Origin of the sequence: Actinoplanes sp. NPDC051513, assembly GCF_044454685.1 — a bacterium.
Classification (GTDB): Bacteria; Actinomycetota; Actinomycetes; order Mycobacteriales; family Micromonosporaceae; genus Actinoplanes.
This window is the reverse complement of sequence record NZ_JBITDW010000002.1, coordinates 935271-992579: the sequence shown is the minus strand read 5'-3', so window position 1 is coordinate 992579 and position 57309 is coordinate 935271. Positions and strand designations below refer to the sequence as shown.

48 protein-coding genes (2 of these 48 running past the window's edge) are annotated in these 57309 nt (G+C 71.1%); 26 read left to right on the top strand and 22 right to left on the bottom strand.

Annotation, left to right across the window (positions count from 1 at the left end):
* The 3 genes from ACIA5D_RS09865 to ACIA5D_RS09855 all read right to left on the bottom strand — a co-directional run.
* Positions 1 to 2229, bottom strand: the 5' portion of a protein-coding gene (locus ACIA5D_RS09865; protein WP_396029470.1) for a glycosyl hydrolase. 696 nt of this gene lie to the left of the window's left edge; the window shows 2229 of its 2925 coding nt (coding positions 1-2229); the start codon lies at positions 2227 to 2229; its stop codon lies beyond the left edge, outside the window.
* Positions 2230 to 2437: 208 nt separating this feature from the next.
* Positions 2438 to 3235 carry a hypothetical protein gene (locus tag ACIA5D_RS09860; RefSeq protein WP_396029469.1) on the bottom strand — a complete coding sequence of 266 codons (798 nt, stop codon included), beginning with the start codon at positions 3233 to 3235 and terminating at the stop codon, positions 2438 to 2440.
* A gap of 53 nt (positions 3236 to 3288) precedes the next feature.
* Positions 3289 to 4953: a serine/threonine-protein kinase gene (locus ACIA5D_RS09855; RefSeq protein WP_396029468.1), complete on the bottom strand. Its 1665-nt coding sequence runs from the start codon at positions 4951 to 4953 to the stop codon at positions 3289 to 3291.
* A 229-nt stretch (positions 4954 to 5182) separates the two neighbouring features.
* Here ACIA5D_RS09855 and ACIA5D_RS09850 point away from each other — a divergent pair, with 229 nt between their 5' ends.
* From ACIA5D_RS09850 to ACIA5D_RS09835, 4 genes are read left to right on the top strand one after another with little or no spacing between them, the layout of a single operon-like run.
* The gene (locus tag ACIA5D_RS09850) at positions 5183 to 6310 is read left to right on the top strand and encodes an ABC transporter substrate-binding protein (protein WP_396029467.1); all 1128 of its coding nucleotides are present in this window, start codon (positions 5183 to 5185) and stop codon (positions 6308 to 6310) included.
* A gap of 2 nt (positions 6311 to 6312) precedes the next feature.
* The gene (locus ACIA5D_RS09845; RefSeq protein WP_396029466.1) at positions 6313 to 7215 is read left to right on the top strand and encodes an ABC transporter permease; all 903 of its coding nucleotides are present in this window, start codon (positions 6313 to 6315) and stop codon (positions 7213 to 7215) included.
* Positions 7203 to 8048 carry an ABC transporter permease gene (locus ACIA5D_RS09840; protein WP_396029465.1) on the top strand — a complete coding sequence of 282 codons (846 nt, stop codon included), beginning with the start codon at positions 7203 to 7205 and terminating at the stop codon, positions 8046 to 8048. Before ACIA5D_RS09845 ends, ACIA5D_RS09840 begins: the two co-directional genes overlap by 13 nt.
* On the top strand, positions 8045 to 9079 hold the full coding sequence (locus tag ACIA5D_RS09835) for an ABC transporter ATP-binding protein (protein ID WP_396029464.1): 1035 nt from the start codon (positions 8045 to 8047) through the stop codon (positions 9077 to 9079). Before ACIA5D_RS09840 ends, ACIA5D_RS09835 begins: the two co-directional genes overlap by 4 nt.
* 128 nt (positions 9080 to 9207) lie before the next feature.
* Here the strand turns inward: ACIA5D_RS09835 and ACIA5D_RS09830 are convergent, their stop codons facing one another.
* The 4 genes from ACIA5D_RS09830 to ACIA5D_RS09815 form a co-directional block, all read right to left on the bottom strand.
* Positions 9208 to 10350 (bottom strand): hypothetical protein, encoded by a 1143-nt coding sequence (locus ACIA5D_RS09830; protein ID WP_396029463.1) that lies wholly within the window; start codon positions 10348 to 10350, stop codon positions 9208 to 9210.
* A 278-nt stretch (positions 10351 to 10628) separates the two neighbouring features.
* A complete protein-coding gene (locus ACIA5D_RS09825) occupies positions 10629 to 11759 on the bottom strand; it encodes an aromatic ring-hydroxylating dioxygenase subunit alpha (protein WP_396029462.1) in 1131 nt (376 codons plus the stop codon).
* Between the two features lie 14 nt (positions 11760 to 11773).
* Entirely contained in the window at positions 11774 to 14212 is a 2439-nt protein-coding gene (locus tag ACIA5D_RS09820; protein ID WP_396029461.1) for an FAD-dependent oxidoreductase, read from the bottom strand.
* Between the two features lie 46 nt (positions 14213 to 14258).
* On the bottom strand, positions 14259 to 15032 hold the full coding sequence (locus tag ACIA5D_RS09815) for an IclR family transcriptional regulator (protein WP_396029460.1): 774 nt from the start codon (positions 15030 to 15032) through the stop codon (positions 14259 to 14261).
* Between the two features lie 112 nt (positions 15033 to 15144).
* On the opposite strand from ACIA5D_RS09815, the gene ACIA5D_RS09810 reads away from it, so the two are divergent.
* Genes ACIA5D_RS09810 through ACIA5D_RS09760 form a run of 11 tightly spaced genes read left to right on the top strand, consistent with a single transcriptional unit; the run spans position 15145 to position 28632 of the window.
* The gene (locus ACIA5D_RS09810; protein WP_396029459.1) at positions 15145 to 16374 is read left to right on the top strand and encodes an NAD(P)/FAD-dependent oxidoreductase; all 1230 of its coding nucleotides are present in this window, start codon (positions 15145 to 15147) and stop codon (positions 16372 to 16374) included.
* Between the two features lie 16 nt (positions 16375 to 16390).
* On the top strand, positions 16391 to 16711 hold the full coding sequence (locus ACIA5D_RS09805) for a bifunctional 3-phenylpropionate/cinnamic acid dioxygenase ferredoxin subunit (RefSeq protein ID WP_396029458.1): 321 nt from the start codon (positions 16391 to 16393) through the stop codon (positions 16709 to 16711).
* A complete protein-coding gene (gene betA, locus ACIA5D_RS09800) occupies positions 16708 to 18369 on the top strand; it encodes a choline dehydrogenase (RefSeq protein ID WP_396029457.1) in 1662 nt (553 codons plus the stop codon). Before ACIA5D_RS09805 ends, betA begins: the two co-directional genes overlap by 4 nt.
* Positions 18366 to 19835 (top strand): aldehyde dehydrogenase family protein, encoded by a 1470-nt coding sequence (locus ACIA5D_RS09795; RefSeq protein ID WP_396029456.1) that lies wholly within the window; start codon positions 18366 to 18368, stop codon positions 19833 to 19835. The genes betA and ACIA5D_RS09795 overlap by 4 nt, the downstream gene beginning before the upstream one ends.
* Before the next feature lie 16 nt (positions 19836 to 19851).
* Entirely contained in the window at positions 19852 to 20895 is a 1044-nt protein-coding gene (locus ACIA5D_RS09790; protein WP_396029455.1) for a glycine betaine/L-proline ABC transporter ATP-binding protein, read from the top strand.
* Positions 20895 to 22871, top strand: coding sequence for an ABC transporter permease (locus ACIA5D_RS09785; protein ID WP_396029454.1), 1977 nt, complete (start codon positions 20895 to 20897; stop codon positions 22869 to 22871). The genes ACIA5D_RS09790 and ACIA5D_RS09785 overlap by 1 nt, the downstream gene beginning before the upstream one ends.
* Positions 22872 to 22894: 23 nt before the next feature.
* Positions 22895 to 23887, top strand: coding sequence for an ABC transporter substrate-binding protein (locus ACIA5D_RS09780; protein WP_396029453.1), 993 nt, complete (start codon positions 22895 to 22897; stop codon positions 23885 to 23887).
* Positions 23869 to 25080: a sarcosine oxidase subunit beta family protein gene (locus tag ACIA5D_RS09775; protein WP_396029452.1), complete on the top strand. Its 1212-nt coding sequence runs from the start codon at positions 23869 to 23871 to the stop codon at positions 25078 to 25080. Before ACIA5D_RS09780 ends, ACIA5D_RS09775 begins: the two co-directional genes overlap by 19 nt.
* A gap of 12 nt (positions 25081 to 25092) precedes the next feature.
* Positions 25093 to 25338 (top strand): sarcosine oxidase subunit delta, encoded by a 246-nt coding sequence (locus ACIA5D_RS09770; protein ID WP_396029451.1) that lies wholly within the window; start codon positions 25093 to 25095, stop codon positions 25336 to 25338.
* Positions 25335 to 28034 (top strand): 2Fe-2S iron-sulfur cluster-binding protein, encoded by a 2700-nt coding sequence (locus tag ACIA5D_RS09765; protein WP_396029450.1) that lies wholly within the window; start codon positions 25335 to 25337, stop codon positions 28032 to 28034. Before ACIA5D_RS09770 ends, ACIA5D_RS09765 begins: the two co-directional genes overlap by 4 nt.
* Complete coding sequence (locus ACIA5D_RS09760) at positions 28027 to 28632, top strand: sarcosine oxidase subunit gamma (RefSeq protein ID WP_396029449.1); 606 nt, start codon at positions 28027 to 28029, stop codon at positions 28630 to 28632. The genes ACIA5D_RS09765 and ACIA5D_RS09760 overlap by 8 nt, the downstream gene beginning before the upstream one ends.
* Before the next feature lie 44 nt (positions 28633 to 28676).
* On the opposite strand, the gene ACIA5D_RS09755 is transcribed toward ACIA5D_RS09760, so the two are convergent.
* Together ACIA5D_RS09755 and ACIA5D_RS09750 are read right to left on the bottom strand one after the other, a co-directional pair.
* Positions 28677 to 29147, bottom strand: a complete 471-nt coding sequence (locus ACIA5D_RS09755) for a hypothetical protein (protein WP_396029448.1) — start codon at positions 29145 to 29147, stop codon at positions 28677 to 28679.
* Positions 29148 to 29263: 116 nt separating this feature from the next.
* Positions 29264 to 30268 carry a LacI family DNA-binding transcriptional regulator gene (locus tag ACIA5D_RS09750; protein WP_396029447.1) on the bottom strand — a complete coding sequence of 335 codons (1005 nt, stop codon included), beginning with the start codon at positions 30266 to 30268 and terminating at the stop codon, positions 29264 to 29266.
* A 36-nt stretch (positions 30269 to 30304) separates the two neighbouring features.
* On the opposite strand from ACIA5D_RS09750, the gene ACIA5D_RS09745 reads away from it, so the two are divergent.
* Positions 30305 to 32680, top strand: coding sequence for a beta-glucosidase (locus ACIA5D_RS09745; RefSeq protein ID WP_396029446.1), 2376 nt, complete (start codon positions 30305 to 30307; stop codon positions 32678 to 32680).
* A gap of 14 nt (positions 32681 to 32694) precedes the next feature.
* Here ACIA5D_RS09745 and ACIA5D_RS09740 read toward each other — a convergent pair whose 3' ends face one another.
* The 5 genes from ACIA5D_RS09740 to ACIA5D_RS09720 all read right to left on the bottom strand — a co-directional run bounded on the left by ACIA5D_RS09740 (position 32695) and on the right by ACIA5D_RS09720 (position 36058).
* Positions 32695 to 33672: a response regulator gene (locus ACIA5D_RS09740; protein ID WP_396029445.1), complete on the bottom strand. Its 978-nt coding sequence runs from the start codon at positions 33670 to 33672 to the stop codon at positions 32695 to 32697.
* Entirely contained in the window at positions 33669 to 34574 is a 906-nt protein-coding gene (locus ACIA5D_RS09735; RefSeq protein ID WP_396029444.1) for a hypothetical protein, read from the bottom strand. Before ACIA5D_RS09735 ends, ACIA5D_RS09740 begins: the two co-directional genes overlap by 4 nt.
* Before the next feature lie 98 nt (positions 34575 to 34672).
* A complete protein-coding gene (locus ACIA5D_RS09730; protein WP_396029443.1) occupies positions 34673 to 35302 on the bottom strand; it encodes an SAM-dependent methyltransferase in 630 nt (209 codons plus the stop codon).
* A gap of 19 nt (positions 35303 to 35321) precedes the next feature.
* Positions 35322 to 35495, bottom strand: coding sequence for a hypothetical protein (locus ACIA5D_RS09725; RefSeq protein ID WP_396029442.1), 174 nt, complete (start codon positions 35493 to 35495; stop codon positions 35322 to 35324).
* A gap of 149 nt (positions 35496 to 35644) precedes the next feature.
* A complete protein-coding gene (locus tag ACIA5D_RS09720; protein ID WP_396029441.1) occupies positions 35645 to 36058 on the bottom strand; it encodes a hypothetical protein in 414 nt (137 codons plus the stop codon).
* A 174-nt stretch (positions 36059 to 36232) separates the two neighbouring features.
* Between ACIA5D_RS09720 and ACIA5D_RS09715 the strand changes: the two genes are divergently transcribed.
* Entirely contained in the window at positions 36233 to 36796 is a 564-nt protein-coding gene (locus tag ACIA5D_RS09715) for a histidine phosphatase family protein (protein WP_396029440.1), read from the top strand.
* 44 nt (positions 36797 to 36840) lie between these two features.
* Positions 36841 to 38223, top strand: a complete 1383-nt coding sequence (locus tag ACIA5D_RS09710; protein WP_396029439.1) for an MFS transporter — start codon at positions 36841 to 36843, stop codon at positions 38221 to 38223.
* A gap of 57 nt (positions 38224 to 38280) precedes the next feature.
* Here ACIA5D_RS09710 and ACIA5D_RS09705 read toward each other — a convergent pair whose 3' ends face one another.
* Both ACIA5D_RS09705 and ACIA5D_RS09700 read right to left on the bottom strand, forming a co-directional pair.
* A complete protein-coding gene (locus tag ACIA5D_RS09705) occupies positions 38281 to 38895 on the bottom strand; it encodes an FMN reductase (RefSeq protein ID WP_396029438.1) in 615 nt (204 codons plus the stop codon).
* Positions 38892 to 39983: an LLM class flavin-dependent oxidoreductase gene (locus ACIA5D_RS09700; RefSeq protein WP_396029437.1), complete on the bottom strand. Its 1092-nt coding sequence runs from the start codon at positions 39981 to 39983 to the stop codon at positions 38892 to 38894. Before ACIA5D_RS09700 ends, ACIA5D_RS09705 begins: the two co-directional genes overlap by 4 nt.
* A gap of 400 nt (positions 39984 to 40383) precedes the next feature.
* Between ACIA5D_RS09700 and ACIA5D_RS09695 the strand changes: the two genes are divergently transcribed.
* The 4 genes from ACIA5D_RS09695 to ACIA5D_RS09680 are packed head-to-tail and all read left to right on the top strand — an operon-like array spanning position 40384 to position 44899.
* Positions 40384 to 41160 (top strand): SCO2525 family SAM-dependent methyltransferase, encoded by a 777-nt coding sequence (locus ACIA5D_RS09695; RefSeq protein ID WP_396029436.1) that lies wholly within the window; start codon positions 40384 to 40386, stop codon positions 41158 to 41160.
* A gap of 33 nt (positions 41161 to 41193) precedes the next feature.
* Entirely contained in the window at positions 41194 to 43050 is a 1857-nt protein-coding gene (locus ACIA5D_RS09690; RefSeq protein WP_396029435.1) for an SCO2524 family protein, read from the top strand.
* Entirely contained in the window at positions 43050 to 43958 is a 909-nt protein-coding gene (locus ACIA5D_RS09685; protein ID WP_396029434.1) for an SCO2523 family variant P-loop protein, read from the top strand. Before ACIA5D_RS09690 ends, ACIA5D_RS09685 begins: the two co-directional genes overlap by 1 nt.
* Positions 43955 to 44899: an SCO2522 family protein gene (locus ACIA5D_RS09680; RefSeq protein WP_396029433.1), complete on the top strand. Its 945-nt coding sequence runs from the start codon at positions 43955 to 43957 to the stop codon at positions 44897 to 44899. The genes ACIA5D_RS09685 and ACIA5D_RS09680 overlap by 4 nt, the downstream gene beginning before the upstream one ends.
* On the opposite strand, the gene ACIA5D_RS09675 is transcribed toward ACIA5D_RS09680, so the two are convergent.
* Both ACIA5D_RS09675 and ACIA5D_RS09670 read right to left on the bottom strand, forming a co-directional pair.
* Positions 44884 to 45849, bottom strand: a complete 966-nt coding sequence (locus ACIA5D_RS09675) for a DUF6879 family protein (protein ID WP_396029432.1) — start codon at positions 45847 to 45849, stop codon at positions 44884 to 44886. The genes ACIA5D_RS09680 and ACIA5D_RS09675 overlap by 16 nt on opposite strands.
* On the bottom strand, positions 45846 to 46760 hold the full coding sequence (locus ACIA5D_RS09670; RefSeq protein WP_396029431.1) for an SCO2521 family protein: 915 nt from the start codon (positions 46758 to 46760) through the stop codon (positions 45846 to 45848). Before ACIA5D_RS09670 ends, ACIA5D_RS09675 begins: the two co-directional genes overlap by 4 nt.
* A gap of 331 nt (positions 46761 to 47091) precedes the next feature.
* Here ACIA5D_RS09670 and ACIA5D_RS09665 point away from each other — a divergent pair, with 331 nt between their 5' ends.
* Entirely contained in the window at positions 47092 to 48054 is a 963-nt protein-coding gene (locus ACIA5D_RS09665; protein ID WP_396029430.1) for an FAD-dependent oxidoreductase, read from the top strand.
* A 135-nt stretch (positions 48055 to 48189) separates the two neighbouring features.
* Here ACIA5D_RS09665 and ACIA5D_RS09660 read toward each other — a convergent pair whose 3' ends face one another.
* Entirely contained in the window at positions 48190 to 48717 is a 528-nt protein-coding gene (locus tag ACIA5D_RS09660) for a helix-turn-helix domain-containing protein (RefSeq protein ID WP_396029429.1), read from the bottom strand.
* Between the two features lie 36 nt (positions 48718 to 48753).
* On the opposite strand from ACIA5D_RS09660, the gene ACIA5D_RS09655 reads away from it, so the two are divergent.
* Positions 48754 to 49596: an alpha/beta fold hydrolase gene (locus ACIA5D_RS09655; protein ID WP_396029428.1), complete on the top strand. Its 843-nt coding sequence runs from the start codon at positions 48754 to 48756 to the stop codon at positions 49594 to 49596.
* 257 nt (positions 49597 to 49853) lie between these two features.
* Here the strand turns inward: ACIA5D_RS09655 and ACIA5D_RS09650 are convergent, their stop codons facing one another.
* From ACIA5D_RS09650 to pgi, 3 genes are all read right to left on the bottom strand, one after another.
* On the bottom strand, positions 49854 to 51209 hold the full coding sequence (locus tag ACIA5D_RS09650; protein WP_396029427.1) for a carbohydrate-binding protein: 1356 nt from the start codon (positions 51207 to 51209) through the stop codon (positions 49854 to 49856).
* Between the two features lie 66 nt (positions 51210 to 51275).
* On the bottom strand, positions 51276 to 52349 hold the full coding sequence (locus ACIA5D_RS09645) for a winged helix DNA-binding domain-containing protein (protein ID WP_396029426.1): 1074 nt from the start codon (positions 52347 to 52349) through the stop codon (positions 51276 to 51278).
* Between the two features lie 35 nt (positions 52350 to 52384).
* Positions 52385 to 54013: a glucose-6-phosphate isomerase gene (gene pgi, locus ACIA5D_RS09640; RefSeq protein ID WP_396029425.1), complete on the bottom strand. Its 1629-nt coding sequence runs from the start codon at positions 54011 to 54013 to the stop codon at positions 52385 to 52387.
* Positions 54014 to 54154: 141 nt separating this feature from the next.
* Here pgi and ACIA5D_RS09635 point away from each other — a divergent pair, with 141 nt between their 5' ends.
* A complete protein-coding gene (locus ACIA5D_RS09635; protein ID WP_396029424.1) occupies positions 54155 to 56227 on the top strand; it encodes a glycosyltransferase family 39 protein in 2073 nt (690 codons plus the stop codon).
* A 91-nt stretch (positions 56228 to 56318) separates the two neighbouring features.
* Positions 56319 to 57309 carry the 5' portion of a benzoate/H(+) symporter BenE family transporter gene (locus ACIA5D_RS09630; RefSeq protein WP_396029423.1) on the top strand. 356 nt of this gene lie beyond the right edge of the window, so 991 of the gene's 1347 nt are visible here — the first part of the coding sequence; it begins with the start codon at positions 56319 to 56321; the stop codon falls past the right edge of the window.

Below are 57309 nucleotides of genomic sequence, written 5' to 3'. Positions count from 1 at the left end.
CGCGTTGGTGATGTTGGACGCGACGTACGTCCTGGCGCCGTTCTTGCTGAACACCCGCGACAGCGGATGGTTGGCGGTGACGGTGAGATCGGTGGTGCCGAGGGCGGCGAGGTTGCGGATCCAGTGGAACGTGTGCGCCCTGGTCTCGCCCTCCTCGGGGGTGTAGCCGCTGTTGGCCCGGAACTTGGCCAGCGCCGCGTCGCCGTCGCCGAGCGCCAGGTACTGCCAGGCGATGTCCGGCCAGAGTGCCGGTTCGTGCCCGGCGTTGGCGACCATCTCGGCGTAGTTGCGCTTGACGTACGCCGGGTCGTTGCCCAGATAGAAGTGCCCGCCGGTGACCGGCAACATGTTGATGCCATGGATCTGCTCCGGCGCGGAGGCGAACCAGGTTGCGTACGCCCCGCCGTCGCCCCAGACCATGCCGACCGTGCCGTGGCCGTACGCAGCTGGGAAGTTCTCGTTGTGCGTGTCGAACCAATACTCGTTGATCGCGGCCGACTGCGTCGTCCAGAGGAAGATGCCGGCGTCGCGGATCGCGGTGTTGCCGGTCGCCTGTCCCCATTGGATCAGGCCGTTGGCGAAGTTCATCCCCTCCGACGAGGACTCCTGGTTGTTGCCGGCGAAGAACGCGCCGTGCCCGGCCGCCCAGTCGTGCCCGGCATAGATGTCGAAGTCCCGCAGGTACGGGAACCGGTTGTCGCCACGGTCGTAGTTGTTGGCGTCGCGGATCAGCAGGTCCACCATGCCGCCGTACTGGGAGGTCGCCGCCCAGGCCGGGTCGAACTTGGCCAGCGTCGCGGCCGCGGCGATGAAGTAGCCGTAGTGGAAGTGGTGGTCGTTGAGCTCGGCGTCGGAACCGTACGACGCGGGATAGCCGATCAGCGTGCCCCAGTTCCGGTCGTAGTAGAACAGCTTCTGTGTCTTGCCCGGCGTGGCGGTGAACCATTCGGTCAGCTGGGCACGGATGGCCGTCAGCGCGGTGTCGCGTACGTCGGTGCGGCCGAGCTGGTCGGCGATCTCCGCGATCCGCGCGCCGGCGCCGAGCGCCTTGCCGGTCCAGTAGGTGTCGTTCCCCAGCACGTTGACCGGGTTGCCCTTGACCTGGTCGAGGTAGCCGTCGAGGGTGGCCAGGTCGGCCCCGGCGCTGTCGGCCACCGCGGGCACCTCGGGCAGCACTCCGTTGAAGACCGCCGACGTGGTGTACGACGAGGCGCCGACCAGTACCTTCATCGCGCCACGGGCGGTGACATAGGTCGCCGCGATCGGTGTCGCGCCGGTCAGAGCTCGCCACTGGTGCGGATACAACCCGATGACGGTCCCGGTGCCGGACCCCTCGCGCGCGGTGGTCGTGTACGTGTACGTGGTGGCGACCCGGCTGGTGCTCTGGTTGTACGAGTACGACACTCGGGTGCCCGTGACGTGGTTGTGCGCGTAGGCGCCGTAACTATCGGCCAGCGCGACCTTGTCGGCGGCGCCGCTGGGCAGCACCGCGATCGAGAAGTAGCCCTTCCCCGCCAGGGTGGAGGTGATGACGTTGCCGCTGACCGACCAGGTGGCTCCGGTCGGCGCGTACGCGACGTAGTCCTTGCCGGCGACCGAGTAGCCGATCCGCGCACCGGTGTTGGACCAGACGGTCGGGGTGCTCTTCGCGGTGATCTGGGCATTGCCACCGGTGATCTGGAAGTAGGCGAACGGCAGGCCATGGCCGATCGTCGCCTTCATGGTCCGGACGCCGTCACTCCAGTACGGCGTGACGGTCCAGTCGGTCCAGGAGTCGACCAGGGTCCGCGGCGCGTTCAGCCCGGCCACCCCGGCGGTGAAATCCTCTTGGTAGATGTAGTGGTACTCGCCGACCCCGGTGGACGAGCCATTGATCTGCGGCGTGGTGTTGTACGAGAAGCCCAGCCCACCCGCGGTGGTGTCGTAGCTCGTCGGGTGCGCGTGCAGGTTCTCGCTGTAGGCGCAGTCGAACTTCTTGTAGACCAGCGACGACCACCAGTCGTTGGTCGGGACCGGCCCGGCCGGCGCGTTGGCGGTCATGAACTGGCGGGGGTTCGTGGACAGGTCTCCGCAGCCGACCGGCAGGCCCGCGCCGGCCGGCAGGGTCTCGGTGTAGCTACCCGCGCCGACGGTGGCCGCGCCGGCTGTGCCGCTGAGGGCCACCACTCCGAGTCCGGCCGCGACCGCCGCGGCAACCGCCGATACCAGGGCCCGACCGACCGATCCCATGACGCCTCCACCGAGTTCGACCTGCGGCAGCCGCTCGTGAGAGCGCTCTCTCGTGCCTGGCACTGTAAGCGAGACAGTGGATGTCGTCAATGTTTCAGATTTTTGAACACGGTGATCGGAGAGCCGCTGACGTGCGGCGTCGCGGCGCCGGAGGATCAGGTCGTGCGGTTCATGCAACCGGCGTGCCCAGCCGGTCGTTGCGGCCGGGTCAGCCGCGCCGGCAGCGGTAGGCGACCTGCGTGCCGGCCTGGAGCGGCGACGGTTCGGTGATGTTGACGGTGGCGGTCTCGGTGGTCGTGCCGGCGCCGCTGAACGTCCATTTGAGGGTGAGGGTGGCGGTGCGCTGGCCCCTGCCCACCTGCTCGGTGAGCACGGCGCCCGGCGACGAGCCCGAGCGGAACCACTGGTAGCGGATCACGCCGCTCCGGCCGTTGGTGCGCACGGTGGCGACCACATCGACGGTGACATCGCAGCGGTTCCCGGCGGGCCGGGGCACGGCCACCGTGGCGCTCTCCACCACGAGAGGGCTGAGCCGCTGCCACACGTAGAGCCCGACCACCACGACCAGCGCGAGGGTCAGCAGGCTGGAGAGCAGCGACACCAGCCGGCGCCACAGCGGGCGCGGACGCTTGGCCGGGGCCGGCCAGCCGGGGGAGGCCACCGGGGTCAGCGGCACGCCCGGTCCGAAGCGCAGCTCGTCGCCGGCGCGCGCGGACGGCGCCGGCGCGCTCAGGTGCACGGTCGAAGCAATCGGAGGGACGGGTGCGGCCGGGTTCGGCCGGGGAAGGGGCACGGTCGGTGCGGCCGGGTTCGGCCGGGGAAGGGGCACGGTCGGTGCGGCCGGGTTCGGCCTGGGCAGATGCACGGTCCGGTCGGACGGGCCGGCGTTGACGGTCGTGTCCGGATCGCCGAGGTACACGGTGGGGACGGGGCGGTGGATGGTTGCCCACGGATCGGCGGGCGGCGGCATCGCCCGGTCGTCGCGGGGTTCCTCCGGCCGGGTCACGCCCGCCGTCCCGGCGTCGACACGCGCCTTTGTGCAGCGAACACGGCGTGCTCCTAACCTGGGGTGCAGGTGTTGTCGAGGGTCACGTACGTCGGTGACGCGGACCCAGCCGAGTTGCCGGCGGCATCGACCGCAACCACGGTGATCGGAATGCGGGTGGCCGACTTCTGCATCGGCAGCGGGCCGAGCGTTCCCTGGAAGACGTTCCTCCCGGGCGAGCTCATCCCGACCGTCGAGGTGACGCCGCCTAGGGTGTAGCGGAAGCTGACCTTCAGCGCGGCCGGGCCGCTCCGGTCGTCGGTGACGGTGGCCGCGATGGTGCTCGTGCGGGTGCCGTACTTGCAGTTCTCCGCCTCCAGCGCCGCCGGGCTCGCGCTGACCGTGCCGACCGCGGGAGCGGTGGTATCGGGACGAGTCGACGGGGACGTACTGGTCGACGGGGTCGGGGTGGGCGTGGTGGTGGATGGGGCCGACGTGGCGGACGGCGACTGACTGGGCGTGGCGCCCGGGGCCGCCGGCAGCGTCGTGCCGGTCGTCGCGGTCGGCGTCGCCGAGCCGTCCGGAGCCGATGCGGCCGCCGGTGTCGCCGGGGCGGCCGGGTCGGTCGCGCCGGACGGCCCGGCCACCGCCGGGTCGACGACGACCGGATCCGCCTGGCCGCCCGCGATGGCCGGGGACTCGGCGGCGGCGTAGCGGTATCCCACCCCGCCGAGCAGCAGGGCCGCGACGAGGGCGCCGCCGACCATCGCGGTCCGCTTGCGACCGAGGCGGAAGCCGCCGGAACGGCCGGACGAGGTGTCGCCGAGCGTCGTCGAGGCGAGGCTGAGGGCGCCCCCGGCGCCGTCGGGGAACGGCCACAGCGCGGCGAGCAGGGCGGCCCGGCGGGCCAGGTCGCCCAGCCCACGCTCCTCCCAATCCGGGCCGTAGGCCGTGCCGGCCACCCGCTCCAGGAGGTCGAGGAAGGCAACGGCGTGCTGGGGCCGGTCGGCGGGCTGTTTGGCCAGGCCGTGCCGGAGCAGATCGTGCACCGCCACCGGGGCCGGATCCGTCGGGATGGGCGCGTTGGCGTGCTGCTCGTGCAGGGCGAACAGGTTCGCTCCGTCGTACGGCGGCTTGCCGGTGAGGCACTCGAAGAAGGTGGCCGTGGCGGCGTAGATGTCGCAGGCGGGCGTCGCCGGGTAGCCCGTCCATTGCTCAGGAGCCATGTACCGGGGCGTGCCGGAGACGACGGTGTCGGCGCCCTGGCCGACCGGCGCGGCGATGCCGAAGTCGGCGAGCTTGCTCCGCCCCTCCCCCGTGACCAGCACGTTCTCGGGCTTGTAGTCGCGGTGCACGACGCCGTGGGCGTGCGCCGCGCCCAGCCCGGCGAGGGAGCCCTTCAGCACCACCAGCGCCGACTCGGGGGTGGTCGGGCCGTGCTCGCGCAGCATCTGCCGCAGCGACACCCCGTTGACCAGCTCCATCACGATCGCCGCGCCGCCGGCGGACTCGACGTACTCGTACAGCCGGGAGACGTTCGGGTCGTCGATCTCCCCGAGCAGCCGCGCCTCGGTCCGGAAGGCCACCCGGAACGAGGCGTCGTCCCCGAGGCCGCGCGCCAGATACTTGATCGCGACCGGGGTGCCGGTCGCGTCGTGGGTGGCCAGCACGACGCTGCCCGATGCGCCGGCGCCGAGCGGACGAACAGGCGTGTAGCCGGACAGCTGCCAGCCGCTCATGCGAGGCACTCCACCGTCAAGGGGCGGACGTCTGCCTCCGCCGCGCCGCACCATTTTGGCCGGGGAGGCGCAACATGGGATCCCCGCAACGGCTGCTTTCGCCGACCGGAAGGGCGACCCGGCCGCTCGTGATCCGATCGATGCCTCAGCGTCGCCTTCCCTCCACGCAACGCATCGACGATCCACCTCGAGGCGGCCGGTCGTGTGCCGGCCGCTGGAAGGAGGAACCGTGCAAACCCTTGGGCGTACGGCGGTCGCTCTGCTGGCCGCTACCACGTTTGCCTCGCTCACGGCGTGCTCGCCGCCGGAGAAGAAGAGCGATTCGAACTCCTCGAGCGCGGCCACCGCCACCAGCGCCGCCGGCTTCGGCGGGATGGACGCGCTGGTCGCGGCGGCCAAGAAGGAGGGACAGCTCAACGTCATCGCGCTGCCGCCGGACTGGGCGAACTACGGCGAGATCATCAAGGCGTTCGGCGACAAGTACGGCATCAAGGTCAACTCGGCGCAGCCCGACGGGTCGAGTCAGGACGAGATCAACGCCGCCAACCAGCTCAAGGGCCAGGGCGGCGCGCCGGACGTCTTCGACCTCGGTGGCGCGGTCGCCTCCGCCAACACCGCGATGTTCGCGCCGTACCAGGTCGCGACCTTCGCCAACATTCCCGCCAACCTCAAGGACGCCAACGGGGCCTGGGTCAACGACTACGGCGGCTACATGTCGATCGGGTACGACAGCGCCAAGGTGCCCGCCCCCACGACCATCGCCGATCTGCTCAAGCCGGAGTACAAGGGCAAGGTCGCGCTCAACGGCGACCCGACGCAGGCCGGCGCGGCGTTCTCCGGCGTCGTGATGGCGTCGCTGGGCAGCGGCGGCTCCGCCGACGACATCGCGCCCGGCGTCGACTTCTTCGGCAAGCTGAAGAAGGCCGGCAACTTCCTGCCGGTCGACCCCACCTCGGCCACCGTCGAGTCGGGCCAGACGCCCGTCGTCATCGACTGGGACTACCTGAACGTCGCCCAGGGGGCCAAGCTCAAGGGCAAGCTCGACTGGAAGACGGTCGTCCCGGCGAACGCGGTGCTGGGCTCGTACTACGTGCAGGCCATCAACAAGGACGCGCCGCACCCCGCCGCCGCCCGGCTGTGGGAGGAGTTCCTCTACTCCGACGACGGCCAGAACCTCTGGCTCAAGGGCAGCGCCCGGCCAGTCCGCGCCGACGCCATGCAGAAGGCCGGCACGATCGACGCGACCGCGTTCGCGGCTCTGCCCAAGGTCGAGGGCACGCCGGTGTTCCTGACCGACGAACAGACCACGAAGGCGAAGGACTACCTGGCGGCGAACTGGCAGAAGGCCATCGGCTGACCATGGCCGACGTCGTCGAGGCCCCGGATCCCGTGGCGTCCGCGCCCGGGAACCGGGGCCTGGTTCATGCCCGCAGCCTGCTGGGCACGGTCCCGTTCTTCGCGTACGTCGCGATCTTCCTGGTCGTGCCCACCCTGGTCGTCGTGATCGGCGCGTTCGCCGGCGACGGCGGCTTCACGATGTCCAATCTGACCGCGCTGGGCGACCAGTACATCCTGGCCGCGTTCGGCCGCAGCATCGTGCTGTCCGCGATCACCGCGGCGATCGGCGCGGTCCTGGGCGCGCTGCTGGCGTACGCGCTGGTGACGGCCCGGCCCGGCGGGGTGCTGCGGCGGGTGGTGACCGCCGCGTCGGGGGTGCTCGCCCAGTTCGGCGGGGTCACCCTGGCGTTCGCGTTCCTCGCCACCATCGGCCTGTCCGGATTCGTGACCGTCTGGCTGCAGGACCACCTCAACTTCAACCTCTACGGGAACGGCGTCTGGCTCTTCGAGCTGCCCGGCCTGGCGCTCGTCTACACGTACTTCCAGATACCGCTGATGGTGATCGTGTTCCTGCCGGCGCTCGACGGCATCCGCCCACAGTGGCGGGAAGCGACCGAGAGCCTGGGCGGCACCACCTGGCAGTACTGGACCCGGGTCGCCGGTCCGCTGCTGGCCCCCGCGTTCCTCGGGTCCACGCTGCTGCTCTTCGCCAATTCCTTTTCCGCGTACGCGACGGCGGCCGCCCTGATCAGTCAGGGCAACCCGATCATCCCGTTGCAGATCCGCACCGCCCTGACCAGCGAGGTCGTGCTCGGCCAGCAGAACCTCGGGAAGGCCATGGCGCTCGGCATGGTCGTCGTGGTCGCGGTGGTGATGTCGCTGTACGCACTCCTGCAGCGGAGGACCTCACGATGGCTGGGCTGAGGGCGCGTCGGGCCCGCCGGCAGCGGGCGTTCCGCTGGACGGTTCTGCTCGTCCTCGGCGTGTTCTTCCTGCTGCCGATGGTCGCGATGGTCGAGTTCACGACCCGCGACGGCGGCGGAACGTGGCGGCTGCTCGTCGACTGGCCCCGGCTCAGCGAGACCTACCCCGACCTGTCGGCCGGCATCGTCGCCTCGCTCGGCCAGGCGGCGCTCACCTCGCTGCTGATGCTGGTGCTGCTGGTGCCCACCGCGATCTGGGTCCGGATCCGGTTGCCCTGGCTGCGGCAGCTCGTCGAGTTCATCTGCCTGCTGCCGCTGACGATTCCGGCGATCGTGCTGGTGGTGGGGCTCGCCCCGGTGTACGCGTGGGTCACCTACTTCCTGGGTGGCTCGTCGCTGACGCTGACCTTCGCGTACACCATCCTGGTCCTGCCTTATGCCTATCGCGCGATCGACGCCGGACTGTCCGCGATCGACGTGCGCACGCTCGCCGAGGCCGCCCGTGGCCTTGGCGCGGGCTGGACGACGGTGATGTGGCGGGTCGTGCTGCCCAACATCCGCTCCGCGGTGCTGTCCGCGGCGTTCCTGACGGTGGCGCTGGTGCTCGGCGAGTTCACCATCGCCTCGCTGCTCAACCGCACCAACGTCCAGGTCGCCATCAACTTCCTCGGCAAGAGCAGCGCCACGATGTCGGTGGCCGTGTCGCTGGCGGCCCTGTTGCTGGCGTTCGTCCTGCTCCTGCTGCTGTCCCTGCTCGGCGACCGGCGCCGCGGCGGGTCCTCCGCCGTGGTCGCCGAGGTGGCGCCCCTGTCCACTGCCAAGGAGTCCCCGTGAACGAGTCCGGTGTCGCCGTACGCCTGAAGGAACTGCACAAGAGCTTCGGCAGCCTGCATGCGCTCGACGGGCTCGACCTCGCGCTCGAGCCGGGCGAGTTGATCACTCTGCTCGGGCCGTCCGGCTGCGGCAAGACCACCGCGCTGCGGGTGCTGGCCGGGCTGGAGGACGCGGACCGCGGGCAGATCCTGGTGAACGGCCGGGACATCACCGCGCTGCCCGCCAATCGACGCGACATGGGCATGGTGTTCCAGGCGTACAGCCTGTTCCCGCACCTCACCGCCCTCGCCAACGTCGAGTTCGGACTCAAGCTGCGCGGCCGCACGCGCACGCCCGGACGCGCCGCCGAGATGCTGGAGCTGGTCGGGCTAGGGGCGTTCGCCGCCCGTTACCCGCACCAGCTCTCCGGCGGCCAGCAACAGCGGGTGGCACTGGCCCGCGCCCTCGCCATCCGGCCGCAGGTGCTGCTGCTCGACGAGCCGCTGTCGGCGCTGGACGCCAAGGTGCGCGTGCAGCTGCGCGACGAGATCAAGCGGATCCAGACCGAGGTCGGCACCACCACGCTGTTCGTCACGCACGACCAGGAGGAGGCCCTCGCCATGGCCGACCGCGTCGGCGTGATGCGCGCCGGCCGGATCGAGCAGCTGGGGACCCCCACCGAGGTGTACCTGCGGCCGGCGACCGCGTTCGTGGCCGATTTCGTCGGCCTCAGCAACCGCCTGCCCGGACGCCTCGACGGCGACACCGTCACCGTTCTCGGCACCCGGCTGCCGCTGGTGTCGCCGGCCGACCACGGTCCCGACGTGACGGCTCTGGTGCGCCCGGAGTCCATCGAGGTGGCGCCCGACACCGACGGCCCGGGCCGCGTGCTCACGGTGAGCTTCCTGGGCCCGACCAGCCGGGTCACCGTGTCGGTCGGCGACCAGCTGGTCGTGGCGCAGGTGACCGGCGGCCGGCTCGCCGAACTGCCCGTGGGCGCCCCCGTCCGCGTCGAGATCCGCCCGGTCCCGGTGGTCCTAGACACCAACTGACAACGACTTCTTCCGTACGAGGATCGCCAAAGTCCCCGCCTACCGAGGCGAGCTGGCTGCCGTCCCGGCCCCGTGCCGCCACTATCCGGGCTGAGCTGCACCAAGGGCAGGCCGGCGAAAGCGCACGGTCACCACCTTGCCGCCGCTCGCGCCGCGACGCGCCGCGATTCACCCAGCGCCAGGGCAGCCGGCAAGCGCCTGCTCGACGCAGGGGTGTCGCTGCAGAACATCCGGCGGCAACGCTGGTGGCGGCGCGCAGCCACCCTGAGCTGCCACCGGGCCGCGCTAGAGATCATTCGGTGTCGAGGTCCGGGGTTCCGGCCGGGACGCCGAGATACCGCGGGTCCCAACCCGCTCACGGCCGCTGATGAGTTCCGGGAGTGGACGCGATATGCCGGACGCTGGTGCGGCAGACTCGGCAATTCTCCGCTGCGGACGGCGCCGATTTCGCCCGGCCCGTCCCACGCCGACGCGGTCAGTATTTGCCATCGTCGGTGGAGGCTGTTGAATGGTGTTTGCCATTGCAGAAGAATGACGCGGAACACCGTCGACGGAATGGTGTGCACGGCGGCCGAATATGGTCGGCGCCGCGGGCCAGGCGGTGTGCGGTCTTGGCCGGCGGGCGCACGAGCCGAGCCACGGTGACGGTTCTTCCGTAACGACCCGATGCGGTAGACCCGTAACCCGCCCCTGCGCCGAGAGATTCGGTCCTGGTCAGCGGAGGCCAGCTGCTCGCCCGCGGCGGGCACGGCCTCCGGGGTCGGTGCGGGCTGCGTGACCTGCTCGGCCACGGCGGGCATGGCCTGCCCGGCCACGGCGGGCATGGCCTGCTCAATGGGCGCGGGCCGCGTGACCTGCTCGGCCACGGCCGGCGCGGCCTGCTCGGCGGGTGCGAGCTGCGTGACCTGCCCGACCGCGGCGAGCACCGCCGGGGCGGGCTGCGCGAGCTGGTTGCCAGCCGGATGCACCACCCGCCGTGCTGGTGAGCCGAGGCCCTGGCCGTTGCGGGCGGGAGAGGGCGGCGCCACCGGTGCCACCGGGCGCCCAGGTGTGCCCGCGCCGCTGGACCAGAGCCGACGCTCGGCCGCCGTCAAGGGCGAACCGTCGTCACCGCCGTGCAGACGGCGCAGCTTACGAGCGTGCCGCTCGATAAGCCCCCACGCGCGCTGCCGGGCATGCACACGGCGGAACTCTTCACGCGCCGGCGAATAACGACGAGCCCGCGTCGGATCACGCATTTCCGCCAGCTGGGACCTGGTGAAGAACTCCATCTGCCGCACCCCAGAATTATCCCACCCCAAAGAATCCAGCGGTAAGCCCTGAACCGTTTTGGATCATGCCATTCTCGCCCCGGAATAGCCGCCGTCAACAATGGTAATATCAGGCCTGCGCTCCCGAAATACCGGGAAGGCGGCACTCACAGTGACCACGCTCGACCCCCGGCCCCGCCCAGCCACCGCCTCACCGCAACGCGCCGCACCCACAGACACCACCCCGGAGCTACGGCAGCCAACCCGCCCAAACCAGACCCCACCCAAAGAAGATGTGTCTAGCCGTTCGGGTCGCCGAGCTTGGTGGTTACCCAGTCGTGGAACGCTCCGATGTGGTGCTCGGACGGCACCAGGACGCCGCCGCGGGCGTACGCCCGGGAGCTCATGGACGGCTGGCACCGCTCGCAGGCGTCGAAGTCCTGAAGGTTCACCCGGTGGAACAGCTCCACCGAGCGGGAGACGTCGCGGCCCGACGCGACCACCTCGGCCGAGTAGAGCCAGTCGCACTCGACGACGGTGCGGTCGGCCGCGAGGGGGTACATCCGGTGGAAGATGATGTGGTCGGGCACCAGGTTCACGAAGACCTGTGGCTTGATGGTGGCGGCATAGTACCGGCGGTCCTGCTCGTCGGTGATGCCGGGCAGTTTGGCGAAGCCCTCGCTGCCGTCCACCGTGAAGCCGTTGATCTCACTCCCGAACTCGGCGCCGTGTCCGACGTAGTACTGCGCCGCGTAGCCGTCGGCGAACTCGGGCAGCACCTCGGTCAGCTCGGGGTGGATCGTCGCGCAGTGGTAGCACTCCATGAAGTTCTCGACGATCAACTTCCAGTTCGCGCGTACGTCGTAGGTGATGCGCTTGCCGACCGCGAGGCCGCCGATCTCGTACGCGTCGACCGCGGTCGCCGTGCCGAGGCGCTCGCTGACCGCGCCCACCACGTCGTCCTCGAACGAGGGGGGCTCGTCGGCCAGGCACACCCAGGCGTACCCGAGCCACTCCCGCAGGTGCACGGTGACCAGGCCGTACTCGGTGCGGTCGAGGTCTGGCATCCGGGTGAGGTTGGGCGCGGCGATCAGCTTGCCGTCCAGCCCGTACGTCCAGGCGTGGTATGCGCACTGGAAGGCGCGCTTGACCTCGCCGCTGTCCTCGGTGCAGAGCGTGGCCCCGCGGTGGCGGCAGATGTTGAGGAAGGCGCGCAACTCGCCGTCGCGCCCGCGGACGACCAGGACGTTCTCCCGGCCGACCCGCACCGAGCGGAAGCTGCCCGGGTTCGGCAGGTCGCTCGACCGCGCCGCGCAGAACCACATGGTCTCGAAGATCCGCGACTGCTCCCGCGCGAAGATCTCGGGATCGGTGTAGTAGCGCCCGGGGAGGGTCGGAATGAGGCTCGGGGGCAGGCTGACTGCGGTCACGATGACACCTCGCGTTATCGGCGGATGCGTTCCATCTGGGGGTCGAACAGGGGCTCCGCCGCGACGGTTGCCGGCAGCCGTTCGCCGAAGTACTCGACCGCGAGGGCGGTGCCCGGCGCCGCCAGCGCGGCGGGAAGCCAGGCGTAGACCACGGTCCGGCCGACGGTGTAGCCGTACGAGGCGCTCGTGACGTAGCCGATCGCTGATCCCCCGGCGAACACGGGTTCCTTGCCCATCACCACGGCGGCCGGGTCGTCGAGGGTCAGGCAGGTGAGCCGGCGCCGGGCCGTCTCGGCCGTGCGTCCCTCGATCGCGGCGCGGCCGATGAAGTCGCCCTTGTCCATCCGGACCGCGAAGCCCAGGCCCGCCTCGTACGGGTCGTGCTCGGTGGTCATGTCGATCCCCCAGGCCCGGTAGCCCTTCTCCAGCCGGAGGCTGTTGAAGGCGCTGCGCCCGGCCGCGACGACGCCGTGCTCCCGGCCCGCCGCCCAGAGCGTGTCCCAGAGCTTGAGCCCCAGGTCGGCGGAGGTGTAGAGCTCCCAGCCCAGCTCACCGACGTAGGAGACCCGTAACGCGGTGACCGGAACCTCGCCGAGGTAGGCGCTCGTCGCCCGGAAGTACTTCAGGCCGGCGTGCGAGAAGTCCGCCCGTGTCAGGGGCTGGACGAGGTCGCGGGCGAGCGGCCCCCAGACGCCGACGCAGCAGGTGCCGGCGGTGATGTCGCGAACCTGGACTCCGTCGGCGGGCAGGTGCCGGCGCATCCAGTCCTCGTCGAGCGGCCCGTTGGCGCCGACCTGGAAGACGTGCTCGGCGAGGCGGGCCACGGTCAGGTCGCTGCGGACGCCGCCGTCGTGGCCGAGCATCAGCGTGTACGTCACCGACCCGACCGTCTTGGCGAGGTTGTTGGTGGTCAGCCGCTGCAGGAAGGCGAGCGCGCCGGGTCCGCTGACCTCCAGCCGCTTCAGGGGCGTCATGTCGTACATCGCCACGCGCTGGCGGGTCGCGGCAGCTTCGGCCGCGGCGATCGGCGACCAGTACCGCGCCGACCACTCGTCGCGGGCGGGCACGGTGGCCGGCAGCGCAGCGTTGGACTCGAACCAGTAGGGCCGCTCCCAGCCCGTCCCCTCCAGGAAGAACGCGCCGAGCTCGCGCTGCCGCGGATAGAAGGGGCTGGTGCGCAGCGGGCGGGGCTTCTCCATCGGCTGCAACGGGTGGACGATGTCGTACACCTCGATGAAGTTCTGCTTGCCGCGCTCCTCGATGAAGTCGGGCGCCAGCTGCACCTGCTCGAAGCGGTTCAGATCGCACTCGTGCACGTCGGTCCCGGGCTGGCCGTCCACGAGCCACTGGGCCATGGCGCGCGCGACGCCGGCCGAGTGGGTCACCCAGACCGCCTCGGCCACCCAGAAACCGGCCAGTTCGCGGTGCTCCCCCATGATCGGGAAACCGTCGGGGGTGAAGGAGAAGATGCCGTTCATGCCCTCCTCCACCTTGGTGCCGGACAGATCGGGCAGCAGGGCCACGCTCTCCCGCCAGGCCGGGGCGAAGTCGTCCTCGGTGAACGGCAGGACGCTGGGCATCACCATGTCACCCGGCGGCCGGATGTCGTCGACGTCGATCGGCATCGGGCGGTGCCCGTAGTACCCGATGCCGATGCGGTCGCCGTGCTCCCGGTAGTACAGGTCCCGGTCCTGGTGGCGCAGGATGGGCCGGCCGGCCTCCAGCGCCGGGTCGTTGACGCCGGCCAGGGCGGCCACCTGCCCGGTCACGGCGTACTGGTGGGCCAGCGGCAGCAGCGGAACGGTGAGGCCGGCCATGCGGCCGATCCGGGGTCCCCAGAAGCCGGCCGCGCAGACCACGATCTCGGCCGGGATGAAGCCCTGATCGGTCTCGACGCCGGTGACCCGGCCGTCCTGCCGGCCGATGCCGACGACGGTGTGGCCGCCGAGGAAGCGGGCGCCGCGGCCGATGGCGCGGCGGGCCTGCGCCTCCACCGCGCGCACCGCCTTGGCCAGCCCGTCGGTGGCCACGTGCAGGCCGCCGAGGATCGCAGCGGGGTCGAGCAGCGGATGCCGGGCGGCGCACTCGTCCGGCCCGAGCAGCGCGGCCTCGACACCCCACGAGGTGGCCAGGCCGTGCTTGCGCCGCAGATCGGTCCAGCGCGCCTCGGTGGTGGCGACCTCGAGCCCGCCGACCTGCCGGAAGCACCACTGGCCGTCCAGCGTGAGGCCGCTGAGCTTGCGGACCGTGTAGGCGGCGAACTCGGTCATGGTCTTCGACGGGTTCGTCTGGAACACCAGGCCCGGGGCGTGCGAAGAGGAGCCGCCCGGGGCGAACAGCGGACCCTGGTCGACCACCGTGACGTCGGTCCAGCCGCGCTCGGTCAACTCGTCCGCGAGCGCGCTGCCGACGACGCCGGCGCCGATGACGACCACCCGAGGGGATTTGGTCATGAGTTGCACGGTACGATGCCCGTTGCGCTGAGCACAACACTACGGTCTAGCGGACGTAGCCCATCCGCTCACTCACCTCGTCGGCCGCCTCGATCACGCGCTTCGCGATCCCGGGAAAGGCGTGGGTAGCAAGCCGGTAGGCCGGGCCCGAGACGCTGAGCGCCGCCACCACCGAGCCGTCGGCGCCCCGGACCGGCGCGGCGACCGCGTTGAGGCCGATCTCGTACTCCTCCGCGGTGCAGGCCCATCCCCTCTCCCGGATCAGGTCCAGTTCGGCGGCCAGCGCCGCCACGTCGGTGACGGTCTCGCCGGTGAACCGCTCCAGCGGCTCGGCGAAGACGGACGCCAGGACGCTGGTACGGCCGAACGCCAGCAGGACCTTGCCGCTGGAGGTGGCGTGCAGCGGCGTCTGCTGCCCGATCCAGTTGTGACTGGCGACGGCGGCCGCGCCCCGGCTCTGGCTGATGTTCACGGCCTTGCGGCCGTCCAGAATCGCCAGGTTGACGGTGTCGCCCAGGTCGGCGGCGAGGCGTTCGCAGGCATCCTGGCCCTGCCGGTTCAGGTCGAGCTGCGCGGTGATCGCGCCGGCCAGGCGGACGATGCCGAACCCGAGGCGGTAGCTGCCACGATCCTCCGTCTGCTCGACGAAGCCCCGGGACTCCAGCGCCGCGAGCAGGCGGAACGCGGTGGATTTGTGCACGCCGAGCTCCTTGCCGATCTCGGTGACGCCGGCGTCGCGCCGGCGGGCCAGGATCTCCAGGATGCTGAGCGCGCGGTCGACGGACTGCACCACCGCCGCGCCCGAGGACTGGTTGCTCATGGCGCAACAATAAGCCACGCCGGTCCCTTGACTATCCCTCGACCGGCGGGCACGCTGTTGCGTATCTCAAGATCTGTTTCGTGATACACAACGAAACAATGGGGGCGGTGACGTGCTCAGGATCGCGATCGTCGGCGCCGCAGTTGCGGGCTTCGCCGCCGCGCGCGCCCTGCGCCGGCAGTCCTTCGCCGGCGAGATCGTCGCCGTCGGCGCCGAACGGCACCGGCCCTACGACCGTCCGCCCCTGTCGAAGGCCTTCCTGACCGGGGCCTGCTCGGTGCCCGATCTGGCGCTGGACGACCCGGACGAGGACCTGGACGTGCGGTGGCGACTCGGCACCCCGGCCGCCCGGCTGGATCCCGGCAACCGCCGCCTCGTGCTCGACGACGGCGAGGAGATCCGGGCCGACGGCGTGATCGTGGCGACCGGGGCGCGGGCGCGGCAGCTGCCGGACGCCGGCGGCCTGGCGAACGTGCACACCCTGCGCACCCTCGACGACGCGATCGCCCTGCGCGCCGCCCTGCTGAGCGCCCAGCGGCTGGTCGTCGTCGGGGCCGGCTTCATCGGGGCCGAGGTCGCCTCCAGCGCCCGCTCCCTCGGCCTGGACGTCACGGTCGTCGAGGCCCTCCCCGTCCCGCTCGCCGGGCCCCTGGGCGCCGAGATGGGCGCGGTGTGCGCGCGCCTGCACGGCGACCACGGCGTACGGCTGCACACCGGCGTCCCGGTCGCCCGCCTGGCCGGAACGGCCCCGGCCGGGTCGGCCTCGGTCAGGTCGGCCTCGGTCAGGTCGGCCCGGGTCGAGGCGGTCGAGCTTGCCGACGGAACCCGGCTGCCGGCCGACGTCGTGCTGGCCGGGATCGGCGTCCGGCCCAATGTGGAATGGCTGGCCGGCTCGGGACTGGCGATCTCCGGGGGCGTCGTCACCGACGAGTCGGGCGCGACCAACCTGCCGGCCGTCGTCGCCACCGGCGACTGCGCCATGTCCTTCAACCGGCACGCGGGCCGGGCGATCCGCTCCGAGCACTGGACCCACGCCTTCGAACAGCCCGCGACGGCGGTGGCGACCCTCCTGGCCGGCGGTGGCCGGCTCCCGCCGGACCGTCCGGCGATCCCCTACTTCTGGTCCGACCAGTACGGCGTACGCATCCAGTTCGCCGGGCACCGCGAGGACGGCGACACCGTGCGGATCGTCGAGGGCGACACCGAGCAGAGGAGCTTCGTCGCCGTCTACGAGCGGCACGGGCAGCCGGTCGCCGTGCTCGGCATGAACCAGCCGAAGCTCTTCACCCGGTTGCGGCGCCAGTTGGCCGCCCCCGGCCCGGTACCCAGCGCCGCGCCCTGACCCCCTTGGAGCCCCGATGTCGCGACCTGTCTGCCCACTCGGCGCCATCCCACGGGGCGAGGCTTACCGGTGGGCGATCGACCCGCCTGTGGCGATCTTCCACACCGAGGACGGCGAGGTCTTCGCGGTCGACGACACCTGCACCCACCAGGACGCGTCCCTCGCCGACGGCTGGCTCGAGGGGTGTGAGGTCGAGTGCCCGCTGCACGCCTCCCGGTTCGATCTGCGGACCGGACAGGTCGACGCGCCGCCGGCGAAGAAGCCGATCCGGACCCATCGGGTCGAGGTGATCGACGGCATGGTGCACGTCGCATTGTCCGAGATGGACCGCGCGTGAGCTACGACTTCGTCGTGGTCGGCGGTGGCTCGGCGGGCTGCGCCCTGGCCAACCGGCTCTCGGCCGATCCCGCCAACCGGGTTCTCGTGCTGGAGGCGGGACGTTCCGACTACCCATGGGATGTCTACATCCACATGCCGGCGGCGCTGACCTTCCCGATCGGTAACCGGCTGTACGACTGGAAGTACGAGTCGGAGCCCGAGCCGCACATGCGGGGCCGGCGGATCTACCACGCCCGGGGCAAGGTGCTGGGCGGGTCGAGCAGCATCAACGGGATGATCTTCCAGCGCGGCAACCCGCTGGACTACGAGCGGTGGGCCGCCGATCCGGGCATGCAGACCTGGGACTACGCCCACTGCCTGCCGTACTTCAAGCGGATGGAGTCGTGCCTCGCCGCCGGCCCCGGCGACGAGTTCCGCGGCCACGACGGCCCGCTCGTGCTGGAGCGCGGCCCCGGCACCAACCCGATCTTCCGGGCGATGCTGGAGGCGACCCGGCAGGCCGGCTATCCCGCGACCGGCGACGTCAACGGCGAGCAGCAGGAGGGCTTCGGCCTGTTCGACCGTACGATCCGGCGCGGGCGGCGACTGTCGGCGGCGCGGGCCTACCTGCACCCCGTGATGAAGCGACCGAACCTCACCGTACGGACGCGGGCGTTCGTCACGCGGGTCCTCTTCGACGGCACGCGGGCGGTCGGCGTCGAGTACACGCACGGCCGGGGCGCGCCGCGGCGGGCGTACGCGGCTGAGGTGATCCTCTGCGGCGGCGCCGTCAACTCGCCCCAGCTCCTGCAGCTCTCCGGCGTCGGCAACGCCGGCGAGCTGACCGCCCTCGGCATCACCCCCGTGCACCACCTGCCCGGCGTGGGCGAGAACCTCCAGGACCATCTCGAGGTGTACGTCCAGTACGCCTGCACCCGGCCGGTTTCGGTGCAGCCCTATCTGAAGTGGCGCCATCGGCCGTGGATCGGCGCCCGGTGGCTGTTCCTGCGCAGCGGCCCGGGGGCGACCAACCATTTCGAGGCGGGCGGGTTCGTCCGCAGCAACGACACGGTCGGCTACCCAAACCTGATGTTCCATTTCCTGCCGATCGCGGTGCGCTACGACGGCTCCGCGCCCGCCGGTGGCCACGGCTACCAGGTGCACGTCGGCCCGATGTACTCCGACGCGCGCGGCTCCGTGAAGATCGTCAGCCGGGATCCGCGGGTGCATCCCGCCCTGCGCTTCAACTACCTCTCCACCGAGCAGGACCGCCGCGAATGGGTCGAGGCCGTCCGGGTCGCCCGCGCCATCCTCGGCCAGCCCGCCCTGGAGCCCTTCAACGGCGGCGAGATCTCGCCGGGGCCGGACGTGCGGACCGATGAGGAGATCCTCGACTGGGTGGCGCGGGAGGGCGAGACGGCGCTGCATCCCTCCTGCACGGCCCGGATGGGTGTCGACGACATGTCCGTGGTCGACCCCCTGAGCATGCGAGTGCACGGCCTGAGCGGGCTGCGCGTCGTCGACGCCTCGGTCATGCCGTACGTCACCAACGGCAACATCTACGCGCCGGTGATGATGGTCGCCGAGAAGGCGGCCGACCTGGTTCTCGGGAACACGCCGCCGGCGCCGGACCCGGTCGCGTTCCGCCGCCACACGACGGAGGAGGGACGGCTGTGAAGGATCTCCTGATCGGCGGCGAGTGGCGCGAGCCCGCGACGGGCGGACAGCGGGAGATCCGCTGTCCCGCGGACGGACACCTGGTCGCCACGGTCGCCGAGGCCGGCCGTGAAGACACCCTGGCGGCGATCGACGCTGCCCGGCGGTCCTTCGACGAAGGGCCCTGGCCGCAGACCCCGGCGATCGAGCGGGCCGCGCTGCTGGCCCGGGTGGCCGACCTGGTCGGGCGCGACAAGCCGGAGCTCGCCCGGGCCGAATCGCTCGACACCGGCAAGCGCCTGGTGGAGAGCGAGTACGACATGGACGACGTCGCCGCGTGCTTCCGCTACTACGCGGGGACCGCGGCGACCGACGCCGGACGGGTCATCGACACCGGCCGGCCCGACGCGATCAGCCGCATCGTGCACGAGCCGGTCGGGGTGTGCGGGCTCATCACCCCGTGGAACTACCCCCTGCTGCAGACCTCCTGGAAGGTCGCTCCGGCGCTGGCCGCCGGCAACACGTTCGTGCTCAAGCCCAGCGAGCTGACCCCGTCCACGGCCGTGCATCTGATGCGCCTGCTCGACGAGGCGGGGCTGCCGGCCGGCGTCGCCAATCTGGTCCTCGGCGCCGGTCCCGAGGTCGGCGCGCCGCTGGCCGTACACCCGGATGTGGATCTGATCTCCTTCACCGGCGGCCTGGGTACCGGGCGCGCGCTGATGGCGGCCGCCTCCGCCACCGTGAAGCGGGTGTGCCTGGAGCTCGGCGGCAAGAATCCGAACGTGGTCTTCGCCGACGCCGACTTCGACACCGCCGTGGATTTCGCGCTCACCGCCGTCTTCCTGCATTCCGGGCAGGTCTGCTCGGCCGGGGCGCGGCTGGTCGTCGAGGAGTCCCTTCACGACACGTTCGTCGAGGCGGTCGTCGCCGGCGCCGACCGGATCCGGCTGGGCGGGCCGTTCGATCCCGGAGCGGAGGCCGGGCCATTGATCTCGGCGGCGCATCTGGCCAAAGTGGAGAGCTACGTCGCGGCCGGTGTGGCCGAGGGGGCGGTGCTGCGCTGCGGCGGACGGCGGCCGGGCGAACCGGAACTCGCCGGAGGTTTCTACTACCGGCCGACGGTGCTCGACGGGTGCCGATCGAGCATGACCGTGGTCCGCGAGGAATCGTTCGGCCCGGTGCTCACGGTGGAAACCTTCGCCGGGGAGGATGACGCGGTTCGCATCGCCAACGACACCCACTACGGCCTGGCCGGCGCCGTCTGGACCCAGGACGCGGGCAAGGCGCAGCGGGTCGCGGGGCGGTTGCGGCACGGCACCGTCTGGATCAACGACTACCACCCGTACGTGCCGCAGGCGGAGTGGGGAGGTCTCAAGCAGTCCGGAACCGGCCGCGAGCTGGGCCCGACCGGCCTGGACGAGTACCGCGAGACGAAGCACATCTGGCAGAACATCGACCCCCGGCCGCAGCGCTGGTTCCGCGGCTAGCCCTTGGAGCGTCCTCATGACCAGCAGCGAGACCGCGGCGCCGACGCGGGTCATCTCCGTCCGCGATCTCTGGAAGGTGTTCGGGCCGAAGGCGGCACAGATCCCCGCCTCGCCCGGGCTTTGTGCGCTCTCCCGGCGGGAGCTGCTCGACCGGACCGGCTGCACGGCGGCGGTGCGGGACATCTCCTTCGACGTCGCGCCGGGCGAGGTCTTCGTGGTCATGGGCCTGTCGGGGTCCGGCAAGTCCACCCTGGTGCGCTGCCTCACCCGGCTGGTGGAGCCGACCGCGGGCAAGGTGGTCTTCGAGGGCGAGGACATCCTGAACGCGGACCGCAAGCGGCTGCGCGAACTGCGCCGCCGGAAGTTCTCGATGGTCTTCCAGCACTTCGGGCTGCTGCCCTACCGGCGGGTCGTCGACAACGTCGCCTACGGGCTGGAGATCCGCGGCGCCGGCCGGGCCGAGCGGACCCGCCGCGCCATGGAGGTCATCGAGCTGGTCGGCCTCGGCGGGTACGAGCACTCGTACCCCGACCAGCTGTCCGGCGGCATGCAGCAGCGGGTCGGGCTGGCCCGGGCGCTGGCCGGCGACCCCGACGTGCTGTTCTTCGACGAGCCCTTCTCCGCCCTGGATCCGCTGATCCGCCGGGACATGCAGAACGAGGTCATCCGGCTGCATCACGAGGTGGGCAAGACGATGGTCTTCATCACCCACGATCTGTCCGAGGCGTTGAAGCTCGGCGACCGGATCCTCATCATGCGCGACGGCATGCAGGTGCAGTGCGGCACGGGCGCCGATCTCGTCGGCGCGCCCGCCGACGACTACGTCCGCGATTTCGTCCGGGACGTCCCCCGCGCGCAGGTGCTCACCCTGCGCTGGATCATGCGGCCGCCGCGGCCGGACGAGCCGCTCGACGGTCCGGAGCTCGGCCCGGACGTGGTGGTGGTCGATGCCGCGCGCCCGGTGCTCGACGCCGGGAGGCCGGTGAAGGTCGTCGAGGACGGGCGGTTGCTCGGGGTCGTCACCGGCGACGAGATCTTCGCCGCGCTGGCCGGTGCCTGATGATCACAACCACGGCCGCGGTGCCCCGGGCCCGTTTTCGTCGGCAGTTGAACCGGCCGATGCAGGCGGCCGCGGTCCTGGTGGTCTGGGTGGCGCTCTGGCCGCTGGTCCGCGGACGCGACACCCTCGCCCTGGCCCCCGCCGACCTGACCCCCCTGCATCGCTGGCTCAACGATGTCAACGACACCGTCGGCGCCAACCGCAACAGCAGCCCGATCTTCCTGTACTTCGTCAACGAGATCCGGGCCGCCGTCGACGCCTTCGCCACCTTCGTGCAGTCGCTGCTCTCCCAGCCGTCGTTCGGCCGTCCCGTGCCGGTCCTGGGCTGGCTCGGGGTGGTCGCCGTGGTCGCGTACGTCTCCTGGGTCTTCGCCAACTGGCGGGTCGCGCTGCTCGCCGCGGCCGGGTTCGTGTTCCTCGGCCTGCAGGGCCTCTGGCAGGAGAGCATGGACACCCTCGCGCTCACCCTGGCGGCCGTGGCGATCTCGCTGCTGTTCGGCATTCCCCTGGGGATCTGGGCCGGACTGTCCGACCGGTTCAACCGGCTGATCACCCCGTTCCTGGATTTCATGCAGACGATGCCCACCTTCGTCTACCTGGCCCCGCTGACCCTGCTGTTCCTGATCGGGCCGGCCTCGGCGGTGATCGCGACCCTGATCTACGCGGCGCCGCCGGCCATCCGTCTCACCGCCCACGGCATCCGGTCGGTGCCCGCGACGCCGATCGAGGCGACCGAGTCGCTCGGGGCGACCGGGTGGCAGACGCTCACCGGGGTCCTGCTGCCGATGTCGAAGCGCACCATCGTCATCGGCGTCAACCAGACGATCATGGCGGCGTTGTCGATGGTGACCATCGCGGCCCTGATCGACGCCCCGGGCCTCGGCAAGACGGTCCTCAAGGCGTTGCAGACGCTCGACGTCGGCACGGCGTTCAACGCCGGCCTGGCGATCGTGGTGATGGCCATCGTGCTGGACCGGGTCACCACCGCGGCCGGCGACCGGGTCTCTTCCACGCACCGGCCCGGCCGCTTCCGCAGGCCGGTCCAGGTGCTGCTCGGCGTCGTGGCCCTGGTGTGCTGCTATCTGTCCTACACCTACGTCTGGGCGGCGGAGTTCCCCGGTGGGCCCGGTGTCGGCAGCGCCCTCGCCCGGACCGCCGACTCGGTCACCACCTGGGCCCAGGACGACTTGACCAGCTTCACCGAGGCGCTGAAGAACGCCGTCACGGTGGTGCTCCTCGATCCGCTTCAGGCGCTGCTCACCGAGTCGCCCTGGTGGCTGGTGGGCGCGGCGGCCATCACGCTCGCGGCGGTGCTCGGCAGCGTGCGCGCCGCGGTCACCACGGCCATCTGCATCGGGCTGCTGGTCGGCACCGGGCTGTGGCAGGACAGCATGACGACCCTCGCCATGACCATCGTCGCCACGCTGCTGGTGATGGTGCTCGGCGTGGTCGCCGGGGTCTGGATGGGACGCAACCGGCACGCGGACCGGATCATCCGGCCGGTCCTCGACGCCGGCCAGACGATGCCGGCCTTCGTCTACCTGGTGCCCTTCCTGGCGCTCTTCTCGGCCACCAGGTTCACGGCGATCGTCGCGGCCGTGGTCTTCGCGGCGCCGGTCGCCATCAAGATCGTCGCGGACGGCGTACGCGGCGTGCCCGCCACCACCGTCGAGGCCGCGACCGCCGCCGGGTCGAGCACCTGGCAGCTGATCACCAAGGTGCAGCTTCCGATGGCGCGGCAGTCGCTGACGCTCGCGGCGAACCAGGGCCTGATCTACGTGCTCTCCATGGTCGTGGTCGGCGGCCTGGTCGGGGCCGGCGCGCTCGGCTACGACGTGGTCGCCGGCTTCTCCCAGGGCGAGCTCTACGGCAAGGGACTCGCCGCCGGGGTGGCCATCGTGCTGCTCGGCATCATGCTCGACCGCATCGCCCGCGCGGCCGCCCAGCGCTCGGCCGCCAAGACTCGCACCCGATAATCCCCTCACGAAGGACGCGAATCATGAATATTGATCTGATCCCCACCTCGAGATCCCGCCGGCTGGGCGGCGCCGCCCTTGCCACGACCCTCGCCGTCGCGCTCAGCGCCTGCGGCGGCGCGAAAGTGGGCGAGGCCGACAGCGCCACCTCGGCGAAGGCGGCCAACTGCGGAGCCTTCAATCTCGCCGTCAACCCGTGGGTCGGGTACGAGGCCGACGCCGCGGTCGTCGCCTACGTCGCGAAGCGGGACCTCGGCTGCACGGTGACCAAGAAGGACCTCAAGGAGGAGGTCTCCTGGCAGGGCTTCGGCACCGGCGAGGTGGACGCGGTCCTGGAGAACTGGGGCCACGACGACCTGAAGAAGAAGTACATCGACGAGCAGAAGACCGCGGTGGACGCCGGCCCGACCGGCAACAAGGGAATCATCGGCTGGTACGTCCCGCCGTGGATGGCCACGCAGTACCCCGACATCACCGACTGGAAGAACCTCAACAAGTACGCGTCGATGTTCAAGACCTCGGAATCCGGCGGCAAGGGCCAGTTGCTCGACGGCGATCCGTCCTACGTGACCAACGACGAGGCCCTGGTCAAGAACCTCAAGCTCGACTTCAAAGTGGTCAACGGCGGCAGCGAGACCGCGCTGCTCCAGGCGTTCCGCCAGGCCGAGGCGAAGAAGACCCCGCTGCTGGCCTACTTCTACGACCCGCAGTGGTTCTTCTCCGAGATGAAGCTGGTCAAGGTCAACCTGCCTCCGTACACCGCGGGCTGCGACGCGGTCCCCGCGAAGGTCGCCTGCGACTACCCGCCGTACGACCTCGACAAGATCGTGAGCAAGAAGTTCGCCGACGCCAACGGCCCGGCCTACAAGCTCGTCAAGGCGTTCAACTGGACCAACGACGACCAGAACACGGTCGCCCAGTACATCGCCAAGGACAAGATGAGCGACGAGGACGCGGCCAAGAAGTGGGTCGACGCCAACCCGGACAAGGTCAAGGCGTGGCTGGCGCAGAGCTGACCGGGCGGCTCTGGCGCAACCCCGAGCCCCGCCGCCGCTACGACGTGGTGATCGTCGGCGGCGGCGGGCACGGCCTGGCGACCGCCTACTACCTCGCGAAGAACCACGGGATCACCGACGTGGCCGTGCTGGAGCGTGGCTGGCTGGCCGGCGGCAACATGGCCCGCAACACCACGATCATCCGGTCCAACTACCTGTGGGACGAGAGCGCGGGCATCTACGAGCACGCGCTCAAGCTCTGGGAGGGCCTCGAGGAGGAGCTCGACTACGAGATCCTGTTCAGCCAGCGCGGCGTGCTCAACCTCGCGCACAGCCCGCAGGACGTCCGGGACAGCGTGCGCCGGGTGCACGCCAACCGGCTCAACGGCATCGACGCGGAATGGCTGGATCCCGGGCAGGTCAAGGAGGTCTGCCCGATCGTCAACATCTCGCCGGACGTGCGCTACCCGGTGCTCGGCGCCACGTACCAGCCCCGGGCGGGCATCGCCAAGCACGACTATGTCGCCTGGGGCTTCGCGCGGGCCGCCGACGCGCTCGGCGTCGACCTGATCCAGCACTGCGAGGTGACCGGCCTGGAAGTCACTCACGGCCGGGTCACCGGCGTACGCACCACGCGGGGCACCATCGGGGCCGGCCGGGTCGCGCTCAGCGCGGCCGGCCACACCTCGGTGGTGGCCGCCATGGCCGGCATCCCCCTGCCGTTGCAGAGCCACCCGCTGCAGGCGCTGGTCTCCGAGTTGCTCGAACCGGTGCACCCGACGGTGGTCATGTCGAACGCCGTGCACGTCTACGTCAGCCAGGCGCACAAGGGCGAGCTGGTGATGGGCGCCGGCATCGACAGCTACAACGGATACGGGCAGCGCGGCGCCTTCCACATCATCGAGCGGCAGATGTCGGCGGCCGTGGAGCTGTTCCCGGTCTTCGCCCGCGCCCACCTGCTGCGGACGTGGGGCGGCATCGTGGACGTCACCCCGGACGCGTCCCCCATCGTCGGCCTGACCCCGGTCGACGGGCTGTATCTCAACTGCGGCTGGGGCACCGGTGGTTTCAAGGCCACGCCCGGCGTCGGCTGGTGCTACGCGCACACGGTCGCGCACGGCGAGCCGCACCCGCTGACCGCCCCCTTCAGCCTCGACCGGTTCACCACCGGCGCGCTCGTCGACGAACACGGCGCCGCCGCCGTCGCACACTGAGGAATTGCCACGATGATGCTCATCCCCTGTCCCTGGTGCGGTCCCCGCGACGAGTCCGAGTTCGGCTACGGCGGGCAGGCCGGCGTGGCCTATCCCGCCGACCCTGGCGCGCTCTCCGACGCCGAGTGGGCCCGGTACCTGTTCTTCCGCGACAACCCGAAGGGTCCCTTCGCGGAGCGCTGGAGCCACAGTGCCGGCTGCCGCCGCTGGTTCACCCTGGTCCGCGACACCGTGACCAACGAGATCGTGGCCGCATGACGGGCCAGGATTTCCGGACCGACCGGGGCGGGCTCGTCGACCGCAGCCGGCCGTTGCGCTTCCGCTTCGACGGGCGGGACTACACGGGGTACGAGGGCGACACGCTCGCCTCGGCGCTGCTGGCCAACGGCGTGCACCGGACGGGCGCCGGCTTCCGGCTCGGACGGCCGCGGGGCATCTTCTCGGCCGGCGTCGAGGAGCCGAACGCCCTCGTGCAGATCGAGGAGCCGTTCCCGGAGCCGATGCTGCCGGCGACGGTCGTCGAGCTCTACGACGGGCTCGTCGCTCGCGGCCTCGGCGGTCGTGGCCGCCTGGCCGGCGAGCCCGACCCGGCCCGCTACGACGCAATGCACGCGCACTGCGACGTCCTCGTCGTCGGCGCCGGCCCGGCCGGGCTCGCCGCGGCTGCGGCGGCCGCGGCCACCGGGGCCCGCACGATCGTCGTCGACGATCAGCCCCGGCCGGGCGGCAGCCTCCTGGGCACCGGCTCGCCCGCCCCGGAGGTCGACCCCGGGGTACACCTGCTGACGCGGACGACCGCCTTCGGCTACTACGACGACAACTACGTCGTCGCCGTCGAGCGGCGCACCAACCACCTCGGCGGGCGGGCACCGGCGCATCTGTCCCGGGAGCGGATCTGGCGCATCCGCGCGCGGCACGTCGTGCTCGCCACCGGCGCGCACGAGCGTTCGCTGGCATTCGCCGACAACGACCGGCCCGGCGTCATGCTGGCCGGGGCCGCCCGCACCTACGTCAACCGGTACGGCGTCCGGCCCGGCCGGCGAGCCGTGGTGATGACCACCAACGACAGCGCCTACGCCGCCGCGCTCGACCTGCACACCGCCGGGGTCGACATCGCGGCGGTCGCCGACCTGCGGCCCGGTGGCAGCCCGCCGTGGGCCCAGCGCTGCGCCGAGCGCGGGATCGAGGTCCTCGACGGTCATGCCGTCGCCCGCGTGGCCGGGGAGGACCGGGTCTCCGCGGCGACGCTGCGCCGCCTCGAGGACGGGACCTTCACCGGGCCGGCCCGGGACCTGGACGCGGATCTCCTGCTCGTCTCCGGCGGCTGGAACCCGGTCGGCGCCCTCTACAGCCAGGCCGGCGGAAGGCTCGCCTACGACCCGGAGCTGGGCGCCTTCCGTCCGGACGGGGGTTGCCGGCAGGCCGTCACGATCGCCGGGGCGCTGGCCGGGACGCATACGCCGGGTATCACCGTCTGGACGTTGCCGGGCGGCGACCCCGCCACGGCTTTTGTGGATCTGCAGCGCGACGTGACCGTCGCCGACCTGGAGCGGGCCACCGGCACCGGCATGCGCTCGGTCGAGCACGTCAAGCGGTACACCACCGCGGGCACCGCGCACGACCAGGGCAAGACGTCCGGCACGCTCACCAGCGGCGTGGTCGCGGGGCTGCTCGCCGTCGACGTCGGGGAGCTGGGCACGACGACGTTCCGCCCGCCGTACGCGCCGGTCAGCTTCGCCGCCCTCGCTGGCCGCGACCGCGGCATGCGCTACGACCCGGTCCGGGTGACGGCCCTGCACGAATGGCACGAGGCGCACGGGGCGCCGTTCGAGAACGTCGGCCAGTGGAAGCGGCCCTGGTTCTATCCGCGCGACGGCGAGGACATGATCACGGCGGTGCTGCGCGAGTGCCGGGCCGCCCGGACCGGCGTCGCGATGATGGACGCCTCCACCCTCGGCAAGATCGAAGTGGCCGGGCCGGACGCGGCCGTGCTGCTCGACCTGCTGTACACGAACATGATGAGCACGCTCAAGGTCGGCTCGGTCCGGTACGGCGTGATGTGCCGCCCGGACGGGATGGTGTTCGACGACGGCACGGTCAGCCGGCTCGCCGAGGACCGTTTCCTGGTGACCACGACGACCGGCAACGCCGCCGCGGTGCTGGACTGGATGGAGGAGTGGCTGCAGACCGAGTGGCCGCACCTGCGCGTGCACTGCACCTCGGTGACCGAGCAGTGGGCCACGATCGCGGTGGTCGGGCCGCGGTCGCGGGACGTGCTCGCCGCGCTCGCCCCCGGCCTCGACGTCAGCCGCGACGGCTTCGGGTTCATGACGTGGCGCGACACCGACATCGCCGGCATCCCCGGCCGGGCCTGCCGGATCAGCTTCTCCGGCGAGCTGGCCTACGAGCTCAACGTGAGCTGGTGGGACGCGGTGGCGCTGTGGGAGGCGGTGCTCGCCGCCGGCGCCGCGCACGGCATCACGCCGTACGGCACGGAGACCATGCACGTGCTCCGGGCCGAGAAGGGGTACCCGATCATCGGTCAGGACACCGACGGCACGGTCACCCCGCACGACCTCGGCCTGGGCTGGGCGGTCTCGAAGAAGAAGGCCGACTTCATCGGCAAGCGCTCGTTCACCCGCGCCGACACCAGTCGCACCGACCGCAAGCAGCTGGTCGGCCTGCTCCCGGACGACGGCCGGACCCTGCTGCCCGAGGGCGCTCACCTGGTGGCGACGCCGGCCCTGCCCGAACCCCCGGTGCCGGCCCTGGGCCACGTCACGTCCGCCTATCACAGCGCGGCGCTGGGACGCACGTTCGCGCTCGCCCTGATCCGGGGCGGCCGGGATCGGATCGGGCAGCGGGTCTTCGCGCCGCTCGGGAACGAGCTGGTGCCGGTGACGATCACCAGTTCCGTCCTCTACGACCCCGAAGGGGCACGGCGCGATGGCTGAGCGAAACACCCGGCGCTCCCCGCTGGCCGGCGCCGCGGACCGGCTCGCCCGGGTGACCGGCGCGGCCGGCGGCGCGATCGCGATGGCCGAGGTTCCGTTCCTCACCCAGCTCGATCTCCGGCTGGACCCGGACGGCCCGGCCGCGGCGACGGCCGGCAAGGAGCTCGGCCTCGCCCTGCCCACCCAGGCGTGCACGAGCTCCCGGTCCGGCGACATCGACGTCCTCTGGCTCGGCCCGGACGAGTGGCTCGTCGTCGGCCCGCCCGGCGCCGCGGAACGGCTGACCGGGCAGCTGCGATCCGCGGCCGGTTCCGGGCACGCGTCCGTGGTGGACGTCTCCGCGCAGCGCACCACCCTGTTCCTCAGCGGTCCCCGCGTTCGTGACCTGCTGGCCCTCGGGTGCGCCGTCGACCTGCATCCGCGCGTGTTCGGGACCGGCGACTGCGTCCAGACCGTGCTGGCCCACGTGCCGGTGGTGCTGCTGCGGCGCGACCCGGGCGATGCCGCCGAACCGGCGTTCTGGGTGCTCGTACGCGCGTCCTTCGCGGCCCATCTGGTCGACTGGCTCGTGGACGCGAGCGTCGAGTACACCGGGTGAGGCGCGGCGCTCCCGGTCGTCAGGGCGCCGCGGCCCCGCCCGCGCTACACCCGGCCCTGCTCGTTGAGCCGCGCCCAGCGCCCCGCCAGCTGCCGCCGCCGGCAGGCGACGAGGTGGCTGGCCAGGATCGCCGGCTGTCCCCCGCGCACGCACGCGTCGGCCCCGGCGGTCAGCACCGCGGCCACCGCCTCGGCCGGTGCGGTGTCGTCGACCAGCGCCACCAGCTGCGTGCGCCCCGGCAGCAGCCGTCGCGCGAGCGCGACGTCGCGCACCGCCGGCCCCGAGAACAGCAGCAGCTCATCGGGGCTGACGTCATCGAGGTCGTCGGCGTAGCGCACCGACCACCCCGATGGCAGATGGCCCGCGAGGCCGGTCACCCGCCCGCGCGGGCCGAGCACCGCGACGACCGGGCTCGGGCCGGTGCTCGCGGGCAGCATCGCCGGATTCAGCGGCAGGTCGGTCGCGGTGGCGCTGAAATCGCGGGCACCATTGTTGCGGTTGAGCTGCACAAGCATGGCGCGTCCTCCGGTACTGAATGGTTTCCGGTTCCCCTTCACCATTCGCCGACAGTCTTGGTCGCCCATGTGCCCCGCCTGTGCGTTTCATGTATGCCGATGATCTTGCGACCGGTTCAGGCGCTCTCCCGGCGCACGAGCCGGATCAGATCGGAGCTCGGCACGTCCGGGCCGGGCTTTCCCGAGATCGCGGCGACCACGCTGGCCGACAGGTAGGAGGCCATCGCGACCTGGTCGGTGGTCACCGTGGTCAGCGCGGGCGCGGCCAGCCGCGCGGGCGGGATGTCGTCGACCCCGATCACGGCGAGGTCGGCGGGGGCGACAAGACCCCTTTTCCGTACGCCGGCCAGCACCGCCAACGCGACCTCGTCGTTGTAGGCGCACACGCCCGTGACGCCGGCCGCGTGCCATCGGCGTACGCAATCTGCGGCTTTGTCGGGATCAAGCGCGACCGTCTCGATCGCCGGGCCAGGCAGTTGCTTCCCCTGAAGCTCGTCGCGCACGCCGGCCAGCCGCGGCTCGGCGAAGAACCGCAGCCGCTCGTCGTCGGGGTAGGCGTAGCCGATCCTCGCGTGCCCAGTGGCCGCGAGATGAGCAGCCTGCCGGCGCCCCACCAGTTGCTGCGGCACCTCCAGCTCGCGCCGCCCGCGCTGCGACCCCCGGCCGAACAGCGCCACCACCAGCGCGACCCCGGCCGCGTGCATCGCGGCGACCTCCCCCTCGGAGAAGTCGGCGAACGCGATCACGGCGGCCGGGGTGATCGCCTTCCAGATCTCGGTGATCGGCCGGTCCTCGCGGTTGCCCGGGTGCGCCACCAGCGTCAGCCCGTGCCGCGCCAGGGCCGTGGACAGATTGCCGAGCATCGAGCCGACCTCGGGCCCGATCGGCCAGTCCGGCAGCAGGCACAGCACCACCTCGGAGCGGCCCGTGCGCAGCGTGCGGGCGGCGGCGCTCGGCGCGTAGCCCAGACGGGCCGCGGCGTCGAGCACCCGCCCGCGGGTGTCGGCCGAGATGGTCTGCCCGGGCGTCTCGTTGAGCACGTAGCTGACCGTCGCCCGGGAGACGCCGGCCAGGCGCGCGACGTCGGCGCTGGTGATCCGGCGACGGTTGCGATCGGTCATGGTGACAAGCTTACTTACACGTGTAACCATGATGCCATGGCCACCGACCTCGCCGCGCTCATCACGTCGCTGGATCTGCCCGCCAAGGTGCGGCTGCTCACCGGCGCCTCCGCCTTCACGCTGCACCCCGCCGCCGAGATCGGCCTGGGCGAGCTGCGCTTCTCCGACGGCCCCACCGGCGTACGCGGGCTGAAGTTCTCCGGCGGCCGCGTCGTGTCGCTGTTCCCCAACGCGACACTGCTCGCCTCCTCCTGGGACGAAACCGTTCTGCACGAGGTCGGCGTCCTGCTCGCCGAGGAGGCCATGGCGCAGGAGATCCACGTGGTGCTCGGCCCGACCATCAACCTGCACCGCAGCGCGCTGGGCGGGCGCCTGTTCGAGGCGTACTCCGAGGACCCGCTGCTCACCGGCAGGCTCGCGGCGGCCTACGTGCGCGGCATGCAGGACAACGGGATCGCCGCCTGCCTCAAGCACCTGGTGGCCAACGAGTCCGAGACCGACCGCAACACGGTCGACAGCGTCGTCGACGAGGCCACGCTGCGCGAGCTCTACCTGCTGCCCTTCGAGATCGCCGCGGACGCCTGGTCGATCATGGCCGCCTACAACGACGTCAACGGCCTCCCCGCCACCGAGCAGCACCACGTGATCAACGAGGTCGTGAAGGACGCCTGGGGCTACACCGGCCTGGTCATGTCCGACTGGTTCGCGACCAAGAGCGCCGCGCCCGCGGCCAACGGCGGCCTCGACCTGGTGATGCCCGGCCCGTCCGGCCCGTGGGGCGACGCCCTGGTCGCCGACGTCCGGGCCGGCCTCGTCGACGAGTCGGTCATCGACGACCACCTCCATCGACTGCTGCTGTTGGCGCAGCGGGTGGGCGCGCTGGGCGACGAGCGTTCCTGGCCGTCGCCACTCCCGCTTCCCGATTCGCCCGTACGGCGTGAGCAGCTGACCCGCCTCGCCGCGACCGGGATGACCGTCCTGCGCAATGAGGGCGACGTGCTGCCGCTGGCCCGGTCCGCGCGGGTGGCCCTGATCGGCCGGCACGCCGTCGAGACCATCGACATGGGCGGCGGCTCCGCCCAGGTCAACCCGCCGTATCAGGTCTCGGTCGCGACCGGCCTCACCGAGCAGCTCGGCGCCCGGGTCACGGTCGTGGACGGCGTCGACGTCCGCACCCGCCCCGTGCCCGCCCGCGACGGCTTCCTGACCGACCCGCTCACCGGCGCCGACGGCATCCGCGTCACCCTGCTCGACGCCGGCGGCTCGGTGCTCGAGGAGCGTTTCTGCCCCCAGTCCAAGACCATGGTCGGGATGGACGACGACTTCCCCGGGACCGTCGCGTCCGCCCGCCTCGCCGGTCGCGTGGGCGTCACCGGCTCGGTCGAGCTCGGCGTCCTCGGCGTGGGCGAGTGGACCGTCACGGCCCCCTCGGCCCAGTCGTACTCGCTGGAGAGCAGCGGAAACGGTTTCGGCGAAGAGGTGCTCACGCCCCCGCTCCAGACGGCAACCTTCACCGTCGCGGCGGGCGACCTGTTCTCGGCCACCGTCCGCCTGACCACCGCGATGGGCCTTTTCGGACTCATCGCTTTTCACACCCCACGCTCCACGGTCGACGTCATCGACGATGCCGTCCGCGCCGCCGCCGGCGCCGACGTGGCGGTTGTCGTGGTCGGCCTCACCGAGGAGCAGGAGACCGAGTCGGTCGACAAGTCCACGCTGCGCCTGCCCGGCGCCCAGGACGCCCTCGTCGAGGCCGTGGCCGGCGCCGCCCGCCGCACCGTGGTCGTCGTCAACGCCGCCACGCCCGTCCTCATGCCGTGGCTGGCGCGCGTCGACGCCGTCCTGTGGGCCGGCCTGCCCGGCCAGGAAGGCGGCCACGCGGTGGCGGCGGCCCTGCTCGGCGACATCGAGCCGGCCGGCCGGCTCGTGACCACGTTTCCCGCCGCCGACGCGGCCGCCCCGGCCTGGTCGGTCACCCCGGTCGGAGGCAAGCTCCCCTACGCGGAAGGCACCTTCATCGGCTACCGCGGCCACTTCGCCGGCCGGGCCCCCGAGCCGGCCTTCTGGCTCGGTCACGGGCTCGGGTACGGCAGGTGGGAGTACTCCGACGTCCGCCTGGTCACCGGCGACGCCCTAACCGTGACCGCCACCGTCAAGAACGTCGGCGGGCGGACCAGCCGGGAGGTGGTGCAGGTCTACCTGCGGCCGGTGGAGAAGGACGAGCCCGTGCGCCTGGTCGGCTGGACATCGGTGACCGTGGCGCCCGGCGAGTCGGCCCAGGTGACCGTCCCGACCGACCCCCGCCTGTGGCGCAAGTGGGACACGGCCACGTCGTCGTGGGCTCGCCTGGCCGACGGTGGTGAGCTCCTGGTGGCCCGGGGCCTGGGCGACATCCGCGCCGTCGTCTCCTGATCCGTTCCGGGTCGCTACCGAGCGCCGAGATCGTAGGTCTTGACGGACTGGTCGCGGTAGGTGTCGACCATGCGCCGGCTGTACGACCCGGTCGACTGACGCAGGTTGATGCTCATCACCCGGCGTTCGTTGCAGCATTCGCAGGTGACCCGGAGAATCGCCTGACGCCGGTAGTAGAGGGGTGCGACCTCGACCCGCCGGTGGACCACGCCCTGGGCGAGATCGGCCTCGGAGAGGCTGACGCTCTCCTCGCCCGCCTGCTCGGTCCGGTTCAGCTGCCGACTGTTGTCGCGTTCCCGCAGGGAATCGCTCAGGCGGGCGCTGACCTCCTTCACCACCGACCCGCTCAGACCGAGTCGTGACTCCAGCTGGGCGATGCTCTCCTGTTCCAGACTCACTTCGTTCTCGGCGACCACCGTGGTCACGTGCCGGAGCGTCTTTCCCGCCTCGATGTCGGAGACGATGGCGTAGTCCTCGTCGAGGCACTCGGGACTCGGGTTGTCCGGCTCGATGCCGAGCAGCTCGACGACCTGGCCCGGGGACGAGAAGATCGACCGGCGACGCCGGACGTACCGGCCGACGAATCTGGCGTTCCGTTCGTATTCGCGCTCGGCCTCGTCCAGATACATGATGCGCTGGTTCTGGATCTCCTGCGCCAGCTCCTCCGCGCTGCACCCGCGGTCGAGATAGGCCATCCCGAGGGCGTTCAACTCGACCAGATCCGCCTTGTCCGACTGCCCGCTGATGATGATCCCACGGACCCGGTGATCGATCTTCCGGATCTCCGCGAAGACTTTCGTGCCGTCCATCGGCAGCGTCGGCTGCAGCCGCTGGTCGAGCACGGCGACCTTCACGCCGCCGCTCTTCACGACGGCCAGGGCGCGATCCAGGCTGTCGGTCACTTCGTAGGTCAGGTTGGTACGGAGCCCGACCAGCCGTGCCAGGGCCTTCATCGGCTCCAGGTGATCGTCGACCAGCAGCACCTCGATCATGCTTGCCCCCTCGTGTCGGGCAGGCGCACCACGACCAGCGCCCGGCCGTCCTCCAGGCCGATGTCGACCCGTCCGCCGCGATGCATGTCCGCCAGCCGCTCGGCGACCTTCAGCCCGAGCCCCGGACCGGGATGCTTGGTCGATAGGCCAGGGGGCGGCAGCTCGGCGTCCGGCGGCACCGCGTTCGTGACCCGCAGCGTCGTGTATCCCGGCTCGGGCTGATACTCCGCGGTGATCTCGCCGGCGGGCTCGCTCGCCTCGACCGCGTTCTCGATCAAGGGCATCAACAGCGCGGCCAGGTACGTGTTCTGGTAGCCGGCGACCACCTCCGGAACGCCGAGCATGGTCAGCTTCGTGCCGCGCTGACACGCCGCCTCGGCGACCGAATGCAGGGTTCTGATCGTCTCCGGAAGCGGGGATTCGCGAAGTCGCTCGGTACGCCGGGCCACGTCTACCACCTGCCCGAAGACCGACAGGAACACATCACAGGTATCGACGAATCTGCCGATCTGGCCGCATTGGTCGCGCAGCGATGCGTCGTCCGGGTGGGTCAACTCGATCGCTTCGGTCTCGTAGCGGACGGCATGCAGGGGCGTCCGCAGGGTGTGGGTCAGCTCTTGCACGATGTTGCTGTCGGTCAGCTCCGGTGCGGGCTCCGGCCGCGCCACCTCCGCGGTGGCCGTGCCCGCGACCTCCGGCGGCGTTGCGGGCGGCGGCTGGAGCGCCTTGATGGCATCGATCAGGGCGACCATGGTTTCCCGGTGCTGCAGGTCGCTGCGGCGCCACGCCTCGGTCGCCTGCTCCGAGATCAATTGCTGGTTGCGACCCTGCCGGTACTGCACGGCGACGACCGCCAGACCGGCAACCATCACGGTGGTGACCGCAATCAAGGTCGCGTCCACGTGCCGCCCCCATTGTTCGTACCGCCGAGGAGATGCAGCCTACCGGGGAAGCAGGGCCCCGCCGCTCTGTCCATGTCGTCCCTCCGACGCGACCGGAATCAACCGAAACTGAAGAGGCGGGGCACGGCCGGCAGCCGGACCGGATCACCGCCGGATCGCCGGCACACGCCGACCCGGAACCGGGCGTCGTCCGGGGCGACGAACGCGAGCTCGGTGAATCCCTCCGCGCGGAACCGGGCACGAACCTCCACACTCGGATCCGCGCCCTCGTCGCCGCGGCCGCGGGTCCAGATCACGATGGCGCCCGGGTTGGTGAGCGCCGGCAGCGCCGCGACCGTACGGCTCATGTCGGCCTCCGCGACGTTGCCGAAGACGCCGCAGGCCAGCAGCACGTCGACCGGCTCGACGTCCGCATACGTCGCGGTCGCGCCGGCGTCGGCGGTGCGCACCTCGACGAGCGGCAGGTCCAGGCCGGCCGCCGCCGCGCGGGCGCGATCCGCCAGCTCGGCGTCCAGCTCGGCCAGCAGGGCGCGTACCGACCGGCCGCCGGGCTCCGACGCCAGCATCGGCAACACGTCGCGCCCATCCCCCGCGCAGATGCTGAGCAGGCTCTTGGGCCCCTCGGCCAGCGCGCCGCCCAGCTGCTCCCGCACCACCGCCAGCCGCCGGCTCAGCGAGGAGCCCGGCGCCTCGTAGTCCTCGTGCCATCGAACCCAGTCCTTTACCATCCGGCCAGTCAACCGGATCTCAGGCATCGGTGGTGTCCTCCAGCAGCGCGGCGGCGCGGAGCTCGGCGTGGACGCCGGCGGCCGCGCGCCGGTCCGACTCGGACACCGGCTGCACCCGGGCCCACGCACGGATGGCCGCGAGGACGTTCGTCGCGTGCGGCGCCCGCGGATATCGCCGGATCGGCGGCGGCACGGCCGTTTTCGCAGGCCCACGCGTCGCCTCCCCGAGCTCGCCCCGCTGATGATCATGCGAAGCTAACTCGCGGGTAGCGTCCCGCAGGTCGGCTGTCCCGTCGCTCCCCGCTGTCCGATGGTTGGGATGTCGATCATCTGTTTGTGCAGCTAGGACGGTGGTCGTTGCTCTCGGGCGTGTGCCGCGCGCATCAGTGGCAGCACGTTGAGGGGCGTCAGGTAGGGCTGCAGGCGCCGCACGTACGCGGCATGCGCCAGCACCGTGGCCCGCAGCTCGGTCAGCGTGCGGGCGCCGCAGCGCACCTTCTCGGGCGCGCCCAGCGCGGCGCCGACCACCAGCGCCGGGAGGTCGGCCGTCAGCCGGACCTCGCCGAGGTCTTTGGCCACACTGGTCGTCACCGACCGCGCCGCCGAGTCGAAGAGGATCTGATAGCTCAGGCCGGAGCCGGAGTAGTTGACCAGGAAGCCGCCGCCGGACGGCCTCGACAGGCCGTACTCGGAGACCAGGAAGTGGAATGCTCTCTCCACCTCGGTCTCGAACGACTTCGCCACCGACACGCCCACGCCGACCCCCGATCCGACGGAAGCCTCCCGGACGCCGCCCGGCGACCGGATTAGATCGACAAAAGCAGATGCGCTTCCCGTACGCAACGGGGCAGGCGCAACGATCTTGATGTGGTGGAGCGCACGGCCCGCATAACGGCCCGCGGGGCGGGGCGGCGGGGTACAAAGAAAGGCATGGGTGAGATCGTCCTGATCCGGCACGGGCAGACGGAGTGGAGCGCGGCGGGCCGTCACACGTCGTACACCGATCTCGACCTGACCGGCGAGGGCGAGCGCCAGGCGCGCGTGGCCGGGGAACGCCTCTTCGGCCGTACGTTCGTGGCCGTGATCTCCAGCCCGCGCAAGCGGGCCCTGCGCACCGCCGAGCTGGCCGGCCTCACGGTCACCGAGACCACCGATGACCTCGCGGAATGGAACTACGGCGAGTACGAGGGCATCACGTCGGCGACGATCCGCGAGTCCGACCCCGGCTGGTCGCTGTGGACCGACGGCGCGCCCGGTGGCGAGACGCCCGAGCAGATCACCGTCCGTATCGATCGGGTGCTGGCCCGCGCCCTCGCGCTCACCGCACTGGGCGACGTCGCGCTGATCGCGCACGGGCATTCGCTGCGGGTGGCCGGCGCGCGCTGGATCGGCCTGCCGGCGAGCGGCGGCGGCCGGCTCATGCTCGGCACCGCGACCCTGTCGGTGCTGGGCTTCGAGCACGGCGAGCAGGCCATCGGCTCCTGGAACGCCTGAGGCCCTGAGTCGCCGCCCCACCCCGGGTGCATCATGATCTAGCTATGACGAGAAGCGCGCGCTGGCTGGCCCTGCTGGTGGCCGGGGCGTTCTTCATGGAGATCCTCGACGCCACCGTCATCTCGCCGGCCGCCCCGCACATCGCCGAGGACCTGGGGATCGCCCCCGTCACGGTCAACGTGGCGATCACCGCGTACGTCCTGACGCTGGCCGTCCTGATCCCGATCAGCGGCTGGCTCACCGACCGTTTCGGCGCCCGTCGCGTCTTCACGGTGGCGATCGCCGTGTTCACGCTGGCCTCGGCCGGCTGCGCGGCCGCCACCACCCTGCCCATGCTGGTGGCGACCCGCATCCTGCAGGGCGTGGGCGGCGCCATGATGGTCCCGGTGGGCCGCCTCGTGGTGATCCGCACGACGGAGAAGACCGACTTGGTACGGGCCATCGCCTACCTGACGTGGCCGGCGCTGGTGGCGCCGCTGATCGCCCCCGCGCTGGGCGGCGTGCTGAGCACGTACGCGTCATGGCGCTGGATCTTCCTGATCAACGTTCCGCTCGGCGTGGTCGCGCTGCTGCTGGCCCGGCGACTGGTGCCCGACGTGCGCGCCGACCGGCCCGGCCGCCTGGATGTGCGCGGCTTTCTGCTGGCGGCGTGCGGCATCGCGGCTCTGGTCTTCGGTCTGGAGGGGGTGGCGTCGTCGCACCCGGCCTGGGGCCTGGCGAGCGGCGCGCTGGTGGTGGCCGCCGCGGCCCTGACCCTCACGGTCGTGCACCTGCGGCGCGTCCCGGGCCCGCTGGTCGACCTGCGGATCCTGTCGCTGCGCACCTACCGGGTGACGGCGTTCGGCGGGTCGGTGTTCCGCGCCGTGATCACCGCGATCCCGTTCCTGCTCCCGCTCTTCTTCCAGCTGGGCTTCGGCTGGACCGCCGCGCACGCCGGCCTGGTGGTGATCGCCCTGTTCGCCGGCAACGTGGGCATCAAACCCGTCACGACACCGCTGATGCGCCGCTTCGGCATGCGCCCGGTGATGCTGGGCTCGGTGCTGGCGTCGGCGGTGTGCCTGGTGGCGATGGCCTTCCTGACCCCGGCCACTCCCCTGGTGCTGATGCTGGCCCTGCTGGCGCTGAGCGGCATCTTCCGCTCGATCGGTTTCACGACCTACAACACCGTGGCCTTCGCCGACGTCCCCGCGCCCCGGATGACCAGCGCCAACACCCTGATGTCCACGCTGCAGGAGCTGGGCGGCGGCCTGGGCGTGGCCGCGGGCGCCCTGCTGGTGCGCCTGGGCGCGGGCGTGGGCGCGGACGGTGACGGCGCCTACCGTTTCGCTTTCGTCCTGCTGGCGGTGGTGCTGCTGATTCCGGCCCTGGAGGCGTTCATGCTGCCCCGGACGGCGGGCAACGTGGTGGCCGGCCGCACGGACGGCTGAAAAAGACCGGCGGCCCGGGCATTGCCGGACCGCCGGTCGCTTGACGCGAGGCGTACGTCAGAGGGGTTTCAGAAGGTCCTCGAAGTTGACGTTGAGAGCGAAGGGGTCGGCCACCGAGACCGGATCGCGCCGCTCCAGCTCGCGGGCCAGCTCGCTGCTCGCGCGGTCGATGCGCGACCGCAGCGTGCCCTCGGCCGAGTCGGCGCCCCAGTCGTCGGTGGCGGCGAAGACCGCCGTGGGAACGACCACCGCGCGCAGGTAGACGAACAGCGGCCGCAGCGCGTGCTCCAGCGCCAGCGAGTGCCGTGCGGTGCCGGCCGTGGCCGCGATGACCACCGGCTTGTCGACGAGGGCGTCCTTGTCGATCACGTCGATGAAGGACTTGAACAGTCCGCTGTAGCTGGCCGCGAAGATCGGTGTGACCGCGATCAGAGCGTCGGCCGCCTCGACGGCGTCGATGGCCTCTTTGAGCGCCGCCGGCGGGAAGCCGGTGAGCAGGTTGTTGGCGATGTCGTGGGCCAGGTCGCGCAACTCGATGACCGTCACGGTCAGCGCGATGTTCTTCTGCCGGGCCGCGCCCACGGCCGCCGCGGACATCTGATCCGCGAGCAGCCGGGTGGACGACGGCTGGCTGAGACCGGCCGAGATGACGACCAGGGACCGCTGGTTCATGCGTCGACCTTCTTCGCGTTCTTGGCGGCCAGCAGGGACTCGTGGGTGGGCGCGTCGGGGACGTGGGCCGGCTTGAGCGCGGCGAACTCCTTGCGCAGGACCGGCACGACCTCGCCGCCGAGCAGGTCGAGCTGCTCGAGGACGGTCTTGACGGGCAGGCCGGCGTGGTCGAGCAGGAAGAGCTGGCGCTGGTAGTCGCCGACGTAGTCGCGGAATCCGAGCGTGCGGTCGATGACCTGCTGCGGGCTGCCGACGGTCAGCGGCGTCTCCCGGGTGAAGTCCTCGAGCGACGGGCCGTGGCCGTAGACGGGGGCGTTGTCGAAGTACGGGCGGAACTCGTCCACCGCGTCCTGGCTGTTCTTGCGCATGAACACCTGACCGCCGAGGCCGACGATGGCCTGGTCGGGGTCGCCGTGGCCGTAGTGGGCGAACCGCTCGCGGTAGAGCGCGATCATCCGCTGGGTGTGCGAGGCCGGCCAGAAGATGTGGTTGGCGAAGAAGCCGTCACCGTAGTAGGCGGCCTGCTCGGCGATCTCGGGGCTGCGGATCGAGCCGTGCCAGACGAACGGCGGGACGTCGTCGAGCGGGCGCGGTGTCGACGTGAAGCTCTGCAGCGGGGTGCGGAACTTGCCCTGCCAGTCGACGACCTGCTCACGCCACAGCTGGTGCAGCAGCGCGTAGTTCTCGATGGCGAGGGGGATGCCCGCGCGGATGTCCTTGCCGAACCACGGGTAGACCGGGCCGGTGTTGCCGCGGCCCATCATGAGGTCGATGCGGCCGCCGGAGAGGTGCTGGAGCATCGCGTAGTCCTCGGCGATCTTCACCGGGTCGTTGGTGGTGATCAGCGTGGTCGCGGTGCTGAGCAGGAGCCTGTCGGTCTGCGCGGCGATGTACGCCAGCGTCGTCGTGGGAGACGACGAGAAGAACGGCTCGTTGTGGTGCTCGCCGAGCGCGAACACGTCGAGGCCGACCTCCTCCGCGTGCTTGGCGATCGTGACGATGTTCTTGATCCGCTCGCCCTCGGTCGGGGTCTGCCCGGTCGTCGGGTCGGTGGTGATGTCGCTGACGCTGAAGATCCCGAACTGCATGACCCGCTCCTGAGCTGCTTGGCGTTGTCCCTACGGCGGCCTCAACGCCTCCGACGGCAGAAGTATTTCAAATCTAAAGGAACAGCGCTGCGGCGCAGGTCACACCATGGCATTTCGTAGCGGTCCGGCTCTCCGCTGCGATGGAAGGTTCGCCGAAGAATGGCGCCCCTGTTCGGGCGTCCCCCGAACAGGCTGATCCTTTACCGACAGGGGTAGCAATGTCGGAATACACCGTGTGGTGGAGTGCAAAGGGGAGGACGATGACTTAATGTGCAAGCTCGTTCCATGCGGACGAACGGTTGCGCCATGACTAGGGGAAGTTCTAGGCTGCAACGGCCTGGCCGCTCCGCCAGCCTCGACCCTGCTAGTCGTGTGCCAACCTGAGTGCTGAGGAGTACCCGTGGGCGACAGCGTTCTAGATGCCGCGCTGACGACGGTCGGCGCTGCCAACGACGACGCGCCCTGGGACAGGTTCGACTCCTACGAGTACTACTGGCACAACTACGGCCGTCTGCGCCACGACGACGCCCTGATCATCGACATCGTCGCCGACTTCTTCGTGCACTGCTTCGACCGCTCCCAGCCCCGCGCCCTCGCCAAGGCCATCGACGTCGGGTCGGGCACCAACCTGTATCCCGCGCTGGCCATGATGCCGTTCTCGTCGCGCGTGACGTTGTTCGAGCGCTCGCACACCAACCGGCAGTGGCTGATCGACGCCTTGGTGAAGCCGCAGCCCACGTGGCGCGACGAGTTCTGGAGCGCGATCGCGCAGAACCGTCCGATGTACCAGAAGATCAAGGACCCGCTCGACGTGCTGGCCGGGCGGGCCTGGGTGACCAAGGGCAACGTCTTCGCCCTCCAGCCCGAGCAGTACGACCTCGGCACGATGTTCTTCGTGGCCGAGTCGATCACCACGAGGGATGACGAGTTCCGGCGCGCGACGCTGAACTTCGTCGACTCGCTCAAGCCGGGCTCGCCGTTCGCCGCGGCCTTCATGTGCCGCTCGGAAGGGTATTTCGTGGGCTCCACCTTCTTCCCGGCATGCTCGATCGACGACGCCGACGTCGAGCGGTGCCTTGCCCCCGTCGCCCGGATAAGCCAAATTAAGAGGGTCGACAGCGACGACCTCCGCGACGGCTACAGCGGGATGATCATCGCGACGGGCTGGAAGAGGTAGCACTCCCACGGACGGGTAGGTAACGGCACACCTATGCAGACCCAACCGCGTCAACAACTGCTCGACATCTGGCAGGCAACTGCGCGGGTCTCCTACCGCGACGAGAAGTGGGTCTCCGACGGCGACGACGGCGGCAACTCGATCAGTGATGCGGAGCAGTTGCTGTGCATCATGGCGCCGGCCACGCAGATTCCGCTGTTCCGCCTCGACCGGCCGGACGCGGTCGCCGGCGATGTGCTGGAAAAGTTGCGGGCGCTGGGCGACAACCGGCAGATTCCCGTACGCATGATCCGCGCGCTCACCGCGTACATCGACAAGTACACCGCACCCGACGGCACGCCGATCTTCTCCGGCAGCGGCTACTACCGCTCCGATGTGGAGGACGAGGAGATCAAGCAGGCGCAACGGGATCTGGACGTGGTGGACTCGTTCTCGATCTCGGTGACGCTGATGCTGGCGATCGCCGGCTTCCTCAAGATCTTCCGGCAGGAGCTCGGCCGTCCCGCGCTGATCGAGCTGGTCGACCAGTTGGAGCAGAAGGCGAACCGGCGGCTGTCGGCGGCGATGGCCGGCCTGCTGCGCAGCTTCGCGGTCAACGTGTTCTCGGCCGACAGCGACTTCGGCGACGAGCTGATCCGCACGGTCAACCAGCAACGGCGCCCGGTCCAGCAGGTGGTCGACGAGCTGCGCGAGGCGCTGCGGGAGATCAACGCCCGGCTCCGTGACGACGTCACCATCGGTTCCGGCGCCGCCGAGGGCAGCGAGCTCGACAACCCGAACCGGCTCTTCGAGTGCGGCTGGTCGTGGGGCGTGGTCCGCGAGGCGCCCGACATCGAGACCCAGGCCAAGATCGGCGTGCAGAAGCCCGGCGTGGCGCAGAACGCGCCCTACCTCTACTTCACCACCGTCGCCCTGGACGCGATCCAGGAGCTCACCTCGCCGCGTACCCGGCTGCTCGGCCTGCTCGACCCCGAGCAGGCCCGTCTCACCCAGTCGCTGCAGCTGCGTTTCGAGCTCACCCAGTCGTACTGGGCGACGATCGCGACCTTCGGCGGCGGCCGGTGGCCCTTGGAAGACCTTCCGTGGCGGACCACCGACGGCATCGAGGCCGACTACTTCAGCCTGCTCATCGGCGGCATGGTCGTGCAGAACATGCAGTCCGTCGGCGCCTCCGACACCGACCGCCGGCGCGTGGCCAACGTGATGGAAGACCTCGCGGCCCGCAGCCGCATCACCCGGCGCTCGACCGAGCCGGAAAGCGCGATAGCGGTGCATCACCCGGGCATGCACTTCCCGCTCGAGGGCAGCGAGGACGTGGGCGGCCCGACGCTGGCGTGGACGGTCGCCGACATCTCGCCGACGCTGTTCCGGCGCACGCTGAACCTCGCCCAGATGCTCACCGACGGCGCCGCCCGCAGCCGCATGATCGCGCTGTCCGACGCGATCTGGAAGCACCTGCGCTCCCGCATGATCACCGACGGGGACGACCGGGGGCTGTGGGACCGGCCGGCCGGCGCGTTCCCGTACCTCGCCAAGAACGACGACGGCCCCGGCACGGTCTCCTGGTACTACACCAAGCGGGTGGTCGACTGCCTGGTCGCGGCCGCCCAGCTGATCCAGGAAGCGTCGCCGCCCAGCGACCTGCTCGGCCGGGTCGCGGACGACCTGCTCAACGAGGCCGAGTACCTGTACGACCGGGAGCTGCTCAACGGCACCACCACCCGCGGCATGGGGCTGAAGGTCGAGCTCGACCAGATCGGCCTCGAGCTGCGCCGGGCCCGGTCGGTGCGTCCGCGGCGCCCGGGCGTGGCGATCGCCCTCGCCGAAGAGGTGCTGAGCCGGCTCGACCGGCTCTCGGCGGCCCGCGGGGCGGACAGCGGGCTGACCTGATGCTCATCTTCGCGACCTCCGACAAGGGCGGCACGGGCCGGTCGGTGACCAGCTGCAACCTGGCGTACCGGCACGCGCTGCAGGGCAAGGACGCCTGCTACCTCGACTTCGACTTCGGCTCGCCCACGGCCGGCGCCATCTTCGACCTGCCGGACGCGCTCGCCGGCGTGGCCGGCGGTGGCCTGCACAGCTACCTGATCGACGGGGAGACCGAGCCGAAGGAGATCAACATCTGGGCGGCGTCGCAGCGGGAGTCGCTGCGGGCGCGGCCCACCGGTGCGGGCGAGCTGACCCTGCTGCCCGGCGACCGCGGCCGGGGTGAGTTCAGTTCGGGGCCGGGCATCGTGGAGCGCTGCACCGAGCTGCTGCTGCGCCTGTCCGAGGAGTACGACCTGGTCCTGGTCGATCTGAGCGCCGGCCGCTCGTACGCCACCGAGATCGTCCTGGAGGCCACCGCGGCGGCGGCGATCCCGGCCCGGTGGATCGTCTTCCACCGCTGGACGCGGCAGCACATCATCGCCGCGAGCAACCTGGTGCGGGGCCCGCAGGGCATCCTCGACACCGGTGAACAGAAGGGCCACCAGCGGGCCGACCTGGAGGAGAACATCCGATTCGTACGGACGGCGGTGCTCGACCCGTCCGCGCCCGAGCAGTTCGGCCTGCGCCCCGAGCAGCTCGCCTGGCTCGACGTGTGCAACCGGCGGCTGCAGGGGCTGGCCAGCCGCAGCGGCGTCGGGCAGGCCAAGCTGCTCGGCGAGGTGCCGCTCGACCCGGTGCTGCAATGGCAGGAGCAGTTGCTCTCCAACGACGACGTCTGGCTGTACCGCACGGCCAACGAGCGCACCGTCAACGCGCTCGAGGAGCTCGCCAAGAAGATCGTCGACGAGAGCGCGTGGGAGGGTCTGTGACCACCGCGGACGACGTGTTCACCGAGGTGAGCGCGGTCCCCGCGGTCCGGTCGGTCGCCCTGTCGCACCTGTCGATCGAGCTCGGCCACCTCTACATGGACGACTACCGTCTCGGCCCGCAACGGCTGCGGGAGCATTTCGGGCGGGTCGCGCCGTGGGTGCGGGTGGCCGCCGGCCAGGTCACCGCGGCCCGGCCGCGGATCAGCACGTGCTTTCTCGTCGACGACTACTTCACCAGGTTCTCCACGCCGCGCGAGGTCGTGACCGCGCTGGTGGACGCGGCCGGCGCGAGCGGCCTCGAGATCGACTACGTGGCCCGGGAGTCCGGCTGCGCCCGCGTCGGCGACCTCGACCTGGCCTCCGTCGTGCAGGCGCACATCGTCGACGAGCCGCCCGAGGGCGCCAACGGCGGCCGGCCGCCGGCCAGCGTGTCGGGCTGGCTCACCAACGGCGAGCGCTCGCCCTCGACGGCGGCCTCGGCGATGTCCGCGCCCCGGCAGTGGGTGCCGCCGCGCGAGAGCGCCATCCGCAACCACTCGATCTTCGTCGACGTCGAGCTCTGGAACGTCGAGAACGGCGAGCGGAAATGGTCCTGCCCGTTCCTGGCGGCGGTCTGGCAGCTGCAGCGGCTCGGGCTGCTGCGGCACCTCGGCGAGCCGGTCGCCGAGCCGGTGCCGGCCCGGCCCGGGGAGCTGCCCGAGCAGTGGGACGCGATGCCGGCGGTCGTGCGGCTCAACCCGAAGGCCGCGGCGTTCCGCGCCTACCGCACGTTCAACGTGCTGGACCGGCGGTTCCTGGCGATCGAGCACGCGGTGCGCACGATCCTGAGCCAGGTCGCGGCCGACCCGCTGGCGGCCGGGCAGGTGCTCGAGCGGGCCGGCGCCGAGGGCCTCGACCTGCCGGACGAGACGATCGAGCGGATCGGCTACCTCTTCGTCTGAACGGGGCGCAGCTCGCGGGAGACGTCCCACAGCTCCCGGAACAGCTGCGAGCACTCCTTGACGCGTGAATCGGTGAGCACCAGCCTGGTCTCGGCGACCTGCGCCTTGCTGGGATCGGTGGTGGTGGGCGTCGTCTCGTACGCGAGAATGTCGTCGAACAGAATCAGATCACGCACCTGGACCTGCAACGGGGTCGGCACCGCGGTCCGGTCGAGCAGGCGCACCTCGATCAGCATCTGCCGCTGTTCCTCGTAGGCCCGGCGCAGCTGCGGATCGTGCTCCATGTCGGGCGACTCCAGCACGAAGATCCGCCGCACCCGCCGGCCGTCGCGGGCCGCCCGCCGCTGCGCGTCCAGATAGCGCTGGCCGATCTCGCTGTTCCACAGGTCGTGGTCGACGGCGGCCAGGCTGATCGCGTCGACGCTGGTGGTGGCGGTGCGGGTGAGCCCGAGCAGCCAGTCGCGGTCCTCGCCGTAATAGGTGACCGTGCCGCCCTCGGCGAGCTGCTTGAGGAAGTCCGACATCTCCTTGATCTTGGCCTGGACGAACTTGTAGACGATCGGCGGCGAGTCGGGCGAGATGTTCGTCGAGTTGCGCACCAGCTGGGTGACCAGGTCGGTCTGCAACGCCGACGCCTCGATCAGCCCGAACAGGGCGGTCGCCTCGCTGATCTCCGAGAACGCGTCGCCGACCAGCTTCTTCATGTCCGCCATCCCCTCCCGCTCGAGGTCCTCGACGGAGGCCAGCCGGTTCTCGAAGTCGACCAGGAAGCGGACCATCAGCGCGATGCCGCCGATCAGGATGGACAGGATGATGCAGATCGCCTGCGGCTGGTCGAGCCCGTTGGTGACCAGGAAGGTGACGCCGCCGCTGGCGACGGTGAGCAGCGCGGTCTTGATGACGCCGCTGGTGCCGTTCCCCGTTTCCCGCACGGCGGTCTCGGCGCTCACCGGCGGGTCGCCGCGGACAGGGACTCGGCCAGCATCACCGAGAACTGGTCGCGGACCCGGGTCGTCAGCGCGGTCCACTGCCGGCTGAACCCCGCCCGTCGCTCGAGGACGGTCCACATCGCCTCGGTCAGCTCGTCGGCGTGGGCCGCCGGCATCCACAGGTGCAGCAGCCTGTCGATGGCCGGGCCGAGCCGCCGCAACGTGTCGCCGCGGGGTAACTGGCCGATCGCCGACTTGCGCACGCTCTCGATGAGCGTGGAGAGGAGCCAGTCGTGCAGGGCGACGTCCTCGCAGGCCGTGGCGAGCCGTCCGGCGTCGCGGCGGCCGACGGTGAAGCTCAGCAGCCGCAGCCGGCGGTCGTGGACCTCGAAGTGGACGCCGGAGAGCGGGGCGTCGTCGCCGCCGACCCGGGCCACCCATCTCAGGCGGGAACGGGCCGCGCGAAAGGAGTCCTCGCCGCCGCGCGCGGCGCTCTGCACCTCGTTGGTGGCGCGCTGGGCGACGGCGCCGAGGTCGAGGAAGGACGGTGCGCGGCCGGGCCCGGCGAGCTCGGCGGCCAGCGAGTCCCAGCGCGGCCGGCCGACCGTCTCGATACGGCCCGGCCGGGCCAGATAGTGCGACCACGGGCGGCGGGCGGTGTGCTCCGCGGGCACGATCGTCGCGTACGCGGAGCCCTGCACCACCTCGTTGTCGGTGATCGCCGCCCGCTGCAACGCCGTGCCGATGCCGCGCGCCTGGCCGGCGGCCAGCGTGCAGTCCACGCCGACCGGGCGCTCCGGTGAGCGCACATAGGACCGTGGCCGGGTGGCGACCAGCACCCGCTCGCCGGCGACCAGCTCGACCAGCCTTCGTCCGTCGTCACTGGAGGACGGGTCGCGTCCGCGCAGCAGTCCGGTGTCCACCTCACCCACGACGAGCACGTAGGGCCCCCATTCTTCGGCGGCGCGGGACCTGTGGGGGATGGAAGGCAGGGCAGCGCGGGTCGTCGATGACCGTCTGCGCGCCCCAACCATCTCCGCACCGCAGCGGCGCGTCCCCGCCCGCATGACGCCAGCCTGTCGATTGCACCCCAAAGACCCGAGGAATGCAACCGTCAGTGATCGATCCAGCGCGGTCAGTGTACGTAGCATCAACGCGGGGGTGATTCAAGCTTCGGACGCCGTATGCGCATCGTCCGCACATTCATGTTCCTCACGTGGCATCGTCCCGCGGCGAACCATCGATCACCGTTAGCGTCGGAAGATGGACCGAGCCGATGTGCTCGTCGTCGGCGCCGGTGTCTCCGGGCTGACCACGAGCGTGCGACTGGCCGAGCACGGCGTCCGCGTGCTGATCCGCGCCGAGGCCGCGCCCGCCGACACGAACTCGGCCGCCGCCGGCGCCATCTGGGATCCGATCTACGCCGAGCACCCGCGGGTCCCCGCCTGGGCCGAGGCCAGCTACAAGGTGTTCTCCCGGATGGCGCTGGAAAATTTTCCCGGCGTACGGCTGGTCCGCGGCGTCGAGGCGTCCCGGCTGCCGATCACCTCGCCGGGCTGGGCGCGCGAGCTGCCCGGGTTCAAGGAGTGCACCACCGACGAGCTGCCGGCCGGTTTCGTGCACGGCTGGCACTACACGGCTCCGATCATCGACATGCCGCCATACTTGGCGGCGCTGCAGGCGATGACCCTGGCCTACGGCGCCGAGATGCACTTCGGCGAGCGGATGACGTCGCTGCCGGACGGCTTCGCGGACGCGCCCATCGTGGTCAATTGCAGCGGCTCCGGCGCCCGCCACCTGGTGCCCGACCCCACGGTCCAGCCGATCCGCGGCCAGCTCGTCGCGATCAAAAATCCCGGCCACCAGGAGTTCTTCGCCGAGCACACCGAGCAACTCGGCGAGATGATCTACCTGCTGCCCCAGGGCGACCTGCTGCTGCTGGGCGGCAGCGCCGAAGAGGGCATCGCCGACCCGAAGCCCGACCCGCTGGTGGCCGACGCGATCATGAAGCGCTGCGGCGACATCTTTCCCGAGATCCGTACGGCCGAGGTCGTCGGCCATCGCGGCGGCATCCGCCCGTCCCGTCCCGTGATCCGCCTCGAGCACGAGAACCGCGGGGACCGCCACATCGTCCACAACTACGGCCACAGCGGCGCCGGCGTGAGTCTGTCGTGGGGCTGCGCCGACGACGTGACCGAGATCGTGCTCGGGCTGCTCGGGCGATAGGTCCGGGGCTCACCGGCCTTCCCTGACCGGCCTTCCCTGACCGGCCTTCCCTCACCGGCCTTCCCTCACCGGCCTTCCCTCACCGGCCTTCCTTCACCAGCCTTCCCTCCCCAGCCCTTCCTCATCGGTTTTGCCTCATCGGTCTTCTCTCATCGGGAAGAGGATCGGGCTCAGCAGGTGGGGGGCGCGGTCGCCGGCGGGCTCGTTGCCCAGGACCGGGAGGATCGCCTCGCGCAGGCCGGCGATGAGTTTCTCCCGCTCGGCGGGCGTCAGCCAGATCGCGTGCTGGCGGTAGCCGACCAGGTCGGACGCCGGGTCGGGGTCGCCGTCCAGATAGGAGCCGAACTCGGCGAGCAGGACGGCCGTCGCGGTGGCGAACGCGCGGCGGTGGTCGTCGGTGGTCGCGGACGCCGCCGTTTTCGCGTCGATGACGGCGCGGTCGCGGCGCAAGCGGTAGCTGCGCTCGACGAAACCCCGCACGCGCTGTTCCCCGGCGACCTCGATGATGCCGGCCTCGGTGAGCAGGGCGACGTGCCGGTAGACCGTGGCCTGGGAGACGTCGGGCAGCCGGGCGCACAGGCCGGCCGTGGTCACGGTGCGGCCGGAGAGGGCGTGCACGATGCGCAGCCGCACCGGGTGCAGGAGAAGCTCGACCGGGTCCATTCCCCAATGTTCGCACGGCTGCTAATGTTCGCAGCCATGAGAACAATGGTCGGCGGGGTGGCCACCTATCGGTTCGGCGACGGCGGAGCGCGCGTGCTCTACCTGCCCGGGGCGGGCCTGGTGGGGCTCGATTTCCTGAATCTCACGAAACTTTCCGGGGCGGCGCACCTGCTCTATGACCGCGGCGGCACCGGCTGGAGCGCGCCCGTTCCCCTGCCGCGCAGCGCCGCCGCGGTGGCGTCGGAGCTGCGCCAGGTCGCCGGCGACGGGGAACATTTCCTTGTCGGGCATTCGATGGGCGCGGTCTACGCGCGGCGTTTCGCGCAACTTTTCCCCGAGTCGGTGGCCGGGATGCTGCTGCTCGATCCCGGCCACGAGGATCTCTTCGCGCACCTGCCGCCCGAGGCCGCCGCGCTCAACGATCAGATGAAGCCCGACCCGGCGCAGCTGCCCGACCTGACGGCCGAGCAGCGTGCCGCCGCGAAAGAGGCCTGGGCGAAGATTCTCGGTTCCTGGCCATCATCGGTACGCGACGAGCTTGCCGACCACCACGTGGAGCACTGGCGCACCGGCCTGCTGGAGGCGGCGAACCTGGAGAGCGAGGTCTACGGCGAGCTCCGGAAAGGCGGGCCGCTGCCGGACGTGCCGGTGATCGTGCTGTCGGCCGGGGCGGGCAACCCGGCGTGGCAGGGTTTCGGCTCGCCCGAGCTGATCCAGCGCGCCCTCGACGGCATCCGCGAGCTGCACGCCGGGATCGCGAAGTCGTTCACCCGGGGCCGGCACCGCGTCGTCGAGGGCGCGACCCACAACTTCATGCACATCGAGCAGCCCGACACGGTGCGCGACGCCTTATGTGAGCTGATCGCCGACGCCACCTGAACGCGGCCCGGAAAGCCCGGCGCGAAAGAGGCCACAGCGCGGCGCGGCACAGCACGAAAGCGCGGCACAGCACGAAAGCGCGGCACAGCACGAAAGCGCGGCACAGCACGAAAGCGCGGCACAGCACGAAAGCGCGGCGCGAAAGCGCGGCGCGAAAGCGCGGCGCGAAAGCGCGGCCGGGCGCGAGCCGCGACGGCCGGCCGGTTGGCGCCGGCCGGCCGTTGCGGTCGTGCGGCCGTCATGGACGGCCGCGGGTGTCAGCGGCCCTCGAGTGACTTCACGTTGTCACCGAAGGTCCAGCCCCTCGAGCCGTCCCAGTTGATGGACCAGGTCATCACGCCCTTGATGGAGCTGACGCTGTTGTAGGCCTGCGACACCAGCGACGGCGTCATGTAGCCGCCGCCCGCGCCCGACTGGGCCGGCAGGCCCGGCACCTGCTTGTCGTAGGGCACGCGGATCGTCGTGCCCTGGATGGTCAGGCCGTTGTTCAGGCACTGGGTCTGCACGGTGAAGCCCTGCACCGTCCCGGCCGAGTAGGAGTCGCCGGAGCAGCCGTACATCGAGCCGTTGTAGTACTGCATGTTGAGCCACCACAGGCGGCCGTTGTCCACGTACTTCTTGATGATCGGCAGGTACGAGCCCCAGATCGAGCCGTAGGTGACGCTGCCGCCGGTCACGTACGCGGTCTCGGGCGCCATGGTGAGCCCGAAGTTGGACGGCATCTGGGCGAGCACGCCGTCGATGATGCGGATCAGGTTGGCCTGCGAGGTGGACAGCGTCGTGATGCTGCCGCTGCCGGTCAGCCCGGTCTCGATGTCGATGTCGATGCCGTCGAAGTTGTACTGCTTGAGGATCGGCACGACGGTCGCGACGAACCGGTCGGCGACCGCGCTGGACGACAGGTCGATGCCCGCCGCGGCCCCGCCGATCGACATGACGATGGTCGCGCCGGATGCCTTGGCCGCGCACATCTCGGCCGGCGTCGAGACCTTCACGCCGGCGTCCATGCCGTTCTCCCACAGCACGGTGCCGTCGGAACGGATCACCGGGAACGCGGCGGCGATCACGTTGTAGCCGTGCTGGAGGATGCGGCTGTCGTTGATCGGGACCCAGCCGAGGCCCGGGTGCACGCCGTTGGAGGCGCCGTCCCAGTTCTCCCAGTAGCCCTGCAGCACCTTGCCGGCGGGCCGTGACTTGACCGCGCAGGTCGAGCCGGTCGGCGGGGTCGTGGGCGAGGTCGTGGGCGGCGTGGTGGTGGGCCGGGTGGTCGGTGGCGTGGTGGGCGGCGTGGTGGTGGGCCGGGTCGTCGGCGGCGTCGTGGGCGAGGTCGTCGGGGTGCCGGTGCACGCGCCGAGGTCCTTCCACAGCGACGGCGTCGCGGCCGGGTTCCAGCCCGCCCCCGCGTACGCGGTGTGGGTGACGAGCGCCTGGTAGAGGTGCCCGCTGTAGGTCACCTGCTGCCCGGCCGTATAGGTGGGCCCTTCGGTCCAGACGGTGCCCGAGCAGGCCACGGCCGCGAACGACGTGCCCTCTCCGGCGACGGCCACGGCCAACGCGCCGGCCGTCACCGCCACCCCTGCGACCAGCGCTAACAACCGACGACGAACGCCCATGGCAGCCCCTTTCATCGACGAACGTGACCAACTACACCCATATCGTGGCGTTCACATTCGTAAATATCAAGGCTTCTTAACAGTGAGGGGGACGCCGAGGAACTCCGCGAAGGGGGTAAGCGCTTTCTCGGCCGCCCGGGCCGGCAGCCGCTCCAGCGGGAGGACCGTCACGGTGACGCTCTTCGCTCCCAGGACCCGCTTCCAGGTGGCGACCACGCGCCCGTCGCGCACGAGCGTCGACTGGAAGACGCCGTTGCCGCCCGGGATGATCGCCGCCAGCTGGTCGGGGGTGGCCATGAGCGAGCGATCTTTGTAGCCCAGCAGGTATTCGTCGAAGCCGGACAGCGCCAGCCACCCGTCGAAAGCGGAAGCCGCATCCAGCGCGGACGCGGACGCGATCATCTCGACCCCGTCGACGTCGACCGCCGCCAGGGCGTCCCCGGCGACCGCTATGCCGGCCTTGCAGTCGGCCATCGTCAGCCCGGTCCAGCCCGCGAAGTCTTTGCGGGTCGCCGGTCCGTGGCTCTGGAAGTACCGCAGGGCGATCAGGCCCAGCGCCTCCTCGCGGGAAGGCCGCAACGGCTCGGGCGCCCACTCGTCGAGGAGCACGAACGTCTGTTCCTTGCCCACGTGCGGCGCGATCGCCGTGACACCGCGCTGCGACGCGTACCAGAGCAGGTGGTAACCCCGCTGCCCACTCACGTCGATGCCGCCGGACGTCAGCGTCTGCATGCACTCGGATCGCGTCAGGCGCCTGCCGCCCGCCAGGGCGTCGCCGAGCAGCTCGACCGCACGATCGGCCGTCTTATCGTCGAGGCCGATGCTCTCGCGGCGCTTCGCGGCGCCGGCCAGCAGCCGCACCCCCATGAGGTCGAGCATCCAGTGCGCGTCGGCCGACGGGACAAGATGCACGGTGCCGCGCATCGGCCAGGTGCGTAGCACGGAGCGTTTCTCGAGCGCGTCGTTGACGTCGGCCAGCGACCAGCCCGGCAGGCGGGCGCCGAGCGACCACAGCATGCTGTTCGCATCTTGCGACTGCATCGCGCCGAACCACGACACGATCTCGCCGACCGACGAGGGCGCGTTGCCCCGCAGCAGCAGGCTGGAAAGCCGCAGGCCCAGGGCCGTCCGTGAATCCATGGGACGACCCTAGGCCGCGGGTACGACAAATTCGCTCAGCGGCCCCGCGCCGCCCGGTAGAGCTTGATCAGGTTGTTCGTCGACGAGTCGTCGTCGGCCGCCGGCGCGGACGACCCGGTCAGCTTGGGCGCGAGCTGGTTGGCCATCACCTTGCCGAGCTCGACGCCCCACTGGTCGAACGAGTTGATCTGCCAGATCGTGCCCTCGGTGAACGTGATGTGCTCGTAGAGGGCGATCAACTGCCCGAGGATCGACGGTGTCAGCTTGTCCGCGATGATCGTCGTGGTCGGGTGGTTGCCCTGCATGACGCGGTGCGGCGCCACCTTCGGGTCGGTGCCCTCCGCCTCGACCTGCTCCAGCGTGCGGCCGAACGCCAGCGCCCCGGTCTGCGCGAAGAAGTTCGACATGAGCAGGTCGTGCATGCCGCCGATGTCGTGGTTGGGCTGCGCGAACCCGATGAAATCGGCCGGGATCAGCTTGGTGCCCTGATGGATGAGCTGGTAGAAGGCGTGCTGCCCGTTGGTGCCGGGCTCGCCCCAGAAGACCTCGCCGGTCTGGTAACCGACCGGGCTGCCGTCCAGGCGCACCGACTTGCCGTTGCTCTCCATGGTGAGCTGCTGCAGGTAGGCGGCGAACCGGTGCAGGTACTGCGAGTACGGCAGGATCGCGTGCGACTGGGCGCCGAGGAAAGTGTCGTACCAGACGTTGATCAGGCCGAGCAGGGCCGGCACGTTCGACTCGAGCGGCTGGGTGCGGAAATGCTCGTCGACGGCGTGGTAGCCGGCCAGCATGTCGGCGAACTGCTCCTTGCCGATCGCCACCATCACCGACAGGCCCACCGCGGACGGCAGCGAATAACGGCCGCCGACCCAGTCCCAGAAGCCGAACATGTTGGCGGTGTCGATGCCGAAGTCGGCGACGCGCTGGGCGTTCGTCGAGACGGCCACGAAATGTTTCGCGACCGCGGCCTCGTCCTTGAGCGAGGCGAGCAGCCAGTTGCGCGCCTCGGTCGCATTGGTCAGCGTCTCCTGCGTGCCGAAAGTCTTCGACACGATGATGAACAGCGTCGTGGCCGGGTCGAGGTCGTGGGTCTTCTCGTACAGATCGGTCGGGTCGATGTTCGAGATGAACCGGCACTCGATCTCGGGCGTCTTGAAGGCCTTCAACGCCTCGTACGCCATCACCGGCCCCAGGTCGGACCCGCCGATGCCGATGTTCACGACGGTCCTGATGCGCTGCCCGGTGTGACCGGTCCACGCGCCCGAGCGCACCTTGTCGCTGAACGACCCCATCCGGTCGAGCACCTCGTGCACCTCGGCGACCACGTCCTGACCGTCGACGACCAGCGTCGCGGTGCGCGGCAGCCGCAGCGCGGTGTGCAGGACGGCGCGATCCTCGGTGACGTTGATGTGCTCGCCGGCGAACATCGCCGCGACCCGCTCGGTCAGGCGCGCGCGCGAGGCCAGGGCGAGCAGCGCGGTCATGACCTCCTCGGTCACCAGGTTCTTGCTGTAGTCCACGGTGAGGTCGGCGACCGTCGCGGTCAGGCGCCCGGCGCGCCCCGGGTCGCTGCCGAACAGGTCGCGAAGGTGCACCGCCGAAAATTTCTCGGCGTGGCCCTGCAGGGACTGCCACTCGGCGCTGCCGGAAACGTGTTCGCTCATTGCCCCAGTCTCTTCCCTTGAACCCGGACTCTCATCGCCATCCTGGCACGAAACGGAGACGCTCGTGGCGTAGCGCTGGTCATAGAGATCGCACAGGCCGGGCACAAGGCCGACGTAGCCGCAGCACCCAGGGTTGACGCCATGACGACGTTGATGGAACGCCCTCGGGTGGCCTCGCCGAGACACGGAGCACCACCGCCGCCGCCCCGCGCGCGACGATGGCCGGTCCTGGCCCTGCTCGCTGCGACCGCGGTGCTCTACCTGTGGGACCTGAGCGCCTCCGGCTGGGGGAACAGTTTCTACGCCGCCGCCGCGCAGGCCGGCGCGCAGAGCTGGAAGGCCTGGCTGTTCGGCTCGCTCGACGCCGGCGACGCCATCACCGTCGACAAACCGCCCGCCGCCATGTGGGTGATGGGCCTGTCCGCCCGCATCTTCGGCGTGAACAGCTGGGCGATTCTCGCCCCGCAGGCGCTCATGGGCGTGGCGAGCGTGTACCTGCTGTACCTGACCGTGAAGCGCTGGTTCGGCCCGAACGCGGGCCTGCTGGCCGGCGCGGCGCTCGCGCTGACCCCGGTCGCGGTGCTGATGTTCCGCTACGACAACCCCGACGCGCTGCTCGTGCTGCTGATGACGGCGGGCGCCTACACCACGACCCGGGCGGTCGAGAAGGCCTCCTGGAAGTGGCTGGCGCTCACCGGCATGCTGCTCGGTTTCGGCTTCCTGACGAAAATGATGCAGGCGTTCCTGGTGCTGCCCGGCTTCGCCCTGGTCTACCTGATCGCCGCGCCGACCGGGCTCGGCAAGCGCATCCGCGACCTGCTCATCGCCGGCCTCGCCCTGGTCGTCTCGGCCGGCTGGTACATCGCCCTCGTCTCGCTCTGGCCCGCGTCGTCACGCCCGTACATCGCCGGCTCCACCAACAACACGCTGTGGGAGCTCGCGCTCGGCTACAACGGCCTCGGCCGCATTTTCGGCGGCGACGGAAACGGCGGCGGCGGGGGTGGCGGCGGCGGCAACACCGGTTTCGGCGGGTCCACCGGCATCGGGCGTCTGTTCGGCGAGTCGATGGGCACCGAGATCTCGTGGCTGCTGCCGGCCGCGCTGATCGCCCTGGTCGCCCTGCTGGCCTGCACCTTCACCGCGCCCCGCACCGACCGGGCCCGCGCCGCGGTCGTCATGTGGGGCGGCTGGCTGCTCGTCACCGGCATCACTTTCTCGTACATGAGCGGCACCATCCACCCCTACTACACCGTCGCCCTGGCCCCGGCCATCGCCGCGCTCGTCGGCATCGGCGGACGGGTTCTCTGGCTCTACCGCGCGAAACTTTGGAGCCGGGCGCTGCTCGCCGCGATGATTCTCGCGACCGCGGTGTGGGGTTCCGTGCTGATGGGACGCGCGGACTGGCTGCCGGTGCTGCGCTGGGCGTCGCTTGCTCTCGGCGTACTCCTCGCTCTTGTGCTCCTGGTTCCGGCGGCGAAGCTGCGCGGTTTCGCGATGGTCGCGCTCGTCGCGGCGATTCTTTCGGCCGGCGCCTCCGGCGCGGCCTACGCGACGGCGACAGCTTCCGTCGCTCACACCGGCTCCATCCCGGCATCAGGTCCGGCAAATTCAGGGGGTACGGGCGGCGGCGTCGACAACCGCATGGGCGGGGCGGGCGGCTTCGGCGGCCCGTCGGGGTCCGGCTCCTCGTCCGGGTCCGGGTCTTCCACCTCCGGCTCCACCGGCTCGTCGTCAAGCTCCTCGTCCGGCTCCTCGTCGGCCGGCTCCTCGTCTTCCAGTTCTTCGTCCTCCGGCTCCGCCTCCTCCAGCTCGTCCACCGGCTCGTCGTCCGCGGCCCCGGGCGGCGGCGGTGGCGGGATGGGTGGCACGAGCAGCAACAGCGAGCTGATCGCGCTGCTGGAGGCCGGCACCACCAAGTGGTCGGCGGCGATCAGCGGCGCCACCTCGGCCGCCGAGCTGGAGCTGGACAGCGGCACCTCGGTGATCGCCCTGGGCGGCTGGAACGGCAGCGATCCGAGCCCGACCCTGGCGCAGTTCCAGGCGTACGTGGCGGCCGGTCAGATCCACTATTACATCTCGGGCGGCGGCATGGGCGGCGGCGGTGGCTCCTCGACCGCATCGTCGCAGATCGCGGAATGGGTGGCCGCGCACTACACGGCCACGACGGTCGGCAGCGCGACGGTCTACGACCTCACCCAGGCCGCGACCAGCTGACCGTCACCCTTTCGGAGCCCCGTGCCAGCCAGGCGCGGGGCTCCTTCCGTTAGCATCGCTTTTCGCCTTGTGAACCCGCCGGGGAGCGTGCATGACCTTCTTCCGCCGCCTGTCCCGGCTGGCCCCGCTCTCCGCCGTGACCGCCGGCCTGCTGGCGATGCTCATCGGCATCACCAGCTCGGCGGCGATCGTCTTCGCCGCGGCCCGGGCCGCCGGCGCCGACAGCGCCGTGCTGGCCTCGTGGATGCTCGCGCTGGGCGTGGGCATGGGCCTGACCTGCATCGGCCTGTCCCTGCGGTACAAGGCGCCGATCATCACCGCCTGGTCGACCCCGGGCGCCGCGCTGCTGGCCACCGGCCTGGACGGCCTGACCCTGCGCGAGGCCACCGGCGCCTTCCTGATCTCGGCGGCCCTGATCACGCTCAGCGGCGTGACGGGCTGGTTCGCCCGCGTGATGAGCCGCGTCCCCGTCTCCCTGGCGGCGGCGCTGCTGGCCGGCGTGCTGGTCCAGTTCGGCACGGCGCTGTTCGGCAGCATGGAGAAAGATTTCGCGCTGGTCTTCACGATGTTCGCGGTCTACCTGGTGTGCCGCCGCCTGCTCCCCCGCTACGCGGTCCTGGCGGCGCTGGCCGCCGGCATCGCGATCGCGGCCGCGCTCGGCGAGCTGCACCTCTCCTCGGTCGACCTGGCCTGGGCGAAACCCGTCTTCACGGCGCCCTCGTTCTCGTGGCAGGCCGCGATCGGCGTGGCCCTGCCCTTGTTCGTCGTCACCATGGCGTCCCAGAATCTCCCGGGAGTGGCGGTCCTGCGCAACGACGGCTACGACGTGCCGGTCTCCCCGCTGATCACCTGGACGGGGGCCACGAACTTCGTCCTGGCCCCGTTCGGAGCGTTCGGCCTCAACCTGGCCGCCATCACCGCGGCGATCTGCACCGGCCCGCAGGCCCATCCCGACCCACGCCGCCGCTACCTGGCGGGCGTCTGGGCGGGCGTCTTCTATCTGGTGATCGGCGCGCTGGGGGCGACCGTCGGGTCGTTGCTGCTCGCGCTGCCGGCGCCGATGGTCCTGGGCATCGCCGGCA

What these genes read in the sequence shown, in the direction of transcription:
- ACIA5D_RS09715 (WP_396029440.1), top strand. Translation starts at nt 36,233, where the DNA reads ATGGGTGAGATCGTCCTGATCCGGCACGGGCAGACGGAGTGGAGCGCG.
- ACIA5D_RS09690 (WP_396029435.1), top strand. Translation starts at nt 41,194, where the DNA reads ATGCAGACCCAACCGCGTCAACAACTGCTCGACATCTGGCAGGCAACT.
- ACIA5D_RS09820 (WP_396029461.1), bottom strand. Translation starts at nt 14,212, where the DNA reads ATGACCAAATCCCCTCGGGTGGTCGTCATCGGCGCCGGCGTCGTCGGC.
- ACIA5D_RS09745 (WP_396029446.1), top strand. Translation starts at nt 30,305, where the DNA reads ATGGCCACCGACCTCGCCGCGCTCATCACGTCGCTGGATCTGCCCGCC.
- ACIA5D_RS09790 (WP_396029455.1), top strand. Translation starts at nt 19,852, where the DNA reads ATGACCAGCAGCGAGACCGCGGCGCCGACGCGGGTCATCTCCGTCCGC.
- ACIA5D_RS09830 (WP_396029463.1), bottom strand. Translation starts at nt 10,350, where the DNA reads ATGGAGTTCTTCACCAGGTCCCAGCTGGCGGAAATGCGTGATCCGACG.
- ACIA5D_RS09700 (WP_396029437.1), bottom strand. Translation starts at nt 39,983, where the DNA reads ATGCAGTTCGGGATCTTCAGCGTCAGCGACATCACCACCGACCCGACG.
- ACIA5D_RS09655 (WP_396029428.1), top strand. Translation starts at nt 48,754, where the DNA reads ATGAGAACAATGGTCGGCGGGGTGGCCACCTATCGGTTCGGCGACGGC.
- ACIA5D_RS09750 (WP_396029447.1), bottom strand. Translation starts at nt 30,268, where the DNA reads ATGACCGATCGCAACCGTCGCCGGATCACCAGCGCCGACGTCGCGCGC.
- ACIA5D_RS09740 (WP_396029445.1), bottom strand. Translation starts at nt 33,672, where the DNA reads ATGATCGAGGTGCTGCTGGTCGACGATCACCTGGAGCCGATGAAGGCC.
- ACIA5D_RS09780 (WP_396029453.1), top strand. Translation starts at nt 22,895, where the DNA reads ATGAATATTGATCTGATCCCCACCTCGAGATCCCGCCGGCTGGGCGGC.
- ACIA5D_RS09845 (WP_396029466.1), top strand. Translation starts at nt 6,313, where the DNA reads ATGGCCGACGTCGTCGAGGCCCCGGATCCCGTGGCGTCCGCGCCCGGG.
- ACIA5D_RS09710 (WP_396029439.1), top strand. Translation starts at nt 36,841, where the DNA reads ATGACGAGAAGCGCGCGCTGGCTGGCCCTGCTGGTGGCCGGGGCGTTC.
- ACIA5D_RS09635 (WP_396029424.1), top strand. Translation starts at nt 54,155, where the DNA reads ATGACGACGTTGATGGAACGCCCTCGGGTGGCCTCGCCGAGACACGGA.
- ACIA5D_RS09650 (WP_396029427.1), bottom strand. Translation starts at nt 51,209, where the DNA reads ATGGGCGTTCGTCGTCGGTTGTTAGCGCTGGTCGCAGGGGTGGCGGTG.
- ACIA5D_RS09765 (WP_396029450.1), top strand. Translation starts at nt 25,335, where the DNA reads ATGACGGGCCAGGATTTCCGGACCGACCGGGGCGGGCTCGTCGACCGC.
- ACIA5D_RS09785 (WP_396029454.1), top strand. Translation starts at nt 20,895, where the DNA reads ATGATCACAACCACGGCCGCGGTGCCCCGGGCCCGTTTTCGTCGGCAG.
- ACIA5D_RS09685 (WP_396029434.1), top strand. Translation starts at nt 43,050, where the DNA reads ATGCTCATCTTCGCGACCTCCGACAAGGGCGGCACGGGCCGGTCGGTG.
- ACIA5D_RS09705 (WP_396029438.1), bottom strand. Translation starts at nt 38,895, where the DNA reads ATGAACCAGCGGTCCCTGGTCGTCATCTCGGCCGGTCTCAGCCAGCCG.
- ACIA5D_RS09665 (WP_396029430.1), top strand. Translation starts at nt 47,092, where the DNA reads ATGGACCGAGCCGATGTGCTCGTCGTCGGCGCCGGTGTCTCCGGGCTG.
- pgi (WP_396029425.1), bottom strand. Translation starts at nt 54,013, where the DNA reads ATGAGCGAACACGTTTCCGGCAGCGCCGAGTGGCAGTCCCTGCAGGGC.
- ACIA5D_RS09660 (WP_396029429.1), bottom strand. Translation starts at nt 48,717, where the DNA reads ATGGACCCGGTCGAGCTTCTCCTGCACCCGGTGCGGCTGCGCATCGTG.
- ACIA5D_RS09770 (WP_396029451.1), top strand. Translation starts at nt 25,093, where the DNA reads ATGATGCTCATCCCCTGTCCCTGGTGCGGTCCCCGCGACGAGTCCGAG.
- ACIA5D_RS09760 (WP_396029449.1), top strand. Translation starts at nt 28,027, where the DNA reads ATGGCTGAGCGAAACACCCGGCGCTCCCCGCTGGCCGGCGCCGCGGAC.
- ACIA5D_RS09840 (WP_396029465.1), top strand. Translation starts at nt 7,203, where the DNA reads ATGGCTGGGCTGAGGGCGCGTCGGGCCCGCCGGCAGCGGGCGTTCCGC.
- ACIA5D_RS09645 (WP_396029426.1), bottom strand. Translation starts at nt 52,349, where the DNA reads ATGGATTCACGGACGGCCCTGGGCCTGCGGCTTTCCAGCCTGCTGCTG.
- ACIA5D_RS09755 (WP_396029448.1), bottom strand. Translation starts at nt 29,147, where the DNA reads ATGCTTGTGCAGCTCAACCGCAACAATGGTGCCCGCGATTTCAGCGCC.
- ACIA5D_RS09805 (WP_396029458.1), top strand. Translation starts at nt 16,391, where the DNA reads ATGTCGCGACCTGTCTGCCCACTCGGCGCCATCCCACGGGGCGAGGCT.
- ACIA5D_RS09730 (WP_396029443.1), bottom strand. Translation starts at nt 35,302, where the DNA reads ATGGTAAAGGACTGGGTTCGATGGCACGAGGACTACGAGGCGCCGGGC.
- ACIA5D_RS09855 (WP_396029468.1), bottom strand. Translation starts at nt 4,953, where the DNA reads ATGAGCGGCTGGCAGCTGTCCGGCTACACGCCTGTTCGTCCGCTCGGC.
- ACIA5D_RS09815 (WP_396029460.1), bottom strand. Translation starts at nt 15,032, where the DNA reads ATGAGCAACCAGTCCTCGGGCGCGGCGGTGGTGCAGTCCGTCGACCGC.